Source organism: Streptosporangium sp. NPDC001559, from assembly GCF_042893955.1.
Classification (GTDB): Bacteria; Actinomycetota; Actinomycetes; order Streptosporangiales; family Streptosporangiaceae; genus Streptosporangium.
In genome coordinates, this window is the sequence record NZ_JBIAVG010000009.1 from 230,687 (window position 1) to 286,682 (window position 55,996).

Annotated in this window: 54 protein-coding genes and 1 pseudogene (2 of these 55 cut by a window edge); 31 read left to right on the forward strand and 24 right to left on the reverse strand. The window is 70.6% G+C overall.

Annotated elements, in window-relative coordinates:
- A protein-coding gene (locus ACFYY8_RS21495) for a class III extradiol dioxygenase subunit B-like domain-containing protein (protein WP_390043458.1) crosses the window boundary here: on the forward strand, positions 1-414 show its 3' portion. 282 nt of this gene lie to the left of the window's left edge; only the last 414 of its 696 coding nucleotides appear in the window; the start codon falls outside the window, past its left edge; its stop codon occupies positions 412-414.
- Between the two features lie 7 nt (positions 415-421).
- Here the strand turns inward: ACFYY8_RS21495 and ACFYY8_RS21500 are convergent, their stop codons facing one another.
- Positions 422-1,357 carry a ribonuclease Z gene (locus tag ACFYY8_RS21500; RefSeq protein ID WP_390043460.1) on the reverse strand — a complete coding sequence of 312 codons (936 nt, stop codon included), beginning with the start codon at positions 1,355-1,357 and terminating at the stop codon, positions 422-424.
- A 130-nt stretch (positions 1,358-1,487) separates the two neighbouring features.
- Between ACFYY8_RS21500 and ACFYY8_RS21505 the strand changes: the two genes are divergently transcribed.
- A complete protein-coding gene (locus ACFYY8_RS21505) occupies positions 1,488-2,018 on the forward strand; it encodes a methylated-DNA--[protein]-cysteine S-methyltransferase (RefSeq protein WP_390043462.1) in 531 nt (176 codons plus the stop codon).
- A 40-nt stretch (positions 2,019-2,058) separates the two neighbouring features.
- Here the strand turns inward: ACFYY8_RS21505 and ACFYY8_RS21510 are convergent, their stop codons facing one another.
- Positions 2,059-2,340 carry an antitoxin gene (locus tag ACFYY8_RS21510; protein WP_390043464.1) on the reverse strand — a complete coding sequence of 94 codons (282 nt, stop codon included), beginning with the start codon at positions 2,338-2,340 and terminating at the stop codon, positions 2,059-2,061.
- A gap of 75 nt (positions 2,341-2,415) precedes the next feature.
- Between ACFYY8_RS21510 and miaA the strand changes: the two genes are divergently transcribed.
- The 6 genes from miaA (at position 2,416) to ACFYY8_RS21540 (ending at position 8,978) form a co-directional block, all read left to right on the forward strand.
- Positions 2,416-3,321, forward strand: a complete 906-nt coding sequence (gene miaA, locus ACFYY8_RS21515; RefSeq protein ID WP_390043466.1) for a tRNA (adenosine(37)-N6)-dimethylallyltransferase MiaA — start codon at positions 2,416-2,418, stop codon at positions 3,319-3,321.
- A gap of 20 nt (positions 3,322-3,341) precedes the next feature.
- Positions 3,342-4,148, forward strand: a complete 807-nt coding sequence (dapF, locus tag ACFYY8_RS21520; RefSeq protein WP_390043468.1) for a diaminopimelate epimerase — start codon at positions 3,342-3,344, stop codon at positions 4,146-4,148.
- A gap of 122 nt (positions 4,149-4,270) precedes the next feature.
- Complete coding sequence (locus ACFYY8_RS21525; RefSeq protein ID WP_390043470.1) at positions 4,271-6,547, forward strand: tetratricopeptide repeat protein; 2,277 nt, start codon at positions 4,271-4,273, stop codon at positions 6,545-6,547.
- A gap of 236 nt (positions 6,548-6,783) precedes the next feature.
- Positions 6,784-7,146 carry a phosphomannose isomerase type II C-terminal cupin domain gene (locus tag ACFYY8_RS21530; RefSeq protein WP_352008570.1) on the forward strand — a complete coding sequence of 121 codons (363 nt, stop codon included), beginning with the start codon at positions 6,784-6,786 and terminating at the stop codon, positions 7,144-7,146.
- A 132-nt stretch (positions 7,147-7,278) separates the two neighbouring features.
- Complete coding sequence (locus tag ACFYY8_RS21535) at positions 7,279-7,950, forward strand: HNH endonuclease family protein (RefSeq protein ID WP_390043472.1); 672 nt, start codon at positions 7,279-7,281, stop codon at positions 7,948-7,950.
- Positions 7,951-8,054: 104 nt separating this feature from the next.
- Entirely contained in the window at positions 8,055-8,978 is a 924-nt protein-coding gene (locus ACFYY8_RS21540) for a hypothetical protein (protein WP_390043474.1), read from the forward strand.
- 9 nt (positions 8,979-8,987) lie between these two features.
- Here ACFYY8_RS21540 and ACFYY8_RS21545 read toward each other — a convergent pair whose 3' ends face one another.
- The 5 genes from ACFYY8_RS21545 to aceB are packed head-to-tail and all read right to left on the reverse strand — an operon-like array spanning position 8,988 to position 15,386.
- Positions 8,988-9,770: an IclR family transcriptional regulator gene (locus ACFYY8_RS21545; protein WP_390043476.1), complete on the reverse strand. Its 783-nt coding sequence runs from the start codon at positions 9,768-9,770 to the stop codon at positions 8,988-8,990.
- Between the two features lie 45 nt (positions 9,771-9,815).
- Positions 9,816-11,045, reverse strand: coding sequence for a (Fe-S)-binding protein (locus ACFYY8_RS21550; RefSeq protein WP_390043478.1), 1,230 nt, complete (start codon positions 11,043-11,045; stop codon positions 9,816-9,818).
- 1 nt (position 11,046) lies between these two features.
- Complete coding sequence (locus tag ACFYY8_RS21555; protein ID WP_390043480.1) at positions 11,047-12,285, reverse strand: FAD-binding oxidoreductase; 1,239 nt, start codon at positions 12,283-12,285, stop codon at positions 11,047-11,049.
- A complete protein-coding gene (locus ACFYY8_RS21560; RefSeq protein WP_390043482.1) occupies positions 12,285-13,742 on the reverse strand; it encodes an FAD-linked oxidase C-terminal domain-containing protein in 1,458 nt (485 codons plus the stop codon). The genes ACFYY8_RS21555 and ACFYY8_RS21560 overlap by 1 nt, the downstream gene beginning before the upstream one ends.
- A gap of 57 nt (positions 13,743-13,799) precedes the next feature.
- The gene (gene aceB, locus ACFYY8_RS21565; protein ID WP_390043484.1) at positions 13,800-15,386 is read right to left on the reverse strand and encodes a malate synthase A; all 1,587 of its coding nucleotides are present in this window, start codon (positions 15,384-15,386) and stop codon (positions 13,800-13,802) included.
- Positions 15,387-15,573: 187 nt separating this feature from the next.
- Between aceB and ACFYY8_RS21570 the strand changes: the two genes are divergently transcribed.
- Positions 15,574-16,278, forward strand: a complete 705-nt coding sequence (locus ACFYY8_RS21570; RefSeq protein ID WP_390043486.1) for a DUF4097 family beta strand repeat-containing protein — start codon at positions 15,574-15,576, stop codon at positions 16,276-16,278.
- A 187-nt stretch (positions 16,279-16,465) separates the two neighbouring features.
- The gene (hflX, locus tag ACFYY8_RS21575) at positions 16,466-17,833 is read left to right on the forward strand and encodes a GTPase HflX (protein ID WP_390043691.1); all 1,368 of its coding nucleotides are present in this window, start codon (positions 16,466-16,468) and stop codon (positions 17,831-17,833) included.
- A 57-nt stretch (positions 17,834-17,890) separates the two neighbouring features.
- Here hflX and ACFYY8_RS21580 read toward each other — a convergent pair whose 3' ends face one another.
- Genes ACFYY8_RS21580 through ACFYY8_RS21605 form a run of 6 tightly spaced genes read right to left on the reverse strand, consistent with a single transcriptional unit; the run spans position 17,891 to position 23,810 of the window.
- Entirely contained in the window at positions 17,891-19,468 is a 1,578-nt protein-coding gene (locus tag ACFYY8_RS21580) for a SpoIIE family protein phosphatase (protein WP_390043488.1), read from the reverse strand.
- The gene (locus ACFYY8_RS21585; RefSeq protein WP_390043490.1) at positions 19,465-21,165 is read right to left on the reverse strand and encodes an ATP-binding protein; all 1,701 of its coding nucleotides are present in this window, start codon (positions 21,163-21,165) and stop codon (positions 19,465-19,467) included. The genes ACFYY8_RS21580 and ACFYY8_RS21585 overlap by 4 nt, the downstream gene beginning before the upstream one ends.
- A complete protein-coding gene (locus tag ACFYY8_RS21590; protein ID WP_390043491.1) occupies positions 21,162-22,172 on the reverse strand; it encodes an ATP-binding protein in 1,011 nt (336 codons plus the stop codon). Before ACFYY8_RS21590 ends, ACFYY8_RS21585 begins: the two co-directional genes overlap by 4 nt.
- The gene (locus ACFYY8_RS21595; RefSeq protein ID WP_390043492.1) at positions 22,160-22,561 is read right to left on the reverse strand and encodes an anti-sigma regulatory factor; all 402 of its coding nucleotides are present in this window, start codon (positions 22,559-22,561) and stop codon (positions 22,160-22,162) included. The genes ACFYY8_RS21590 and ACFYY8_RS21595 overlap by 13 nt, the downstream gene beginning before the upstream one ends.
- A complete protein-coding gene (locus ACFYY8_RS21600) occupies positions 22,558-22,938 on the reverse strand; it encodes an STAS domain-containing protein (RefSeq protein ID WP_352008583.1) in 381 nt (126 codons plus the stop codon). The genes ACFYY8_RS21595 and ACFYY8_RS21600 overlap by 4 nt, the downstream gene beginning before the upstream one ends.
- Positions 22,938-23,810 carry an STAS domain-containing protein gene (locus tag ACFYY8_RS21605; protein ID WP_390043494.1) on the reverse strand — a complete coding sequence of 291 codons (873 nt, stop codon included), beginning with the start codon at positions 23,808-23,810 and terminating at the stop codon, positions 22,938-22,940. The genes ACFYY8_RS21600 and ACFYY8_RS21605 overlap by 1 nt, the downstream gene beginning before the upstream one ends.
- Positions 23,811-24,559: 749 nt before the next feature.
- Between ACFYY8_RS21605 and hutI the strand changes: the two are divergent.
- The 5 genes and pseudogenes from hutI to ACFYY8_RS21630 all read left to right on the forward strand — a co-directional run bounded on the left by hutI (position 24,560) and on the right by ACFYY8_RS21630 (position 30,968).
- Positions 24,560-25,770: pseudogene (hutI, locus tag ACFYY8_RS21610) on the forward strand (imidazolonepropionase).
- A 221-nt stretch (positions 25,771-25,991) separates the two neighbouring features.
- Complete coding sequence (locus ACFYY8_RS21615) at positions 25,992-26,996, forward strand: helix-hairpin-helix domain-containing protein (RefSeq protein WP_390043496.1); 1,005 nt, start codon at positions 25,992-25,994, stop codon at positions 26,994-26,996.
- Positions 26,993-29,395, forward strand: coding sequence for a ComEC/Rec2 family competence protein (locus ACFYY8_RS21620; RefSeq protein WP_390043498.1), 2,403 nt, complete (start codon positions 26,993-26,995; stop codon positions 29,393-29,395). The genes ACFYY8_RS21615 and ACFYY8_RS21620 overlap by 4 nt, the downstream gene beginning before the upstream one ends.
- 245 nt (positions 29,396-29,640) lie before the next feature.
- A complete protein-coding gene (locus ACFYY8_RS21625; RefSeq protein WP_390043500.1) occupies positions 29,641-30,069 on the forward strand; it encodes a protein-tyrosine phosphatase family protein in 429 nt (142 codons plus the stop codon).
- Positions 30,066-30,968: a phosphotransferase family protein gene (locus ACFYY8_RS21630; RefSeq protein WP_390043502.1), complete on the forward strand. Its 903-nt coding sequence runs from the start codon at positions 30,066-30,068 to the stop codon at positions 30,966-30,968. The genes ACFYY8_RS21625 and ACFYY8_RS21630 overlap by 4 nt, the downstream gene beginning before the upstream one ends.
- Before the next feature lie 18 nt (positions 30,969-30,986).
- On the opposite strand, the gene ACFYY8_RS21635 is transcribed toward ACFYY8_RS21630, so the two are convergent.
- Positions 30,987-31,145 (reverse strand): hypothetical protein, encoded by a 159-nt coding sequence (locus ACFYY8_RS21635; protein WP_352008590.1) that lies wholly within the window; start codon positions 31,143-31,145, stop codon positions 30,987-30,989.
- A gap of 219 nt (positions 31,146-31,364) precedes the next feature.
- On the opposite strand from ACFYY8_RS21635, the gene holA reads away from it, so the two are divergent.
- Positions 31,365-32,336: a DNA polymerase III subunit delta gene (holA, locus tag ACFYY8_RS21640; RefSeq protein WP_390043504.1), complete on the forward strand. Its 972-nt coding sequence runs from the start codon at positions 31,365-31,367 to the stop codon at positions 32,334-32,336.
- A gap of 13 nt (positions 32,337-32,349) precedes the next feature.
- On the opposite strand, the gene ACFYY8_RS21645 is transcribed toward holA, so the two are convergent.
- From ACFYY8_RS21645 to ACFYY8_RS21655, 3 genes are all read right to left on the reverse strand, one after another.
- Complete coding sequence (locus ACFYY8_RS21645) at positions 32,350-33,237, reverse strand: EamA family transporter (RefSeq protein WP_390043506.1); 888 nt, start codon at positions 33,235-33,237, stop codon at positions 32,350-32,352.
- A gap of 152 nt (positions 33,238-33,389) precedes the next feature.
- A complete protein-coding gene (gene rpsT, locus ACFYY8_RS21650; RefSeq protein ID WP_390043508.1) occupies positions 33,390-33,662 on the reverse strand; it encodes a 30S ribosomal protein S20 in 273 nt (90 codons plus the stop codon).
- Between the two features lie 208 nt (positions 33,663-33,870).
- Positions 33,871-34,872: a hypothetical protein gene (locus tag ACFYY8_RS21655; protein ID WP_390043510.1), complete on the reverse strand. Its 1,002-nt coding sequence runs from the start codon at positions 34,870-34,872 to the stop codon at positions 33,871-33,873.
- Positions 34,873-34,946: 74 nt separating this feature from the next.
- Between ACFYY8_RS21655 and lepA the strand changes: the two genes are divergently transcribed.
- Positions 34,947-36,788 (forward strand): translation elongation factor 4, encoded by a 1,842-nt coding sequence (gene lepA, locus ACFYY8_RS21660; RefSeq protein ID WP_390043512.1) that lies wholly within the window; start codon positions 34,947-34,949, stop codon positions 36,786-36,788.
- A gap of 108 nt (positions 36,789-36,896) precedes the next feature.
- Here lepA and ACFYY8_RS21665 read toward each other — a convergent pair whose 3' ends face one another.
- Positions 36,897-38,174 (reverse strand): glycoside hydrolase family 18 protein, encoded by a 1,278-nt coding sequence (locus ACFYY8_RS21665; protein WP_390043514.1) that lies wholly within the window; start codon positions 38,172-38,174, stop codon positions 36,897-36,899.
- A 158-nt stretch (positions 38,175-38,332) separates the two neighbouring features.
- On the opposite strand from ACFYY8_RS21665, the gene hemW reads away from it, so the two are divergent.
- Positions 38,333-39,544, forward strand: a complete 1,212-nt coding sequence (gene hemW / locus ACFYY8_RS21670; protein WP_390043516.1) for a radical SAM family heme chaperone HemW — start codon at positions 38,333-38,335, stop codon at positions 39,542-39,544.
- Positions 39,545-39,557: 13 nt separating this feature from the next.
- On the opposite strand, the gene ACFYY8_RS21675 is transcribed toward hemW, so the two are convergent.
- Genes ACFYY8_RS21675 through ACFYY8_RS21685 form a run of 3 tightly spaced genes read right to left on the reverse strand, consistent with a single transcriptional unit; the run spans position 39,558 to position 41,750 of the window.
- Positions 39,558-40,106: a DUF4870 domain-containing protein gene (locus ACFYY8_RS21675; protein ID WP_390043518.1), complete on the reverse strand. Its 549-nt coding sequence runs from the start codon at positions 40,104-40,106 to the stop codon at positions 39,558-39,560.
- Between the two features lie 22 nt (positions 40,107-40,128).
- Positions 40,129-40,962: a DUF3097 domain-containing protein gene (locus ACFYY8_RS21680; protein WP_390043520.1), complete on the reverse strand. Its 834-nt coding sequence runs from the start codon at positions 40,960-40,962 to the stop codon at positions 40,129-40,131.
- A gap of 59 nt (positions 40,963-41,021) precedes the next feature.
- Positions 41,022-41,750, reverse strand: a complete 729-nt coding sequence (locus tag ACFYY8_RS21685; RefSeq protein ID WP_390043522.1) for a hypothetical protein — start codon at positions 41,748-41,750, stop codon at positions 41,022-41,024.
- 195 nt (positions 41,751-41,945) lie between these two features.
- On the opposite strand from ACFYY8_RS21685, the gene hrcA reads away from it, so the two are divergent.
- Genes hrcA through ACFYY8_RS21700 form a run of 3 tightly spaced genes read left to right on the forward strand, consistent with a single transcriptional unit; the run spans position 41,946 to position 44,894 of the window.
- On the forward strand, positions 41,946-42,959 hold the full coding sequence (gene hrcA, locus ACFYY8_RS21690; RefSeq protein WP_352009440.1) for a heat-inducible transcriptional repressor HrcA: 1,014 nt from the start codon (positions 41,946-41,948) through the stop codon (positions 42,957-42,959).
- A gap of 12 nt (positions 42,960-42,971) precedes the next feature.
- The gene (gene dnaJ / locus ACFYY8_RS21695) at positions 42,972-44,114 is read left to right on the forward strand and encodes a molecular chaperone DnaJ (protein WP_352008600.1); all 1,143 of its coding nucleotides are present in this window, start codon (positions 42,972-42,974) and stop codon (positions 44,112-44,114) included.
- A 33-nt stretch (positions 44,115-44,147) separates the two neighbouring features.
- Positions 44,148-44,894 carry a 16S rRNA (uracil(1498)-N(3))-methyltransferase gene (locus tag ACFYY8_RS21700; protein ID WP_390043524.1) on the forward strand — a complete coding sequence of 249 codons (747 nt, stop codon included), beginning with the start codon at positions 44,148-44,150 and terminating at the stop codon, positions 44,892-44,894.
- A 25-nt stretch (positions 44,895-44,919) separates the two neighbouring features.
- On the opposite strand, the gene ACFYY8_RS21705 is transcribed toward ACFYY8_RS21700, so the two are convergent.
- The gene (locus ACFYY8_RS21705; protein ID WP_390043526.1) at positions 44,920-45,573 is read right to left on the reverse strand and encodes a hypothetical protein; all 654 of its coding nucleotides are present in this window, start codon (positions 45,571-45,573) and stop codon (positions 44,920-44,922) included.
- Positions 45,570-46,049 (reverse strand): SigE family RNA polymerase sigma factor, encoded by a 480-nt coding sequence (locus tag ACFYY8_RS21710; RefSeq protein ID WP_184719763.1) that lies wholly within the window; start codon positions 46,047-46,049, stop codon positions 45,570-45,572. Before ACFYY8_RS21710 ends, ACFYY8_RS21705 begins: the two co-directional genes overlap by 4 nt.
- Before the next feature lie 315 nt (positions 46,050-46,364).
- Here ACFYY8_RS21710 and ACFYY8_RS21715 point away from each other — a divergent pair, with 315 nt between their 5' ends.
- The 9 genes from ACFYY8_RS21715 (at position 46,365) to ACFYY8_RS21755 (ending at position 54,489) form a co-directional block, all read left to right on the forward strand.
- Positions 46,365-46,715 carry a histidine triad nucleotide-binding protein gene (locus tag ACFYY8_RS21715; protein ID WP_352009441.1) on the forward strand — a complete coding sequence of 117 codons (351 nt, stop codon included), beginning with the start codon at positions 46,365-46,367 and terminating at the stop codon, positions 46,713-46,715.
- Positions 46,716-46,807: 92 nt separating this feature from the next.
- Positions 46,808-47,881 (forward strand): PhoH family protein, encoded by a 1,074-nt coding sequence (locus tag ACFYY8_RS21720; protein WP_390043528.1) that lies wholly within the window; start codon positions 46,808-46,810, stop codon positions 47,879-47,881.
- A complete protein-coding gene (ybeY, locus tag ACFYY8_RS21725; RefSeq protein WP_352008604.1) occupies positions 47,878-48,360 on the forward strand; it encodes an rRNA maturation RNase YbeY in 483 nt (160 codons plus the stop codon). Before ACFYY8_RS21720 ends, ybeY begins: the two co-directional genes overlap by 4 nt.
- Positions 48,357-49,661: a hemolysin family protein gene (locus ACFYY8_RS21730; protein ID WP_390043531.1), complete on the forward strand. Its 1,305-nt coding sequence runs from the start codon at positions 48,357-48,359 to the stop codon at positions 49,659-49,661. Before ybeY ends, ACFYY8_RS21730 begins: the two co-directional genes overlap by 4 nt.
- A gap of 320 nt (positions 49,662-49,981) precedes the next feature.
- Complete coding sequence (locus ACFYY8_RS21735) at positions 49,982-50,647, forward strand: hypothetical protein (RefSeq protein WP_390043533.1); 666 nt, start codon at positions 49,982-49,984, stop codon at positions 50,645-50,647.
- Between the two features lie 63 nt (positions 50,648-50,710).
- Positions 50,711-51,043: a cytidine deaminase gene (locus ACFYY8_RS21740; RefSeq protein ID WP_390043536.1), complete on the forward strand. Its 333-nt coding sequence runs from the start codon at positions 50,711-50,713 to the stop codon at positions 51,041-51,043.
- 17 nt (positions 51,044-51,060) lie between these two features.
- Positions 51,061-51,981: a GTPase Era gene (era, locus tag ACFYY8_RS21745; protein WP_390043539.1), complete on the forward strand. Its 921-nt coding sequence runs from the start codon at positions 51,061-51,063 to the stop codon at positions 51,979-51,981.
- 355 nt (positions 51,982-52,336) lie between these two features.
- Entirely contained in the window at positions 52,337-53,506 is a 1,170-nt protein-coding gene (locus ACFYY8_RS21750; RefSeq protein ID WP_390043542.1) for a transporter substrate-binding domain-containing protein, read from the forward strand.
- A complete protein-coding gene (locus tag ACFYY8_RS21755) occupies positions 53,503-54,489 on the forward strand; it encodes a hypothetical protein (RefSeq protein ID WP_390043544.1) in 987 nt (328 codons plus the stop codon). Before ACFYY8_RS21750 ends, ACFYY8_RS21755 begins: the two co-directional genes overlap by 4 nt.
- A gap of 21 nt (positions 54,490-54,510) precedes the next feature.
- Here ACFYY8_RS21755 and ACFYY8_RS21760 read toward each other — a convergent pair whose 3' ends face one another.
- Complete coding sequence (locus ACFYY8_RS21760; RefSeq protein ID WP_352008611.1) at positions 54,511-54,756, reverse strand: DUF2630 family protein; 246 nt, start codon at positions 54,754-54,756, stop codon at positions 54,511-54,513.
- A 301-nt stretch (positions 54,757-55,057) separates the two neighbouring features.
- On the opposite strand from ACFYY8_RS21760, the gene leuA reads away from it, so the two are divergent.
- Positions 55,058-55,996, forward strand: the 5' portion of a protein-coding gene (gene leuA / locus ACFYY8_RS21765; RefSeq protein ID WP_390043546.1) for a 2-isopropylmalate synthase. The gene runs 771 nt beyond the window's last position; the window shows 939 of its 1,710 coding nt (coding positions 1-939); the start codon lies at positions 55,058-55,060; the stop codon falls past the right edge of the window.

Sequence of the window (55,996 nt, forward strand, 5' to 3'; positions counted from 1 at the left end):
CTCGACCGGGAGGGGATGGCCGCCACCGCCTTCCACGCCGTGCCGTTCGACGCCTCCGAGGAGGAGTGCGCACGGCTGGGGGCGCGGCTGGCCGAGGAACACGACAGGGTCGCGCTGCTGGTCATGGCCGACGGCTCCGCCCGGCTGACCGAGAAGTCACCGGGATATCTGGACCCGCGGGCGCTGCCGTACGACGCGGAGATCGTCGAGGCGCTGGGGCGGGGCGAGGTGCCGGAGCTCGACCGGGAACAGGCCGAGGAGCTGTGGGTCCAGGGCAGGGCCGCGCTACGGGTCCTGGCGGGGGCGGGCGGCCCCCTCGACGGGAGGGTCCTGTACGCCGACGCCCCCTACGGGGTCGGCTACTTCGTCGCCGCCCTCGCGTCCGGCTCTCCCACGGCCCCCACGGCCCCCTGAGGGGTCGTCAGCCCACGACGCGGACGCGGTGGGGTACGGCGATCCGTTCCAGGTCGTGTGCCAGGACGACGTCGCCGCCGAAGTGACGCCGGGTCTCGTCGAGGAAGCGGGTCTCGTCGTCGGCTCCGTAGCGTTCCGACAGGTGCGTCAGGACGAGACGGCGCACCCCGGACTCGGCGGCCACCAGGCCGGCCTGCTCCGCGGTCAGATGGCCGTAACGGGAGGCGAGCGCGGCCTCCCCGGAGAGGAACGTGGACTCGATCACCAGCAGGTCGACCCCCTCCGCGAGGGCGAACACCCCGTCGCACAGCCGGGTGTCCATCACGAAGGCGGCGCTCTGACCGGGGCGTGGCCTTGAGCACTCCGCGAGCCCGACCGTCGTGCCGTCGGGGGCGACGACCGTGCCCGTGCGCTGCAACTCCCCGATCGCGGGGCCGTGAAGACCTCGCGCGGCCAGCAGTTCCGGAACCATCCGGTGGCCGTCGGGCTCGTCGAGGCGGTAGCCGTAGGAGTCCACGGGATGGGACAGCGGGCGGGCGGTGAGGGTCACCGGTCCCGCGTCGAGGCGCGCCTCGTCCCCGGAGACGGGGTGTTCGGCGATGACCGAGGTGTCGGCGAAGGCGGTGGCGTGACGCAGGCGCCGCCAGTAGACCTCCCCGCTCGCGGGGAAGACCGCCGAGACCCGGTGGGCGACCCCGTCCCTGGCGATGCGCTGGACGATGCCGGGGACTCCCAGGCAGTGGTCACCGTGGAAGTGCGTGACGCAGATCCAGGTGACGTCGTGCGAGCCGACTCCCGCGTACAGCATCTGACGCTGGGTGCCCTCCCCGGGGTCGAACAGGAAGCCCTGGCCGTCCCAGCGCAGGAGGTAGCCGTTGTGGTTGCGGTGCCGGGTGGGAACCGCGCTTGAGGTACCGAGGACGACGAGTTCACGATGGGACACGAGCCGATGCTAGAGCCTGTTGATCGCGATCATCGGTGGGGAATACGGCTCCATGCGGCGCTCTTTCATGAAGAATGCCGTTACCTGTCGTGGTCGACGGGGGCCGGGGACGCACTCACAAGGGGGACACATGGCGGCAACCGTGGCGTTCGGGACGGTCCAGACGCCCTTGGGGGAGATGCTCGCCGCCGTCACCGAGGACGGGGTCGCCGGAGTCGGCTGGACCCACCGTAGCGGGAGCCTCAGGGCGCGCATGCTGGCGGGTCTCGGCCTGGCGGAGACCGACGACCAGGACAGGACGGCTCCGGTGCTCGGCGAGCTCGCCGAGTACTACGCGGGCAGGCTGCGGACCTTCCGCGTCCCCGTCGACTGGCGGCTGACCTCACCCGTCCAGCGCAGGGTGCTCGGCACGCTGTACGAGACGGTCGGCTACGGCAGGGCCGTGACGTACGGCGAGCTGGCCGCGCGCAGCGGCACGGGTGTCCCGGCGCGGGCCATCGGGTCGATCATGGGGGCCAACCCCATCCCGATCATCGTCCCCTGCCACCGGGTGGTCGCCGGAAACGGGCTCGGCGGGTTCAGCGGGGGAGAGGGCGTGGAGTCCAAGCGCTGGCTGCTCACCCTTGAGGGTTATCTGCAGCCGACCCTCGACTGGGACTGAAAGGCCCTCTCACCTCCGCGCCCACCGAGCCTGGAGTCCGTCAGACGGCGGGTGGGTCGATCCTGCCCTCGTCGGAGCGGCCCTGGCCCGGGTATCCCGGGGAGGCGTCCTGTCCGGGAGGCCGTGGCGTGCCGTCCGGTTCGTCGATTCTGTCGGCCATCTCCTTCGCCTTGGCGGCCGCGGTGTCGATGTGCTGGTCGTACTTGCCGCCCGTCTTCTCCTTGGCCATCCGCGCCGCCTGGTCCACGCCCTGCTTGGCGAGTTCCTCGGCCTTGGCGCTGTGGTCGCCGAGCATGTTCTTGACCTTGTCGAAGATCGACATGGGTGAATCCCCCGATCCGATGCGACGAATCATCGTCATCCCATGCATACCCAGGGAGTTGACACACTTATCACCGTGCGCCAGCTACCAGTCATCGCCGTCGTGGGTCCCACCGCCGCGGGCAAGTCCGACCTCGCCGTCGACCTCGCCCTCGAACTGGGGGGTGAGGTGATCAACACCGACTCCATGCAGTTCTACCGGGGAATGGACATCGGGACGGCCAAACTGACCATCGGGGAACGGCGCGGGGTCCCGCACCACCTGCTCGACATCTGGGAGGTGACCAGGACCGCGAGCGTCGCGGAGTACCAGTCGCTGGCCAGGCCGCTGATCGACGACATGCTGGCCAGGGGGGTCGTGCCCATCCTGGCCGGGGGGTCGGGGCTCTACGTGCGGGCCGCGCTCGACGACCTGGAGTTCCCCGGCACCGACCCCGGCATCCGCGCCAGGCTGGAGGCCGAGCTCGAACGCGTGGGAACCGCTCCCCTGTACGAACGGCTCCGCGAACTCGACCCGAAGGCCGCCGGGGCGATCCTGCCGGGCAACGGCCGCAGGATCGTCCGCGCGCTCGAGGTCATCGAACTGTCCGGGAGACCTTTCTCGGCCACCATGCCCTCCTACGACGCGATCTACCACAGCGTCCAGCTGGGGGTCGAGGTGCCCAGGGAGGTCCTCGACGAGCGGGTCGCCGTACGGGTCGAGCGGATGTGGGAGGCCGGGCTGGTCGAGGAGGTCGGACGGCTGGCCGCGCACGGCCTCGCCGAGGGCCGTACGGCCAGCCGCGCGCTCGGCTACGCCCAGGTTCTGCGCTTCCTGGACGGCGAGTGGACCGAGGAGCAGGCGAAACAGGAGACGATCCGGGCCACCCGCAGGTTCGTCCGCCGTCAGGAGTCGTGGTTCCGGCGCGACCCACGGGTGCGCTGGCTGCCCCAGCGGGAGCCCGACCTGCTGGGCAGGGCGCTCGCGCTGATACCCCGGTAGGGCGCCGATAGAGTTGGAACATGCGATTCGTCAAGGGCCACGGCACAGAGAACGACTTCGTGATCATCCCCGACCTCGACGGCGAGCTGGAGCTCTCGGCGGCGTTCGTCGCCGCGGTGTGCGACCGGCGCGCGGGGATCGGGGCGGACGGGGTGCTGCACGTGATGCCCACCAAGCTCAGCCCCGAGGTCGCCGACCAGGCGGGCCGGGCCGAGTGGTTCATGGACTACCGCAACGCCGACGGCAGCGTCGCGCAGATGTGCGGCAACGGTGTGCGGGTCTTCGCCCGCTACCTGGTCGACTCGTGCCTGGCGGACGCCGGCGAGTTCGGGGTCGCGACCAGGGGAGGCGTCAAGCGCGTACGGCTGGCCGAGACCGGCGACGTGACCGTGGAGATGGGGCGGCCGAAGACGTTCGGCGAGAGCGCGACGACCGTCTCGGGAAAGCACTACGAGGGGCTCCACGTCGACATGGGCAACCCCCACCTGGCATGTGTCATCGGCGATCCGGTCGCCCAGCTCGACCTGTCCCGCCAGCCCGGCTTCGACCCCGCCGTGTTCCCCGAGGGGGTGAACATCGAGCTGCTCAACCCGGTCGGGGAGCGCCGCGTGGTGATGCGGGTCTTCGAGCGCGGCTCCGGCGAGACGCGCTCCTGCGGGACCGGCGCCGTCGCCTCGGCCGTCGCCGCGGCCCGGCTGGCGGGGGAGACCACGGGCACCTGGGCGGTCGAGGTGCTCGGCGGCACGGTGACCGTCACCCTCGAAGAGGACACCAGTTACCTGGCCGGGCCCGCCGTGATGGTCGCCTCGGGGGAGTTGAACCTGTGAGCTCGCGGGAGCGCTCTCACAGCCCGACGCGGCGAACTCCACCGAACCGGGTGAATCACATGGCCAATCGGGATGGCGCAGTCGTTTGGGGCACGGTCGCCGACCTGGCAGACTGACGTCCCATGGACGTGGACATCTGGGCCTGGGTGGGCGACACCCAGCGGCAACTGCACGAAGCCGGGAACACCGGCCTGGCCATGGCGATCGGCGACGTGCCCGCGCAGGCGCTGGAGGGCCGGTACGCGCAGCTCGACGTGCTCGCGCCGGCCATCGCACAGCAGGCGCAGAACCTGGGACTGCCCTGGCTGGAGTTCTACGCCCGCTACTGGCACCTGATCGGCCGCGTCGGCGACCGCGCCCAGGGGGCCGTCGCCCTCGCCGACGCCGAGACGCTGGTCGAGCTCTCCCAGCGGGAGGACATCCGTGAATGTCCCGGAGCGCCCGGGGCCGTGACGGCACTGGCCCTCACCCAGGCGAACACCGACGGTCCCGGCTACGCCGACGAGCGGCTGGCGGCCCTCGGCGCCCTCGGGGTCGAGCCGGACTCGCTGGCCTTCTCCTCCGTCGCGGAGCAGTACGTCTCGGCTCTGCTGGACGCGGGCCGCGCCGAGGAGGCGGTCACCTACGCCGAGTCCGCGGTCGGCAGGCTCGGAGCCGCCGACAGGCAGGCGAGCTGGGAGCTCGGCGCCGCCTCCGCCCGCGCCCTCCTGGCCGCGGGACGCGCCCAGGACGCGCTCACCGCGCTCGACGCGGCGGCCGGGTTCAAGCCCGACGACCCCGTGGCCAAGGAGCACCGTGAGGGCGTGCTGCGCTCGCTCGTGCTCGCCGTGCTCGGCAAGCCGCAGGAGTCCGTCGACGCGCTGCCCGACCTGGACGTGGTCGGCGACCACCCGCGGGTGTGGGCCGAGTGGGCGCGGGCCATCCGTGAGCTCGCCGGATTCGCGAAGATCACCAACACCTGGCAGCTCGGCCGGGTGCTCAAGCAGTGGATCGACTACTTCGCCATGATGGGCGGCTACCACACGCGGGTCGAGCTGGCGCTGGTCGCCGGGGACCTGGCGGTGAGCAGGCAGAGCGTCTGGCAGGCCAGGCAGCTGGCCGACATCGCCGAGTCCGCGGTGGGCGAGCTGAAGTCCGCCGGGAGCATCGCCGAGCGGATCGCCGCGCTGCGCGCCGCCGCGGACGCGGTCGAGGAGCCGGAGGCGCCGGGTCCCGAGGCCGAGCTGGTCGAGTACTTCGACGCGGCCGACGGCTTCAACGCCGACCCCGAGCGCTGGGTCGGCTGGCTGGCCCCGCTCTCCGGCCGTGACCTGCCCGCCACCCGCAGGCACACCACCACGCTGGGCTTCCTCGGCTACCCGGCCAGGGGCGCCGACATCTACTGGACCATGCTGGTCGAGTCGGGCGACATCGAGACCGCCGATCAGCAGGACGTCTCCTACCTCACCGGCCTGCTGATCGAGGCCCGTCAGGACGAGCGCCTCGAGCAGATGGCGCAGCGGCTCCCCGAGGCTCAGCGTCACCTGTCCCTGGGCCGTCTGTACCGCGCGCGGGAGCGCTGGGAGCAGGCCGCCGCCGAGGGTGAGGCCGCGGTCGCCGCGGGCGCGGGCATCGAGGCGAGCCGTCTGTGGGCCGCCGCCGTACAGCAGAGCGGCGACAACGCCAAGGGCGCCGCGATCCTGCGTGACGCGCTCGATTCGGAGGAGATCGAGCCGGAGGACATCTGGCGGATGATCACCATGGCCACGGCCGCCGAAGACTGGGAGACCGTCCGCGCGGGCACCACCAAGCTCGGCATGCCGCTGCAGTCGACGGAGGGGCCGATCGAGGAGGAGATGGGCCTGGTGCGCATCGTCCTGCCCGCTCCCGACGGCAGCCAGCGCGTGGTCATCAGCCTGCGCACCGGCCCCGCCACGGCCAGGCTGGCCATCCCGCAGCCGACCGGCATGGACTACAACGCCGGTGACCTGGTCGTCTTCGACCCGCAGCTGCTGGAGCCGATCCCGGAGAGCCAGGAGGAGCAGGAGGGCTTCATCCCGCCGTTCGCCGCGGTCAGCATGCTCCGCCCGGGTGGGTACAGCAGCTGGTTCTTCGACGGCGCCGCTCCGAGCGAGGCCGACTGGACCGAGTTCAACGAGGTCATGGCCGAGCGCGGCTGGCCGATGTGGGTCTACAGCGACGACAGCTACACGGTCGCGCACCCGACCTCCGGCGAGCGGCTGCCCGGCGTCTTCGGCTGGATCGCGATCCCGCCGGACGTCACGCCGGTCGAGCTCGACGCGGTGCTCGACGACGCGACCGAGCGCTGGGTGCATCCGCTGGCCTGGCTCGACCTCGCCAAGGCCGTCGACGTCGAGGTCGAGAGGCACGAGCGCATCGTCAAGGAGTACGGCCTGTAGCCGTGCCCGTATCCGTGCCGCCCGGAGTCGTCTCCTCCGGGCGGCGCGTACTGCCTGCCCGTGGGCTGCGAGGCCGTGGCGGCGGGTTCCGCGTGGCGAGTGCGGCGATCCCCGTGAATTCTCGTAACGTGAGGTAATCGTCTCACCTGAGTTAAGCATCCAGTTTCATGGAACATGCGCGCTCGTTACGTGGACATGTCACAGTTCCTGTACTCAGGTGAGTGGATGGAGGCATCTTGCAGGACATCGACCGGCTCGGCGCGGTGATCCGGGACGAGCGCCCGTGGGGTGCTTTCGAACGGTACACACTCAACGAGACGTCCACGGTGAAGATCATCGAAGTGGCGCCGGGGCAGCGGCTCAGCCTGCAGCGGCACGAGCACCGTGACGAGCTCTGGGTCGCCCTCGACCCCGGCGCGGTGTTCGAGATCGACGGTGAGCGGATCGAGCCCGCCGTCGGCGACCGGGTGCTCATCAGGGCGGGGCAGACTCACCGGCTCAGCTCGTCGGGCAAGGCGACCCGGATCCTGGAGATCGCCTTCGGATACTTCGACGAGGACGACATCGAGCGGCTTGAGGACTCCTACGGCCGCGTCTGAGGGGTTACTTACCATCGCGTCCTGAAACAGGTAATGAGGGTTACGGCGTGTGACCTTATGATTGATGACGGTGGATGCGGGTAGTTGGCCGCTTCGTCATCGCTGAAGTCGTAATTCGTCATAAGGGGTGCCATGCTGCGGTCGGCGCTTGGTCGGGGAGCGGTCGCCGCGGCGGTCGCGTTCACTCTGGCGGGATGCGGTCTCACCGGGCAGGCGGGCGGGGGGTCGTCGGCCGTCCAGGGGAAGTCCGCCGCCGAGTCCCTCGGCGAGCTGGACAGGCTGCAGGTCAAGGGGCGTGCCCCGATGACCGGCTTCGACCGCGGGGAGTTCGGCCCCGCCTGGTCCGACGTCGACCACAACGGCTGTGACACCCGCAACGACATCCTCAAGCGCGACTTGAAGGACGAGACCTTCAAGTCGGGCACTCATGACTGCATCGTGCTGACCGGGGTCCTCGACGACCCCTACAGCGGCAAGACCATCAAGTTCGAGCGCGGCCAGAAAACCAGCTCCGCGGTGCAGATCGACCATGTGGTCGCGCTGGCCGACGCCTGGCAGAAGGGCGCGCAGCAGTGGCCGGAGGGCAAGCGCAAGGAACTGGCCAACGACCCGCTGAACCTGCTGGCCGTCGACGGGCCGCTGAACAGTCAGAAGGGCGCCGGTGACGCGGCCACCTGGCTCCCGCCGCGCGGCGCCTACCGGTGCACCTATGTCTCACGCCAGATCCAGGTGAAGGCCAAGTACGGTCTGTGGGTGACGTCCGCGGAGAAGGACGCCATGCGGAAGATCCTCAACTCCTGCTGACGGGCCGCCCACGGTCGCATCCGGTCACGTCGCTCGCTCGTGATGTGACGGTAATAGGATCCGCCTTTGACAAATGGATATAAGGCGGATGTAAAGGATGGGCGATGAGCGCTAAGGGACCGGTCGGCAAACGGAGGTCGCTGCGGATCTACCTGATCGCGGTGCCCCTGCTGGTGGTGTGCGCGGTGATCCTCAGCGGCTGCTCGCGGGTGAGCACCCAGCCCGACGAGATGGTCCTGCACTACGCCGGCGGTCTCTTCGAGCCGATCAAGTTCGAGCGTTGTATCAACCCCTCAAGCGGCGCGACGCTGCTCGGCCCCGGCGACACCCCCTACTCCTACCCGTTCGGACAGCGGACCTTCGACTTCTCCGAGGCCAAGGACGCCGAGTCCAAGCCGTTGTCCGTCGTGTCCAAGGACAACGTCGAAATGACGGTGTCCGGGGTCGCGACGTTCACCCTCAACACCGAGTGCAAGACGCTGCAGCGCTTCCACGAGAAGATCGGGCTGAAGTTCCGCGCCTACTACGAGGACGGTCAGTCCGAGGGCTGGGGGCGGATGCTCAACCTGTACATGCGGGTGCCGCTCGACCGCGCGATGGACGCCGCCTCCCAGGAGTTCGAGTGGCGGGGGCTGTTCAACGACCCGAAGGTGAAGCAGGCCTGGGAGGCCAGGGTCGGCGTGCTGGCCAGGCAGTTCATCGAGGAGACGGGCGGAGCCGACTACTTCTGCAACCCCAACTACACCGGCAGCGGCCAGTGCGGTGACATCTCCCTGACCATCCAGAAGCCCGAGCCGCCCGAGGCGCTGGTGAACGCCCTGGCCGACGAGCAGGCCGCCAAGACCGAGAACATCGCCCAGGCGCAGCGCAACGCGAAGGTCCGCACCGAGATGGAGTCCATCAAGGACCTCGTCAAGGTCCTGGGACCCCAGGGCGCCGTGCTCTGGCAGGCCATCCAGAAGGGCCAGGTCTCCGTGGTCCCGGTTCCCCAGGGCAGCAACCTCAACATCACCCCGCCCACCCGGTAACCGGCGGGGTCACGCGCCCAGCACGGCGCCGAAGTCGCGGGCGATCCCCCGCATGCCCTCCGCGAGCTCCTCCCGGTCGAGCGCCTCGATCCGCCCGGCCGGGCCGGAGATCGACATCGCGGCGACCGTCCGCGCGCCGTCGCGCACCCCGACGGCCAGGCAGTGCACGCCGAGTTCCTCCTCGCCCAGGTCCACGGCGTAGCCCCGCTCACGCACCCGCCGCAGCTCCTCCAGCATGCCGGGCAGGTCGACGACCGTGTTGGCGGTGCGCCTGGGCATGCCGGTGCGCCCGACCAGCGCCGCCACCTCGTCGTCGGCGCGGTCGGCCATCAGGACCTTCCCCACCGCCGTGCTGTGCGGCAGCACCCGCCTGCCGACCTCGGCGAACATCCGCAGCCTCCGGGGAGAGGGCACCTGGGCGACGTAGACGACGAAGTCACCTTCGAGCACCGCCAGGTTGGCCGTCTCACCGGACAGTTCGACCATCCTCGTGAGGTACGGCTGCGCCAGCGTCGCGACCATGCGCTCGGCGACCCCGCCGAGCCGTACCAGGGCGCCGCCGAGCGCGTAGCGGCGGTCGGACTCCTGACGTACGTAACCGCGCGCCAGCAGGGTGCGCAGCAACCGGTGGATCGTCCCGTACGGCAGGCCGGTCCCGGCCGCGATCTCCGAGAGCCCGGCCTCCCCGCCCCGTTCGGCGAGCGCCTCGAGCACGTCGAGCGCCCGGTCGACCGACTGCACGGTGCCGCCCGAGGAGACCGGGGCGGCGGTTCCGTGTCGTGCGTCGCTCATATCCGTTTTGTCCATGCGGTCCGTTCCTGTTCCTTGTTCCCGCGTTCACCACGCCCGGTCCAGGCCGCGCAGGGAGGCGTCAAGCACCTGGGCGACGTGCGCGACGGGGATCGGGTCCATGCCGCGGCGGCGGACGGCCGAGGTGATCTGCAGGGTGCAGCCGGGGTTGGCCGAGACCAGCAGGTCGGCGCCGGTGGCCAGCACCCGTTCCGCCTTGCGGTCGCCGAGGTCGCGCGCGGCCTCGGGCTGCAGGAGATTGTAGGTCCCCGCGGAGCCACAGCAGATGGACGATTCGGCGATCTCCACCAGCCTGAGCCCGGGAACGGCCGACAGCAGCGCCCTGGGCTGGGCGCGGATCCCCTGCGCGTGCGCCAGATGACAGGCGTCGTGGTAGGCCACGGTCAGCGGCAGCGGGTGCCGCCGGGCCACGGGGCCGAGCTCGGCGAGGTACTCCGACAGGTCCACGACCCTGACGGCCCCGGCCCGTTCCGGCCCGAGCAGGTCGTCGTACTCCTTCATGGTCGATCCACAGCCCGCGGCGTTGACCACGACCGTGTCCACCCCCGCGCGCTCGAAGGCCGCCATCGTCCGATCCGCGAGTCGTTCGGCCTGTTCCGGCCGTCCCGAGTGCAGGGACAGGGCCCCGCAGCAGCCCTGCGCGGGCGGGATCACCACCTCGCAGCCCTCCATCGCCAGCACCCTGGCGGTGGCCGCGTTGACCTGGGGGAAGAAGGCGCCCTGGACGCAACCGGTGAGCATGCCGACCGTGGCCCTGCGCGGCCCGACCGGCCTGACCCTGTGCGGCAGCCGTACCCGGGCGGGGACCGGGGGCGCCAGCTCGGCCATCGCGGCCAGGACCGGGCTGATCCGCCCCAGCCTCGGGGCGAGCCTGCGGCGCGCGCCCTCGGTGAGCCGCAACGGCAGCCGCATCGCCCGCAGCCGCCGGGGGTAGGGGAACAGCCGGAAGACCAGGGCACGCAGCGCCCGATCCTGGAGCGGCCTGCGGTGGACCCGCTCCACCTCGGCCCTGGTCTGCTCGATCAGCCGGTCGTACCTCACCCCGGACGGGCAGGCCGTCACGCACGCCATGCACCCGAGGCAGGCGTCGAAGTGCCCGGCCATCTCCGGGGTCAGGGGTGTGCCCTCCACGTGCTGGCCCATGAGGTGGATCCGGCCACGGGGGGAGTCCATCTCCTCGCCCCACAGCACGTAGGTCGGGCACGTCGGCAGGCAGAACCCGCAGTGCACGCAGTCGCCGATCAGCTCAGGGTCCATCTCAGATCCCTCCGACGAACCGGCCGGGGGACATCCTCCGGTCCGGATCGAACCGTTCCTTGACCCGCCGCATCAACGGCAGCGCGCCGGTCGGCCCCCACCTGTCGATCCCCTCGTCCCGTCCGTACGGCGCGGCGAGGACGACCAGGCGGCCGCCGAGCACGCCGAGCCGGTCGCGCACGGCCGGGACGAACGCCGGGAGCGCCTCCGGCGGTGGAGCGGCCCACAGGACCCCCGAGGCGGCCGAGCCCCGGATCCGGGCGGACGGCTCACACGCCGTGACCGCCCGCAGCGCCCGGCCGACTCCGGCGGGAGGCAGGCGCAGCTCGCACAGCGCCCCGCCGGGGTCACCGGGCAGGGAGTTCCACCAGCCGGGCGCGCCGTCGCCGGTCCACGCCGGACGTCCACGGGCCAGCTCCAGGACGGCCGTCGCCCGTTCTCCGGCCGCCGTCCCCTCGACGAGGGCCGTGACGAGCGGCCCGTCCCCGTCCCCCGGCCAGTCGACCTCGACGGCGCAGGGTTCGGCCTGCGAGGCGGTCAGGTCGGCCACGAGCTCGTCGAGGGCCGCGAACGGGTCCGGCTCCCGGCCAAGCCCGACGGTGATCCAGCGGCGCTCTGGCGGGGACGGGTGAAGGCGGAAGACGGCCTCGGTGACGACGCCGAGCGTGCCGTAGGAGCCACACAGGAGCTTGCCGAGGTCGTAGCCCGCGACGTTCTTGACGACCCGGCCGCCGGAGGTCGCGGCCGTGCCGTCGGCCAGGACCACGGTGACGCCGATCAGCAGGTCGCGGGCGGTGCCGTACCTGAACCTTCGGGGGCCTGCGACGCCGGTGGCGAGCGTGCCGCCGACGGTTCCCGCGCCGAGCGGGTTGTCCAGGGCCAGCTCCTGGGCGACGCCGGGGAAGGAGGCCAGCGCGCCGAGGGGGAGGCCGGCGCAGACCCTGACGACCAGGTCGCCTGGGGAGTGCTCGACGGTCGTCTCACCGTCGAGGGTCAGGCGGCCGGTGCGGAGCAGCAGGTCGCAGCGCTCGGGAGGGTTCCCCCAGCCCAGCTTCGTACCGTCTCCGGCGGGGACGACGGCGAGGTCGTGCTCGGCGGAGACCCGCATCAACGTGGAGACCTCGGCGGTGGTCCTCGGCAGCGCGACCCAGCGGGGCACGACCCCGGCGACGGCGTCCCCGGGCTCTGCGGGCCGGACCGTCACGCCCGTTCCGCGCAGCGCCTCGAACGGGGGCGCCATCAGAACTGCTCCGCCTGTCCGGACTCGACCAGCGGATGCGCGCCTTTGCGCACTCCGGGGACCTCGCCGCACAGCCGTGGGGTCGGGAAGATCTTGCCCGGATTCGACAGGCCCGCCGGGTCGAAGGCGCAACGTACCAGCTGCATGGTCGCAAGATCCTCGTCAGAGAACATTTTCGTCATATATCGGGACTTGTCGACGCCTACTCCGTGTTCCCCGGTGATCGAGCCGCCATGCTCGACGCAGAGGTCGAGAATCCTGCCGGAGACCAGCTCGGCCCGCTCGGCGGCCCCGGGCTCACCGTCGTCGAACAGCACCAGCGGATGCAGGTTGCCGTCCCCGGCGTGGAAGACGTTGGCCACCCGGATGCCGTGCTCCCGGGAGATGCGGTCGATGTCCGCCAGCACCTCCGGCAGCGCGGTCCTGGGCACCACCCCGTCCTGCACGATGTAGGCCGGGCTGATCCGGCCGACCGCCGCGAAGGCCGACTTGCGGCCCTTCCAGACGGCCGCCCGCTCCGCCGGGTCCGCCGCCGTGCGCAACTCGAAGGCGCCGTTCTCCTCGCAGATCCGCCGCACCTCGGCGAACTGGTGCGCGACCTCGGGGGCGGGGCCGTCCAGCTCGACGATGAGCACGGCCCCGGCGCCCTCGGGGTAGGCGCAGGCGACCGCCGCCTCCGCGGCCTCGATCGCCAGGGCGTCCATCATCTCGATCGCCGCGGGCAGGATGCCGCCGCCGATGATCGCCGAGACCGCCCGGCCGCCCCCCTCGACGTCGTCGAAGGCCGCCAGCAGCGTCGTCACGGCCTGCGGGGCCCTCGTCAGCCGTACGGTGACCTTGGTGGTGACGCCGAGCGTGCCCTCCGAGCCGACGAAGGCGCCCAGCAGGTCGTAGCCGGGATCGTTGTTCGACAGCTCGACGATGTCGCCGTCCGGGGTGACGACCTCCAGGGCGAGCACGTGGTTGACCGTGAAGCCGTACTTCAGGCAGTGGGCGCCGCCGGAGTTCTCCGCGACGTTGCCGCCGATGGAGCAGACCTGCTGGCTTGAGGGGTCGGGAGCGTAGTAGTAACCCAGGTCGCGGACCGCCTCGGTGATCGCCAGGTTGGTGACCCCGGGCTCGACGACGGCACGCCGGTTCGGCAGGTCGATCGACAGGATCCGCCGCATCCTGGAGGTGACGACGAGCACCCCGTCCGTCCTCGGCAGCGCCCCGCCGGACAGGCCGGTCCCCGCGCCCCTGGCCACGAACGGCACGCCGTGGCGGACGCAGACCCGCACCACGGCCGCGACCTGCTCGGCGGTCTCCGGCAGCACGACGACGCCGGGACTCGCACGATGGTGGGTCAGGCCGTCGCACTCGTAGGTGCGCAGCCGTACGGGATCGGTGATCACCGAGCCGGGACCGAGGATCTCCAGGAACCGCCGGACCGGTTCGTCGAGGGCGTTCTCCGGCATCGCGCCTCCCTTCCCCTGCGGGGCCCGCCGATCCCGGGCCCCGCGGGCACGGTCGCCTCAGGGCATGCGGGCGTAGGCGGGCAGCGTCAGGAACTCGGCGAAGTCGTCGTCGAGGGCGACCTCCTTGAACAGGGCGGTCGCCTGGGCGTAGCGCTCGGCGTCGTAGCCCGGCTGCGCGGCGATCCCGGCGAGCTCCTCCTCGATGATCCGCTCGACGAGTTCCTTTGTCACCTGGGCGCCGGTGTCGGCGAGCCGGATGTCGTTGTGGATCCACTGCCAGACCTGGGAACGGGAGATCTCCGCGGTCGCCGCGTCCTCCATCAGGTTGTGGATGGCCACCGCGCCCTGGCCGCCCATCCAGGCCGCGAGATAGCGCAGCGCCACGTCGACGTTGTTGCGCAGCCCGGCCTCGGTGATCTCACCCGGCGTCTTGGAGACCGCGAGCAGGTCGGCGGCCGAGACCGAGACGTCCTCGCGCAGCCGGTCGAGCTGGTTGGGCCGCTCGCCGAGGACGGAGTCGAAGACCTCGCGGCAGACCGGGACCAGGTCGGGGTGGGCCACCCAGGAACCGTCGAACCCGTCGCCCGACTCACGGGTCTTGTCCGCGGTGACCTTCTCCAGCGCGACCCGGTTGACCTCGGGGTCCCGACGGGAGGGGATGAACGCGGCCATGCCGCCGATGGCGTGGGCGCCGCGCCGGTGGCAGGTGCTCACGAGCAGCTCGGTGTAGGAGCGCATGAAGGGGGCGGTCATGGTCACCGCGTTGCGCTCGGGAAGCAGGAACTCCCTGCCCCGGGTGCGGAACTTCTTGATCACGCTGAACAGGTAGTCCCAGCGGCCCGCGTTGAGCCCCGCGGAGTGCTCGCGCAGCTCGTAGAGGATCTCCTCCATCTCGAAGGCGGCCGGGTAGGTCTCGATCAGGACGGTCGCGCGGATCGTGCCCCGCGGGATGCCGAGCAGCTCCTGGGCCCTGACGAAGACGTCGTTCCAGAGGCGGGCCTCCTGGTGAGACTCCATCTTCGGCAGGTAGAAGTAGGGACCCCTGCCCTTGTCGATCTGCCGCCGCGCCGAGTGGAAGAAGTACAGACCGAAGTCGACCAGCGAGCCGGAGAACGGCTCACCGTCGAGGGTGAGGTGCTTCTCCTCCAGGTGCCAGCCACGCGGGCGGACCACGATCGTCGCGAGCTCCTCGTCGGGCCTGAGCGCGTAGTCCTTGCCGCCGGCGGAGAAGTCGATGGTCCTGTCGAGCGCGTCACGCAGGTTGAGCTGGCCGTTGACCGTGTTCTCCCAGGTGGGGGCGTTGGCGTCCTCGAAGTCCGCCAGCCAGACCTTGGCCCCCGAGTTCAGTGCGTTGATCGTCATCTTGCGGTCGACGGGACCGGTGATCTCCACCCTGCGGTCCTCAAGACCGGGCGCGGGCGGGGCGACCCGCCACTCGGACTCGCGCACGTGCCGTGTCTCCGGCAGGAAGTCGAGGGTGCCGCCCGCGGACAGCTCCGCCTGGCGCGCCTGACGGGCGCGCAGCAGCTCAAGGCGCCTGGCGCCGAACTCGCGCTGGAGGGCGGCCGTGAAGGCCAGCGCCTCCGGCGTGAGGATCTCGTCGAACCGGTCCGCCGACGGGCCGTGGATCTCAACGCCGTCCATGAGCATCCTTTCCGTAGAGTGGAAAAATACTTCTGAATTGTGGAATAGACGCTACTCGATGGCCACCCAGGGGGCAAAGACCGGGGTCCCCGGAGGGACTTGTCGGGGGCTTCCCCGATGGAGAGCGGGCCGTCCTCCCGGAAGAGTTGGACACGTCCCGAACAGGGGTGAACGAGGAAGGTCGGAGATGCTGTCCAAGAGGAAGAACCTGGTCGTCGCGGGGGCGCTCGCCGGGGCGGTCCTGCTGCTGTCCGGCTGCAGGCTGAACGTCGACTTCGGCGACCGGAAGCAGTCCGTCGCCACCTACACCGTCGGCGGCGTCACCGCCCTTGAGGCGTACGCGGAGGTGGGGGACATCGTGATCTCCGAGAACGGGCAGCAGGAGGTCCGGGTGACCGAGACCCGCCACTGGGGCGGGGACGCCAAGAACAGCCCGAAGACCGAGCACCCCGTCGCGGGCGGCACGCTCACTCTGCGCTACGACTGCCCGGGCTCCTCGAACTGCTCGGTCGACTACCGGATCGACATCCCCAAGGGGCTCGCCGTCACGCTGGAGTCGACCGCGGGTGACATCACGATGCGCTCACTGACCGGCGAGGTGAACGCGACCGCGGGCGCCGGCGACATCGAGGGCAACGGCCTGGGGGGAAAGAGCCTCGTCGCGACCACCGGGGCGGGTGAGGTCAGGGTCAGGTTCGCCGCGGTCCCGGGCCGCGTGGAGGTCGAGACCGGCACAGGCGACGCGACCGTACGGCTGCCGCAGGGCGGCTACAACGTCACGGCGAACACCGGGGTCGGCGAGGAGGTCGTCAAGGTCACCGACGACCCGGCCTCGCCCAACGACGTCTCGGTGCGGACCGGCGCAGGGGACGCCAGGGTGCTGCCCGTGTGAGCCACACCGGATAACGGGATGAATACCCAGCCGTCCGCGTGGCACCATCATGGGAAGAGACACCGAGGTTCGGGCGTTCTCCCAGGAGATGACGCATACGAACCACGCACCTGAACGGAGCGACAACATAGACATTCGTGAGCCGCTGGAGATCGACCGATTCGACGACCTGCCGGAGATCGGCGAGATGGACCTGGCAGAGCGCCAGGCACTGCGCAGGGTCGCGGGACTCTCGACGGAGCTTGAGGACGTCACCGAGGTCGAGTACCGCCGGCTGCGACTTGAACGAGTCGTCCTGGTCGGCGTCTGGACCTCGGGCACGGCGGTCGACGCCGAGAACTCCCTCCTGGAGCTGAAGCTCCTGGCCGAGACCGCCGGGTCGGAGGTCCTGGAGGGGCTGATCCAGCGCCGCCAGAAGCCCGACACCGCCACCTACATCGGCTCGGGCAAGGCGCAGGAGCTCGCCGACATCGTCGCGGCGACCGGAGCCGACACCGTGGTGTGCGACGGAGAGCTGAGCCCCGGCCAGCTCCGTCAGCTCGAGGAGGTCGTCAAGGTCAAGGTCATCGACCGGACCATGCTGATCCTCGACATCTTCGCCCAGCACGCCAAGAGCCGCGAGGGCAAGGCACAGGTCGAGCTGGCCCAGCTCAACTACCTGCTGCCGCGCCTGCGAGGCTGGGGTGGCAACCTGTCCCGCCAGGTCGGCGGACGCGCCGCGGGCGGCGTCGGCATCGGCGGCCGAGGCCCCGGTGAGACCAAGATCGAACTGGACCGCAGGCGCATCCGCGAGCGGATGGCCAAACTGCGCCGCCAGATCGCGGAGATGACCACCGCCAGAGAGACCAAGCGAGCGCGGAGACTGTCCCGTGAGGTGCCCGCGGTGGCCATCGCCGGATACACCAACGCGGGCAAGTCCTCGCTGCTGAACCGGCTCACCAGCGCCGGTGTGCTGGTCGAGGACGCCCTGTTCGCCACGCTGGACCCGACGGTCCGCAGGGCGCACACGCCGGACGGCAGGCTGTTCACGCTGGCCGACACCGTCGGGTTCGTCCGGCACCTGCCGCACCAGCTGGTCGAGGCCTTCCGCTCGACGCTCGAGGAGATCGGTGACGCCGACCTGATCCTGCACGTGGTCGACGGCTCGCACCCCGACCCGGAGTCGCAGCTGGCGGCCGTGCGGGAGGTCGTCTCCGAGATCGAGGGCGCCCGCGACATCCCGGAGATCGTCGTCGTCAACAAGGCCGACGTCGCCGACCCCGTGGTGCTGGCCCAGCTGGAGGCCAAGGAGAGGCCCATCGTCGTGGTCTCGGCCCGTACCGGCGCCGGGATCGACGAGCTGATGGCGCTGATCGAGCGGGAGATGCCCCGTTTCGATCAGGAGGTCAGGCTGCTGGTGCCGTACCAGCGGGGAGACCTGATCTCCAGGGCGCACAAGGAGGGCGAGGTGCTGGGCATCGAGCACACCGGTGACGGCACGATCCTGCACGCCAGGGTCCTGCCCTCGCTCTTCGCCGAGCTGGAGCGGACCGCCAAGCCGGTCGAGACCGTCTGAGAGACCGCCTGAGCCCCGTTCCGCCGTTCCCCGGCGGGACGGGGCTCTTTCATGCTCTCAGCGCGCGCCGCGCCGGAAGACCACCAGCGCCACGTCGTCCTCCCGGGCGCCGAACCGCCCGATCAGCCGTTCGCAGAACAGTTCGAGGTCGTCCTCGACCGTGTCCGCCAGCTGCCGTACGATCTCCAGGCTCTCGTCGAGGAGCTTGTCGCGGTCCTCGACCAGACCGTCGGTGAACATCAGCACCGCCCCGCCCTCGGGAACGGCCAGCCGGTCGACCCGGTAGGTCTCCTCGGCCACGCCGAGCAGAAGATTGCCCAGGCGGTCGTAGCGGGCCCGGCCGTCACCGATGAGCAACGGGGGGATGTGACCCGCGTTGGCGACCTCCATGCACCCGGTCGCCGGGTCGATCAGCGTCAGGCACACGGTCGCGGTCATGCCCGGGTGATAGCGCCGCAGCACGTCGTTGAGCAGCCCCATGGACGCGCCCAGGTCGACGGTGCCGATGAGCGAGGCCCGCAGCGCGTGACGCAGCTCCGCCATGACCGTCGCGGCCAGCAGGGAGTGCCCCTGGACGTCCCCGATCGCGATGAGCACGCGTTCACCGAGCCGCAGGACCTCGTAGAAGTCGCCGCCGACCTCCACGTTGTCCACCGCGGGCTGGTAACGCCAGCTGATCTCCAGGCCGGGCACCTCGGGAATCCTGGCGGGCAGCAGGCTGCGCTGCAGGGTGAGGGCTATCGCGTGCTCCTCGGCGTAGGCGCGCAGCGCGTCGAGCGCCAGGGCCAGCGCCTGGCCGAGCTGCCGCAGGACGTTCGACTCGTCCTGGCCCAGCTCCGGCGTCGCCTCGACGCCGAGGAAGACCGGCGGTCTGCCCCCCTTCGTACGGCAGAGCACCCCCCGCACGTCGCCCTTGAGGTCCGCGTCGGGGATCAGCCTCAGCCAGTCGCTCGCCAGGACGGTGAAGACCCGGGTCCCCGCCGTGTTGCCCAGCGACATGGCGTCCAGCGCGGGCAGGGTGGTCGCGGTCACGTTCCGGGAGACGGCGCAGCCAGGAGGTAGCGCGGTGTATCTGCGGACGCGCCCGTCGGGCGGCAACGCCAGCGAGCCCGCCTGCCTGCCGAGGATCCTTGAGGTGCCCTCGACGGCCGTGACGAGGAGTTCGTCGAAGGTGTCCGCCGAGTTCATCGCGAGGGTGACCTCGGTGAGCGCGGCCAGCCGTTCGGCGATCCGCTCGGCCCGCTGCCTGGCCCGGTAGTAGCGCAGCGTCGCCTCGACCGTCGCGGCGAACTCGTCGGGCTCGACCGGTTCGGCCAGATAGGCGTCCGCCCCCCGTTCGAGCCCGTGCGCCCGGTCGGCCGGGGTGATCGCCGCCCCGGAGATCTGGACGACCGGGATCGAGGCGGTCACCGGATCGGCCTTGATCTGCTCGCACACCTCGTGACCGCTGATGTCGGGCAGTCGTACGTCGAGGACGACCAGGTCGGGCCGAAGCTCCCTGACCTTGGCGAGCGCCTCGACGCCGCCTGTCGCCTGCAGTACCTCGTGTCCCGCGCGCCGCAGCCAGCTCGACAGGATGTACAGCTTGGTCGGGGTGTCGTCGACGACGAGCACCCTCGCCTGCGCCTGGTTCACCGTGCCTCCGCCTGCTCCAGGGCGCTGCGCAGGGCCGCGAGCAGGCTGTCCCTGCGCAGACCCTGCTTGGGGACGACCGCGCTCGCCTCCTGCGGGTACTGGTGCGAGCCCGCCGCGGTCACCACGACGACCGGCACCCGCCGCAGCCGCTCGTCCCGCGCCATCCGCTGCAGCAGGGCCCCGCCGTCCAGCCTGGGCATGAGCAGGTCGACCAGGGCGATGTCCGGCGGGTTCTCCGCCATCGTCTCCAACGCCACCAGGCCGTCCGCGGCCTCGTCGACGTGCGCGGCGACCCCGGAGAGCATCCGCCGTACGGTCGCGCGGAACTCCGCGTCGTCGTCGGCGACGAGCACCCGCCCGACGGAGGGCATTCCGTCGTCGCGGCTGGGCAGCCTGAGCGTGACCGTCGTCCCCGCACCCGCCGCGCTGGACAGCCTGAGCGTGCCGCCCATCGCCTCGGCCAGCCTGCGGGCGTACGGCAGGCCGAGCCCGGTGCCCTTCGTCCTGACCTGGATCGGCCCCGGCACCTGGTAGAACTCCTCGAAGACACGCTCCTGATGCTCCTCGGGAACGCCGATCCCGGTGTCGGTGACCAGCAGGACGACCTCGTGGGTCGCGGCGTCGAAGCTCACATCGAGTGAGACCTCGCCCTCCTCGGTGAACTTCAGCGCGTTGGACAGCAGGTTGCGCAGCACCCGGGTGAGCATCGTCTCGTCGACGAGCATCTCCCGCGCGTCGTGCGCGATCCGCGTCGTCAGACGGACCAGGTTGCCGCCGGTCGGACGCAGCGACATGCGCAGCCGTTCGGCCAGGGCGACCAGGTCCACCTGGGACGGTTGCGGGTCCAGCCGTCCCGCCTGCGCCTTGGCCATGTCGAGCAGCTCGCTCACCAGGTTGAGGAGCGTCTCCGCCGAGGAGCCGATGAGCTGGATCTGGTGGAGTTGCTCGTCGGCCAGCGGCTCCCCGCCGGGGCCGATCAGGAGCCGCACCAGACCGATGATCGAGTTGAGCGGGGTGCGCAGTTCGTGGCTGACCGTGGCCCAGAACCGGTCCTTGGCGGCGCTCGCCTCCCTGAGCTGGGCGGACTTCTCATCCAGCTCGGCGTAGAGCGCGACGACGCCGCGGTTGGTCTCCTCAAGCTCCTCGGAGAGCTGGTTGTACAGCGCGAGCACACCCTGGTTGGTCTCCTGCAGCTCGGCGTTGAGCTGGATGACCTCCTCCAGGGTCGCGGCCAGCTCGTGGTTCTGCTGGCGCAGTTCGTCCAGGGCGGTCGTGGGGGTCAGCTTCGCGAGCCTGGCGCGTATCTCCTCGACCGACGGCCTCGGCCGGCCCGGAGGAAGCCGTTTGAGCATGCTTATCGTTCCCCTGGCGGGACTCAGCTCGATCGCGTCGACGAGACGCCCCGCCAGCGTCACACCGTCCGCCGTCTGGACGGAGGCCTGCTCGGGCAGGCCGATCCTGACGACCAGGCTGTCCTGCCCCAGAAGGAAGGTGGCGAACGTCTCCGTCGTCTCGCCCAGCACCTCGCGGCCGATCTCGCTCAGCGCCGTGGCGATGCGGATCTGGTCCTGGGTCTCGAGGCCCACGGCCTCGGCGACGTCGCGGCCGAGCCTGCGCATGGCGAACACGTCCCGCTCGTCGCGGACGGGGATGCTGATCAGCTCCTCGCCGCCGGGCACCGGGTCCCCGGGGTTCACAGGGCGGGCCTCACGGCCACCACGCAGGCGTCGTCCCTGCGCGTGCCCGCGTCCCTCAGCAGCGTGGCGGCGACCACCGAGGGAGCTCGGGCGGCGAGCCCGGGGTAGGCGGAGATGTCCCAGCGGTCGGACAGGCCGTCCGAGTGGAGCACGACCACACTGTGCGGCGGCGCGGTGTACTCGTACTGGCGCAGGGTCCTGGCCTGGTGGCCCGCGATCCCCGGCACCGAGATCATGCCCTGCCTGCCGTCGTGGCCCGCGATCCAGGCGGAGACGTTGCCCAGGCCCGCGAAGCCGATCGCGCCCGTGACCCGGTCGACGCGGGCGACGGCGACGGCCCCGCCCCTGGTCTGGCCGAGCCCCCGGTGGAGGCGTTCCAGGATGTCCACGGGTGCCAGGGCGGTGTGTTCCGTGAACAGTCTTACGGCCTCCCGCGAGGCGTGGGCGGCGGCGGGGCCGTGGCCGAGGCCGTCGCAGAGCATCACGGTCACCGAGGTGCCCGAGTCCGAGGCCGCGAACGCGTCACCGCAGACGCTCTCCTCGCCGATCGGGCGCGTCACGCCGCTGACCCGGCAGGCGGGTTCGGGGCTCTGACGTGCGGTGAAGTACATGCCGAGCACAGTGCCCCGTCCCGGTACCGAGTGAACCTCGTAGCCGGTGGCCATCCGCGCGATGCCGCCCATGCCGATGCCGAGGGTTCCCGCCGTCGAGTAGCCGTCGCGCAGGGCGCGGGCGACGTCGCGCATCCCCGGCCCCCGGTCCACGGCGACGACCTCGACCGCCGAGCCGAGCTCGGGGTGGGGACGGATCAGCATGGTGCCCTCGACCGCGTGCTTGACCAGGTTGGAGGCCGCCTCGCTCACGGCCACGGCGACCCGTCCGGTGTCCTCCTCGTCGAACCCCCGGTTCTCGGCGAGCACGACCGCGGCACGGCGCAGGGAACCGATGGCGCTGGCGTCCTCGGCCCTGGCCCACACGTCGTCCTGGGAGACGATCACCTCGCCCACTTCGTCACCGTGATGAGCGTGCCCTCTCCTGGAGCCGACTTCAGGTCGAACTCGTCGACCAGCCTGCGGGAGCCGCTGAGTCCGAGCCCGAGGCCGCCGCCGGTGGTCCATCCGTCGGTGAGGGCCTGCTCGATGTCCGGAATGCCGGGCCCCTCGTCGCTGAAGGTCAGGCGCAGCCCCTTGCGTAGACCGTTGTGCACGACCTCGACGCGGACCCGGCCGCCGCCCGCGTAGACCAGCGCGTTGCGGGCCAGCTCGCTGGCCGCGGTCACGACCTTGGTCTGGTCGACGAGGGACAACCCCACGTCCACGGCCACGGTCCTGACGTGCTGGCGCACCAGGACGACGTCGTTGTTGCCGTTGACGGGCAGCTCTGCGGGGGTGGTCACCGGGCGGCCGTGGCGATCTGGGCGCCCTCGAGGTGGTTCAGCAGCGCGACACCCTTCTCAAGGTTCAGCGCGGTGCGCACACCACCGAGGGAGAGCCCGAGCTCCACGAGGGTGATCGCCACCGCGGGGCGCATCCCGACGACCACCGTCTCGGCGTCGAGCATGCGGGAGATCGCCGCGATGGTCGCCAGCATGCGCCCGATGAACGAGTCGACGATCTCGACGGCGGTGATGTCGATGATCACTCCTCGGGCCCCCGTCGCGACGACCTTGTCGGCCAGGTCCTCCTGGAGGGCCAGGACGCCCTGGTCCTGCAGGTCGATCTGGATGGAGACGATCAGGATGTCTCCGAGCTTGAGGATGGGGACGCGGTCCATCAGCCCTCCTCGGTCCGCACGGCGACGCGGGTCTTCCTGCTGGCGAACTCCACGCCACTGCGCCGCAGCGCGTGCGCCAGGGCGTCGGCGAGGGAGGCCTTGGTCACGATGTCACCGAACTCGATGCCCAGGGTGACGATGGTGTGGGCGATCTGCGGGCGGATGCCGGAGATCACACATTCCGCGCCCATCAATCGCGCCGCGACCACGGTCTTGAGGAGGTGCTGGGCGACCTGGGTGTCCACCGCGGGCACGCCGGTGATGTCGATGACGGCGTGTTCGGAGCCGGTGTCGACCAGCGTCTGCAGCAGCTTCTCCATCACCACCTGGGTCCTGGCCGAGTCGAGCGTGCCGACCAGCGGCACCGCGACGATGCCCTCCCAGAGCTTGACCACCGGGGTGGACAGTTCGAGGAGCTGCTCCGCCTGGTCGACGATCACCTTCTCCCTGGCGGCGGCGTAGTTCTCTATGGTGAACAGCCCCAGGTCGTCGATGAGCCGGGAGAACCAGATGAACCCCCGCAGGGCCTCGGGGGAGCCGTCGGTCTCCACGCTCTCGTAGACCGCCTCCTTCAGGCCGAACACCACGACGGCGGTCTCCGAGGGCGTGAAGCCCTGGCGGGCGCGGCTGCGGGACAGCTCGGCGAGCAGGCCGTGCAGGTCGCTGGAGCCGCCTGCCGCGCCGCCTTCCTCGTCGAGTGACTGCCGTAGCGCCTGGAGCAACTCGTGCAACTGTCCCCTCAGGGCGGCACGATCCACGTTGCCTGCCGAGGAGGAACCCGCTATTTCCTGCCAGCGCCGGAGAACGTCCTCCTCGTTGTCCTGCAGCAGCTGTTCTATGCGACGCCGACCGGCGTCTGCGGAGACGGACAAGATGACTCCCATGCGTACGGCTTACAGACAGCTCGCACGAAAGGCTACATGGCGTGTCCGTTTTGGGAGCCAGGGCGGAGGTCTCCCGGCGGTTCCCCGGTGAGCATGATCCGCCGGGGTTCGCCGGTCCGGCGGGCTCCGGTGAGAGGCTTCGCGCCGGTGCGTGACTGGCGGGCGCTCGAGAGGCATGATATGGAGACTTGGTTCCAACAGCCTAGGTAGATGGCTTGTCCTATTTCAATGGAAAAGCTTGCCTTGATGGGGCTTTGTGGGCTGCACTATTGGTCTCTGAAAACCGTACAAAAGCCCCAAAAGCGACAGTGGTCGGGCAAGGTTTGGATTGCTACCATAAGGCAAATCCAGCGGGGAGCTGGGGTGCAAGTTGCCTCGGTGACCGCTGTTACGGATGGATGAGAAGTGGCTTGAGCTGCGCGGATGCGTTCAGGTCACACGGGGCCGTGCAGCCGGTGGTTCGGGTGTGGCCACGGTGAAGCGGTGGTTCTTCCCAATTAGCCTGTACAGCGAGCTCACTTGTGAAATAACGTAACTGAACTGAAATCGCCTGATCATGATCTCGGCGATACTGTCGCCGCACAACGATATGCGGATGAGAGCAGGAGACCCCCGATGTCGTCCGGACTCACAGCGAATCCAGCAGGCATGACGCTCCGCGTCCGCCAGGCCGGTTTGCCGTCTCCGGAAACGGCGTCCCTCCCGATGTCCTTCCCTGCGTGCAAGGCTGTGATGCGATGACGGTCCGCCTTCTGACCAACATCGGCCGGCTCTGGACCGGTAACGATGTGTGCAGCAATGCCGCGATCCTGGTGCACAACGACCGGATCGCCTGGGTCGGGCGAGCCGCGGACCTGCCACAGAGCGTTCCCGGGGTGGTCGACGACATCGTCGACGTCGACCACGTCGAGAACCTTGGCGGTGCGCTGGTCACTCCCGGCTTGATCGACGCCCACACCCACCCGGTGTACGCGGGCAACCGCTACGCCGAGATGGCCATGCGCTCCGGCGGCTCCAGTTCCTCGGCGATCACCGCGGCCGGCGGCGGCATCGGCTCGACCGTCACGGTGACCCGCGGCACCGACCCCTGGACCCTGTGCAACGGCGTCCGCGAACGCCTGCGCGAGTGGCTGCTCGCCGGCACCACGACCGTCGAGGCCAAGACCGGTTACCACCTCACCCGCGACGGAGAGCTCGCCGACGTGCGGCTGCTGCGTGAGCTTGAGAAGGAACCGATGATGCCGCGCGTGCACGTCACCTTCCTCGCCGCGCACGTCGTCCCACCGGAGTACTTCGGCCGTCAGCGCGACTACGTCGAAGCGGTGGGCGCCTGGTGCGCCGACGCGGCGGCGGCCGGTGCCGACAGCGTCGACGTCTACTGCGACGAGGGGCACTTCACCACCGACGAGGCCCGCTGGGTCCTGGCGTCCGGCCGCAACGTCGGTCTGCTGCCGCGCGTGCACGCCGGAGCCTACAGCCGTCGCGGCGCGGTCCAGCTCGCCGCCGAACTCGGCTGCGCCTCGGCCGACCTGCTGCACCACACCTCCGACGAGGACATCTCTCGATCCTGTCCCGCTACGGCGTCCCCGCCGTGGTCTGCCCGGGGACCGCGCTCCAGCGCGGCAGCCTGCCGCCGGTCAGGCGCATGCTCGCCCAGGGCGTCACCGTCGCGCTCGGCAGCGACCACAACCCCGGACACTGCGGGATCACCTCGATGGCCCTGGTCATCAGTCTCGCGGTGGCGGCCTTCGGGATGAGCGTCAACGACGCGCTGCGCGCGGCGACGCTCGGTGGCGCGACCGTGCTCGGCGTCCCCGACCGCGGCGTCCTCGCCCCCGGCAGGCTGGCCGACATCGTCCAGTGGGACGCCGACCACGAGGGCGCCTTCGCCTGGGCGTTCGGCCTCAAGCCGCGCCGGGTCTGGCGCGGCGGCACCCCCGTCCAATAGGTCTTCCCCGGTCCCCGGCACCTGCCGGGTGACCCGGGGCCGCCCGAGACCTCCTCCTACGCTCGGTGGCGCTCCCCGCATGTTTCCGTCTCGTGGACTCCACGGGAGGCGGCGTCGCGTGACCCACGGGTTTTCCACAGGCGGTTCGTGAGGCGTGGAGTTTTCCCCAGAACCGCGTTCGGTGACCGGAGAGGCCACGATGCCGCCGTACCGTCCTGGGCGTGCGGACAACGGATCAGGCCACCGAGCGGTTCACGGCCGAGGCCCGGCTACGGCTTCTGACGGCTTCTGGCCTTCGCGAACCGGCCCCTTTCCCCTCGCGTCCTGAGCGGCCCGGGGGTCGTGAGGCCCTGTTCTCCGAAGCCGGAGGCGGGACGGGGCCGTCATACGCCGGGGCGGCCTTCGGGGACGACCCGCCTTCCGCGGGCGGAGACGGCGAAGTCGCTCCGGGCGGCGGTCCCAGGGGCGGAGGCGGTCCCGCGAGCTGGTTGCGATCGGCCCCGGCGTCGCCGTTCCCGCCCTCCTTCGAGGCCCTCCGTACGGCCGTCGCAGCCCAGGGGCCGGTGCTCGGGCTCAGCCGTTCCGGGCTGCGCGCCCTCGTGCTCGTCGCGATCGTCGCCGCCGCGGTCGCGGGAGTCCACCTGTGGCTGTCCCGGCCGGAGTCTGAGCCCCTCGCGCCGCCCACCCCGATCTCCGGTCCGCCTCCGCCCTTTCAGGGAACGGTGTCCCGTCCGTCCTCCGCGCCGCTCACGGCGACGGTCCGGGGCGGGACCGGCCCTCCGGGGGTCCCCGGGGCTCCCGAGGTCACCGTCCACGTCGCCGGCAAGGTCCGTCACCCCGGAGTGGTCACCCTGCCCGGCGGTTCCCGCGTCACCGACGCGCTCCGGGCTGTGGGAGGTGTGCGCGGAGGCGTTTCCTCGGGCTCCCTCAACCTCGCTCGCAGGCTGGTCGACGGAGAGCAGATCGTCGTCGGGGCGCCCAGGGCGCCGGGGGTCGTCGGCGCGATCGCGCCCGCCCCCGCCGACCCGTCGGCCGTCGTCCTCGACCTCAACTCCGCGACCCCGCAGCAACTGGAACAGCTACCCGGGGTCGGTGAGGTGCTGGCCCAGCGCATCGTCGAGTACCGCGACGGCCACGGGGGCTTCCGGGGGGTCGAGCAGCTACGCGAGATCAGCGGCATCGGCGACCGGAAGTACGCCGACCTGAAGGACAGGGTCCACGTATGACCTGGTTGACCGGGCAGGCCGCGCGCCCTGGCCAGGACGAAGGCCAGGACACACCCGCTCGGGCGCACACCCTGCATCTGGTCCTGCCCGCCCTCACCTCCTGGATGGCCGCTCTCGTGCTCGTGGGCTGCCCCGCGTCCATCGGGGCCTGCGCGGCCCTGACCGCCCTCGGTGGCGCACTCCTGACGGCGGTGGCGGCCCGCACCCGGGGACGTACGGCCTGGCGTGGGGTGGCTCTCGCCGTGCTGGTGTGCGTGGCGGCCACAGCCGGTGTGGTCGCCTTCCACGTGTACGCGGCCGATACGGGGCCGGTGTCCGAGCTGGCCCGGCGGCGGGCCTCGGCGACGTTCGAGGCGGTGGTGACGGACGACCCCCGGGAACGTGTCCAGCGCGGCGGCCTCTTCCGCAGGAGCGGCTTCGTGGTGCCCGTACGTGTCGAGGTGGTCAGGGAGACGTCCGGCGCGGCGGGAGAACCGGGAGGCGGGGTGAGGTCACGAGCCTCAGTGATCTTGCTGGCCACGGGAGAGGAGTGGCGTTCCCTGTTGCCCAGCCAGCGCGTAGCCGTACGAGGGCGGTTCGGTCCTGCGGAGCCCGGAGAACTGCTCGCCGCGGTGGTGCTGGTGCGCGGGCCACCCCGGGTGCTGAGCGGGCCGTCGTGGGTCCAGAGCGTCGCCGGAGCGCTCCGTGCGGGGTTGCGTGAGGCCTCCGCGGTGCTCCCTCAGAGCCAGCGCGGCCTGCTGCCCGCACTGGTCGTCGGTGACATGTCCCAGATGGACGAACAGGTGAAAGCCGACTTCAAACAGGCCGGTCTCAGTCATCTGACGGCTGTGTCCGGGGCCAACCTCGCAGTCGTGGCCGGGGCGGCCGTCGCGCTGGCCAGGATCATGGGCCTGCGTCTGCCGCTCAGGGCGGCGCTCGCCGTTCTCGCCATGGTCTTCTTCGCCGTCGTCGCCAGGCCTTCGCCCAGTGTGCTCCGTGCGCTGCTCATGGGCGGAGTCACCGCCCTGGCGCTCGGCACGGGCCGCGCACGCGACGGCTTCGCGGCCCTGTCGGTGACCGTTCTCGGGCTGATCCTCTTCGATCCCGGTCTCGCGCGCTCCTACGGCTTCGCCCTGTCGGTCTTCGCGACCGGCGGCATCCTGGTGTTCGCGCCGCGCTGGCGGGACCGGCTCGCCGGGCGGTTGCCCCGCTGGGCCGCGGAGGCGGTCGCCGTGCCCGCGGCCGCCCAGGCGGCGGTCACCCCGGTGCTGGTCCTGATGTCAGGGCAGATCGCCCCGGTGGCCGTCCCCGCGAACCTGCTCGCGGGGCCCGCCGTGGCACCCGCGACGCTGCTCGGGTTCGCCGCCTCGCTGACCGCGCCGCTGCACATGGGCGCCGCGCGGTTGCTGGCCCGTCCCGCGGGTCTGGCCACCGGGTGGATCGTCGGCGTGGCGGAACGCGCGGCGGACCTTCCCCTGGCGGTGTTCCCATGGCCCGGTGGCCTCGCCGGACTGGCCGCGCTGCTGGTGGCCGCGCCGCTCGCCGTGCTGGCGCTGCGGCACCGGTGGTCACGCCGGGTGGTCGCCGCAGTGGCCGTCGGGGTGCTCCTCGCCGTCGTCGTGGCCGGATCGGTCGTGCCCCGTCGTTCCTCCGGAGACTGGCTGCTGGTCGCGTGCGATGTGGGGCAGGGTGACGCCCTGCTGGTCGCCGCGGGTCCCGGTCGCGCCGTGGTGGTCGACACGGGGCCGGACCCCGTGCGGATGGACCGCTGCCTGAGATCCATGGGAGTCAGGCAGGTCCCGCTCGTCGTCCTCACCCATCCGCACCTCGACCACGTCGGCGGCCTGGACGGGGTCTTCCGCGGCCGGCCGGTCGGGGCGGTCGTGGTCACCCCGCGCGATGTGGCCGAGCGCGAGAGCGTCCGGCTGAGCGCGGACCTGACCCGCAGGGGAGTCGCCGAGTGGACGGCGCAGCCGGGGACGCGGTGGCGCTTCGGCCCCTCCGAGCTCACGGTCCTCGCACCGGGGGACGGGACGTCCCCGCCGGGGGGAGGGGAGGGCACGACCATAAACAACGCCAGTGTCGTGCTGCACGTGCGCTGGGCGGCCGGTACGGCGTTGCTCAGCGGGGACGTCGAGACCGAGGCGCAGGCCGAGCTGCTCAGGAGAGGCCTGCCGCGGGCTGACATCCTCAAGGTCCCCCACCACGGTTCGGCGAGATACGACCCAGGCTTTCTCGCGGCCACCGGTGCCCGCGCGGCGCTGATCAGCGTGGGCGCGGGCAACGACTACGGTCACCCGGCGCCCTCCACCGTCACGGGGCTGCTGGCGCTCGGCATGCGGGTCTATCGGACGGACCTGTCGGGCACGCTGACCGTGGTCGCACGGGAGGCGGGGCTGGCCGTCGTCAGAGAGAGGTGACGACTCTAGGCGACCTTCGGCCCGGACACTCCCGGAGGAGCCGGCGCCTTCGGGCGGACGTCAACGTCTTCGAGGAGTCCCGGTGCTCCCGGACGTTCCCGGAGATCGCGGCGCCCTCGGACGGCCTGGATGTCGTCGGGTGACTCGGACACGTTCGGGTGGTCCAGGTGCTTTGGGTGGCTTGAGCGCTCCTGGGGTCTCTGGACGCCGATCGCCGTGCCCGGCGGAGCGTTAGGCTCTGCAGCATGATCACCACATGGGACGCCACGGCACCGGGGGTGATGAGACTGCCCTCGGGGCGGCTCGTCCGAGGCCGGGGGCTTCGGCACCCGCTTCCCGAGGGGGAGAAACCCGTCTTCGCGCTCTACCTCCTGGGACGACGGCCCCCCGCCGTCAGCTGGGAGCACCGCTGGCTCCGCTGGCCGGACTTCTGGCTGCCGTCCGACCGGACGGAGGCCGTCGAGGCGCTGCGTGAGGTCTGGGAGCGTGCCGGGAGTGAGCGGGTCGAGGTCGCCTGCGGCGGTGGGCGTGGCCGTACGGGCACGGCTCTGGCCTGTGTCGCGGTGCTGGACGGGGTTCCGGCCACGGAGGCGGTCGCCTACGTTCGTGAGCACTACGCCGCAGGAGCCGTCGAGACGCCCTGGCAGCGCCGCTACGTGGCCCGATTCCCATGACGGCGACGAACGACGGTCTTCCGGCCTGGCCGCTGCCGGACGCGCCTGAGGACCTTGTCGTCCACGAAGGGCAGTTCCACCGGGTGATCGTCGGCGCGGACCGGGTCGTGTGCCTGCCGCGCACCAGGGCGGCGGCCTCCCGGCTGCCCCGGCGCGCGGAGGTGCTGCGGCTGCTCGCGGAACTCGACCTCGGGTTCGCCACGCCCTCACCCCTGCTCGAACACGGCACCCGGGACGCGGACGGGCGATCGGCCCCCGGGGACGCGTTCCTGCGACACGGCGCCGGAGACGTGGACGGACGGCCTTTTCTCGTTCTCAGCCGTGTTCCCGGGGCTCCGCTCGAGGTGGACACGCTCGAAGATCCCGCCGTGGCCGAGGCCGTGGCGGCGCGGTACGTCACGCTGCTGGCCTCACTGGCCGGGGCGGGTTCGGACGAGAGGGCGCGGGCCGTCCTGACGGCTCCCCGGGACCGCTGGCGGTGCTTCGCGCGGGATGTCAGGAGTGAGCTGTTCGGGCTCATGTCGCAGGACGGGCGGCGGCGGGCCGACCGGGAGCTCGCGGCCCTCGACGACCTTCCGCATCTCACCGACGCGCTGGTGCACGGCGACCTCGGCGCGGAGAACGTTCTGTGGGAGATCGTCGATGGACGGCCCCGGCTCGGCGGGGTGGTCGACTGGGACGAGGTCACGATCGGCGACCAGGCCGAGGACCTGGCGGCGATCGGCGCCGGTCACGGCGGGGCCTTCCTGAGGAGGGTGCTCGCCCTCGGCGGCTGGTCCGGTGACACGGCCGCCCGTGTCACCGTGATCGGCCGGACCTTCGCCCTGCAGCAGGCCCTGTCCGCCTTCCAGGACGAGGACGAGGAGGAACTGGCGGACGGCCTGTCCGCCTACCGTTGAGGCCGCCGGGTCTCCGGGTCAGACCGGGACCGCGGTCTCAAGGGGGCGGTGGAACTCGGTGTCGATGTCGGCGGCGTAGAGGGAACGGCCGCAGGGGGAGCAGCGATACATGATCGGCCCCTCGTCGAGGGCCGTGCCGCAGTGCGGGCAGGTGTGACGGCTGACGGTGGAATTCATTCGGAATCTCTCCTCTGTTCACCTGGAGTGTGCCGCACGCCGCCTGCGGATCGGTTGCGAATCGCTTGTCGATCGATACTCGGGTTTGTTCGTCTCCGGCGGCGCGGGTCGCCCGAGCGGGGGTCGAGGAGGCGCCGCACACGTGGCACAGGCGGAAACTCCGGCACTCATGCCGGGGAGCGCGTCAATCGACCGGCCGCACGTGGCATGCTGCTGGACATGGCGGCGACCAACCCAGCACCGGTGACCCTGGTAGTCGGAGACGAGGAACTCCTCGCGGACCGCGCGGTCGGCGAGGTGGTCGCCGCGGCGCGGGCGTCCGACGGGGGGGCCGAGGTCCACGACCTGGTCGGTGGGAAGGTCCAGCCGGGGGAGCTGACCCAGCTGACCTCGCCGTCACTGTTCGGCGACAGGTCGGTGGTGGTGATCCGCTCCGCGCAGGACCTCGTCAAAGAGGTGATCGCGGAGATCGTCTCCTACGCCGCGGATCCGTCTGAGGACACCGTGCTGGTCCTGGTCCACCCCGGCGGGGTCAAGGGCAAGGCACTGGTCGACGGCGTCAAGAAGGCCGGCGCCCACGTGGTCACCGTGGCCAAGGTCACCAAACCGGCGGAACGGCTCGCCTTCGTCAAGACGGAGCTGAGGCGGGCGGGGCGCACCATCGGTGGTGACGCGGCGGTCGCGTTGCTCGACGCGGTGGGGAACGACCTGCGGGAGCTCGCCGCCGCCTGCAACCAGCTCGCCTTCGACACGCCGGGCAAGACCATCGACGAGGCGGCCGTCGCCCGCTACCACCGGGGACGGGCCGAGGTGAGCGGATTCACCGTCGCGGACTCCGCCGTCGAGGGGCGTCTGGGTGACGCCCTTGAACAGTTGCGCTGGGCACTGGCCACCGGCACGGCGCCCGTTCTGCTGGTGAGCGCGCTCGCCGGAGGCCTGCGTTCGCTGGCGAAGGTCGGCGGGGCGCCGCGCAACATGCGTGGCGGGCAGCTCGCCAGCCACCTCGGTATGCCTCCCTGGAAGGTCGACCGGGTACAGCGGCAGTTGAACGGCTGGGGTCCCGAGGGCATCGCCCGCGCCCTCCAGGCGACCGCGACGGCCGACGAGCAGGTCAAGGGTGGCGGCGCCGATCCCGCCTACGCGCTTGAGCACATGGTGCAGATCGTCGTCGCCAGCCGTACGGGTCGTTAGCCCGCGTCGGAGGTCAAGAGGACGTTGGGGAGACGCGGGGGCGGCGGAACGCCGGAAGCTGGCCCGCGACCGTCGCGGCCAGCGCCAGGAAGAAACCGGTCAGCTGGAGCGGGCTCAGCGACTGGTTCACGACGATCCAACCGGCCAGGGCGGCGGTGAGCGGGCTGAGGGTGCCCAGCAGGGAGACCTGTGGGGGCGCCAGACGGCTGACCCCGCGAAACCACAGACTGTAGGCGGCGGCCGTACCGACGAGGCCCAGCCAGGCGTAGCCGGCGACGGCGGCGCCGTCCAGAGCGGGAGGCGGGCCCTCGACGGCGAAGGCGACCGGGGCGATCATGAGGCCGCCCGCGGTGAGCTGCCAGCCGGTGAGGGCCAGATCGCCGACGCCGGGTGGCTTGCCCCACGCGCGGGTGAGGACGACCCCGGCGGCCATGCCCGTCGCGCCGAGCAGGCCCGCGGCGACTCCCGTGGCGTCGAGGGCGGCGTTGGCCCTCAGCACCACGAGGGAGACGCCTACGGTGGCCGCGATCGCGGCGGCGACACGGTGGAGCGAGACGGTCTCGCGGAGCACGGCGCGGGTGAGCCCGGCGACGATGAGCGGCTGGATGGAGCCGAGGACGGCCGCGACCCCGCCGGGCAGCCGATAGGCGGACAGGAACAGCAGCGGGAAGAACAGGCCGATGTTGAGCCCGCCGAGCACCGCCGCTCGCCACCACCAGTCGCCGCGGGGCAGCGTGCGTGTCACGGCCACCAGGAGCAGCCCGGCGGGGAGCGCGCGCATCAGGGCGGTGAACAGCGGGCGTTCCGGAGGGAGCAGCACGGTGGTCACGACGTAGGTCGTTCCCCAGACCGCCGGGGCGAGTGCGGTGACGGCCACCAGGGCGGCGCGAGGGGAGGGCACGGGATCTCCTTCGGAAGCCTCGACGTCGATTAGCTCGGCATTGAGTTAGTTGACATCAAGCTATGTGATCGCGCGAACCTACCCGAACCGCCCAAAGGGGCAAAACAAGAACGCCGCGCCCCGGAGGGCGCGGCGTTCCGGAGAACCCTGGATTACTTGGCGGCCGCGAGGGCGGCGGCGCGCTGGGCGATCGCCGACTTGCGGTTGGCAGCCTGGTTCTTGTGGATGACGCCCTTGCTGGCGGCCTTGTCCAGCTGGCGGGAAGCGGAGCGCATGAGCACGACGGCCTCGTCGACGTTGCCCTGGTCGGCGGCCTCGCGGAACTTACGGACGGCCGTCTTCAGGGAAGACTTGACAGCCTTGTTACGCAGCCGGGCCTTCTCGTTCTGCCGGTTGCGCTTGATCTGGGACTTGATGTTCGCCACGAAGAAGCCTCGGTGAATGTCGTCGGAGTGGGGCGCGCGGGCAGAGAGGGCGCGCCACACGCAGTTGAATAGGCTACCAATCACCCGGGTGGTCGCTCAAATCGACAACCTGGGCGTAGGAGTGTTCACCCAGCTTACCGTGTCCGCCCTCGGCCGTGTGCGCGCACCGCCGCCGGAGCCGCCGGTCTGCAAGGAGGGCCCGGTGGTTTCAGGGGTTGAACCAGGAGTCCTCATACTCCTTCCAGTCCTCGGGCGTGGCGGTGAAGTCCACGTAGAGCGCCAGCCCGAACCGCTCCCGGCGGGTCCCGTGCGAGGTCAGCGCCAGTCTGGCGCCCTCGGCCGCCGTCGCGACGCTCTCCGCCGCGTCCCCCCAGACCACGCCGTGGTCGTGGTAGGCGGGAGCGCCGATCAGCACCGTCTTGTCGTCCGGCACGAGGCCGAGCGCCAGGGTGCCCTGCCGTACGACGTGGCCGCCGTAGAGGATCGTGGAGGGGTAGTAGGAGTCGTAGGTCATGATGGCCACCTGGTCGGCACGGGAGGCCACATCCCTGAAGTAGGCCGGGGACCAGTACTTGTCGTGGCCGATGGCCAGGCGCGCGACGGGCCGGGTGAACGGGAACGGCTCGATCTGGGGCGTCGAGACGGAGAGCAGATCCTTGCCGACGATCTGGCGGGTCCGGTCGAGCAGGTCGAGGAAGCCGGCGTCGCCGTCCCCGACCGGTTCGAAGTCGTAGTGCACGCCGTCGTAGCCCACGGCCATGACCGCGCGGGCGCCGTCGAGCACCCGCTGGCGCGCGGCCGTGTCGCCGAGGCTGAGGCGGCCGTTCACCTTCTGCCCCAGCCACGCCGAGACCCGGACGCCGGGAAGTCGCGCGTGGATCTCCTTGAGGAAGGCGGCGGCCCCGGAGTACTTCTCCGGGGAGAGCGCGCCGTCGAGGCCGAACGGGCCCGAATGGACGTACAGGTCCTTGATCCCGGTGCCGCGCAGCCGTACGGCCAGGGCCTTGACGTCGGCGGCGTCCTTGCGGCCGTCCACCCACATGTGACCGAGCCACAGGGCGTCATGGCCCGTGCTCTTCGCCCAGGGGGCGGGCGTCCCGGTAAACTGGATCGTGAGGGTGGCCGCCGCCACCCCGGGCAGCACAAGGAGCACGGCCGCGACCGCCACGAGAAGGCGCAGGCCGCGTCGTGCTCTGGTCCGGGTAATCACCCGGACATGTCACCATGGAGAACGGCTGGTATGCCAGCCGTAGATCGTCGTCAATCCCGTCGAAACGGACACCGGTGCGCATTCAGCCTGGCCAGACCGATCCCGCGGTGATCCGCAACTTCTGCATCATCGCGCACATCGACCATGGCAAGTCAACGCTTGCCGACCGCATGTTGCAGATCACCGGCGTGGTCGACGAACGCTCCATGCGCGCCCAGTATCTCGACCGGATGGACATCGAGCGCGAGCGCGGCATCACGATCAAGTCGCAGGCGGTCAGGCTGCCGTGGCAGGTCGACGGCGCCGACTACGTCCTCAACATGATCGACACCCCCGGGCACGTCGACTTCACCTACGAGGTCTCCCGTTCCCTGCAGGCGTGCGAGGGCGCGATCCTGCTGGTCGACGCCGCGCAGGGCATCGAGGCGCAGACGCTGGCCAACCTCTACCTGGCCATGAACAACGACATGACGATCATCCCGGTGCTCAACAAGATCGACCTCCCGGCCGCCCAGCCGGAGAAGTACGCCGCGGAGATCGCCCACCTCATCGGCTGTGAGCCCGAGGACGTCCTGAAGGTGTCCGGCAAGACCGGCGTCGGCGTCAGGGAGCTGCTCGACCACGTCGTCGAGCGGGTCCCCGCCCCGGTCGGCGAGGCCGCCGCCCCCGCCCGCGCGCTGATCTTCGACTCCGTCTACGACACCTACCGCGGCGTGGTCACCTACGTCCGGGTCATGGACGGCCACCTGGGCAAGCGCGAGCGCATCCTGATGATGTCCAGCGGCGCCACCCACGAGACCCTGGAGATCGGCGTCATCTCCCCCGAGCCCAAGATCGCGGACAAGGGCCTCGGCGTCGGTGAGGTGGGCTACCTGATCACCGGCGTGAAGGACGTGCGCCAGTCGCGGGTGGGTGACACCGTCACCTCGGGCGCGCAGCCCGCCGCGGAGCCGCTCAGCGGTTACGAGCACCCCAAGCCGATGGTGTTCTCCGGCCTCTACCCGATCGACGGCGACGACTACCCCGAGCTCCGCGAGGCGCTGGACAAGCTGCAGCTCAACGACGCGGCCCTGGTCTACGAGCCGGAGACCTCGGCGGCGCTCGGCTTCGGCTTCCGCTGCGGCTTCCTCGGCCTGCTCCACATGGAGATCGTCAGGGAGCGTCTTGAGCGCGAGTTCAACCTCTCCCTCATCTCCACCGCGCCCAACGTGATCTACCGGGTGATCATGGAGGACGCCAAGGAGTTCACGGTCACCAACCCCTCGGAGTTCCCCACGGGCAAGGTGGACAAGGTCTTCGAGCCGATGGTCAAGGCGACCGTGCTGGTCCCCTCCGAGTTCATCGGCGCCATCATGGAGCTGTGCCAGAACCGCAGAGGCAATCTGCAGGGCATGGACTACCTGTCCGAGGACCGGGTCGAGATCCGTTACACCATGCCGCTCGGCGAGATCATCTTCGACTTCTTCGACCAGCTCAAGTCCCGCACGCGCGGCTACGCCTCGCTCGACTACGAGCCCTCGGGCGAGCAGGAGTCCGAGCTGGTCAAGGTCGACATCCTGCTCCAGGGCGAGGCGGTCGACGCCTTCAGCGCCATCGTCCACAAGGACAAGGCCTACTCCTACGGCGTCGAGATGGCCAAGAAGCTCCGCGAGCTGATCCCGAGGCAGCAGTTCGAGGTGCCGATCCAGGCCGCCATCGGCGCCCGGGTCATCGCCAGGGAGAACATCCGCGCCATCCGCAAGGACGTGCTCGCCAAGTGCTACGGCGGCGACATCTCCCGTAAGCGCAAGCTGCTGGAGAAGCAGAAGGAGGGCAAGAAGCGGATGAAGATGGTCGGCCGCGTCGAGGTCCCCCAGGAGGCCTTCGTCGCCGCGCTGTCCACCGAGTCCTCCTCCGCGGACAAGACGAAGAAGTGAAACGCGACGCCCCCGCCCGCGAGGAGCGCGGACGGGGGCGTGGCGGGGTGGTGCGGGCGGGGCGGCCGATGACCCAGGATCGCCGGCCCCGCCCGGTTCAGGGGAGACTCAGCGCAGGACCTTGTAGAGCGCCGAGGTGAGGGACGCCTTGTCGTCGTCCTGGTCGATGGACCACATCATCGAACCGCCCAGGCCCCGCAGGCGGATGTAGGCCGCCTTCTGGAGCACCGTGGCCGGGTCGTCGTAGGACCAGAACTCGTTGCCGTCGTAGAGCCAGTTGGCGCCGGTCAGCACGTCGCGGTAGCGCTTGCCGGGCTTCTTGACCAGGTTCTTGTAGTCGTCGGTACCCGCGGCCCAGGTGCCCTGCGCGGGGCCGGTCGCGGGCTTGAACAGGCCGTTGCCGCCCGCGGTCACGCCGGTCCAGCCCTGGCCGTACGCGGGGATGCCGACCACGATCTTCTTCGCGGAGGCGCCGCGGTTCAGGTAGTCGCGCACCGTCTGCTCGACGCTGTACTTCACCGTGTTGGGGTCGCGCCGGTCGGTGAACAGGTTGCCGTTGTGACCGGTGATCGGGTCCCACGAGCCACGCAGGTCGTAGCCCTGGATGGTGGCGAAGGTGAGGTTCTTGAAGACGTCGCGGACCTCGAAGCCCGCGTCGATCTTCGGTCCGCCCGCGGGCAGGAAGGCCGTCAGCTCACTGCGCCGGTCGTACTGGTTGAGCTGGCGGCGCAGCTCGGTGGTGAACAGCGTGAAGTTGTGCTTGTCCTCGGGCCTGATGACGTTGCCCTCGTTGCCCGCGCTGCCGGGCCACTCCCAGTCGAGGTCGATGCCGTCGAACACGCCCGCCCCGGTGCCGGCCGCGGTATCGGGCAGATTGCCGCGAAGCCACAGGTCGATGCAGGAGGCGGCCAGCTTGGCGCGGCTCTGCTCGGTGAGGACGGCGTCGGAGAAGTACTTCGAGCCGCTCCAGCCGCCGAGGGAGATCAGCGCCTTGAGGCCGGGGTGCTTGGCCTTGAGCTTCTTGAGCTGGTTCAGGTTGCCGTTCAGGGCCTGGCCTGGGGCGTCGGCGACGCCGTCCACGCTCTGCTCGGCGGGTACCGGTCGCTGCCAGTCGGCCCAGGCGTCCGAGGAGACGCACGTGCCCTCGGCGCTGACGGACCCGAAGGCGTAGTTGATGTGGGTCAGTTTCGCCGCCGCGCCGCTGGTCTCCATGTCCTTGACGTGGTAGTTGCGTCCGTAGACGCCCCACTGGATGAAGTAGGCGACCCGCTTGAAGCGGTCACCGTGGCCGGTGTTGGTCTGGGCCTGGGCGGGCGCCGGAGCGGCGGTGGCCGCGAGACCGGCGGCCAGGACCGCGGCGAGCGTGTTCCGGAGGAGTCTCTGCACGGGCTTCTCCACGTTGCCTGGGGGGCCTTGGGGGGTGGAACTTATAGGAAACTTTCCTTTAAGTTTTCCCGGATCGTAGACCTGGGCGATCTACCCGTCAACGGTCTGGCCGGATCCGGCGTACCGGGCACCGCGTCCGGGGCGGCAGACTTGGTCACGTGCCATCCACACTTCCCGACGGCGATCCGGTACCCCCCTCGGGCGACCTGCCGGAGAGCGCGCTCCACGACCTGGGGGAGCGGCCCTTCGGCTTCTACGTCCACGTCCCCTTCTGCGTGACCCGGTGCGGCTACTGCGACTTCAACACCTACACCGCCTCGGAGCTGGGCCCCGGCGCCTCCCGCGAGGACTACGCGCGCACCGCGGTCAGGGAGGTACGGCGGGCACGCGCCAACCTCGGAGAGGTCGACCTGCCGGTCCAGACCGTCTTCTTCGGCGGCGGCACCCCCACCCTGCTGCCCGCGGCCGACCTGGTCGGAATCCTGAAGGTGATCGGGGAGGAGTTCGGCCTCGCCCCTGGCGCCGAGGTGACCACCGAGGCCAATCCCGAGTCGGTCGGCCCGGCCTACCTCGAGGAGCTGCGCGGCGGCGGGTTCACCCGGATGAGCTTCGGCATGCAGAGCGCCCGTGAGCACGTGCTGCGGGTTCTCGAACGGGCGCACACCCCCGGCCGCCCGGCCCAGGCCGTCGCGGAGGCCCGCGCGGCGGGGTTCGAGCACGTCAACCTGGACCTGATCTACAGCACGCCGGGGGAGAGCGACGACGACTGGCGGGCCTCGGTGGCCGCGGCGATCGAGGCGGGGCCCGACCACGTGTCGGCCTACTCGCTGATCGTGGAGGACGGCACCAGGCTGGCGGCCAGGATCCGGCGCGGTGAGCTGCCGATGCCGGACGACGACGTGGCCGCCGACCGCTATCTCATCGCCGACGGCATGCTCGCCGAGGCCGGGTTCGAGTGGTACGAGGTGTCCAACTGGGCCACCTCGGAGGCGGCGCGCTGCAGGCACAACCTGCTGTACTGGACCGGCGGCGACTGGTGGGGGGTCGGCCCCGGGGCGCACAGCCACGTCGGGGGCACCCGGTGGTGGAACGTCAAGCATCCGGCGGCCTACGCCCAGCGCCTGACCTCCGGTACCTCGCCCGCGCACGCCCGTGAGGTGCTCACCTCGCAGGACAGGGCGGTCGAGCGCCTGATGCTGGAGCTGAGACTCTCCGCGGGCTTCCCGCTTCGCGAGCTGGACAGGCCGAGGGTCGTCGCCAGGGCCCTGGCGGACGGCCTGCTCGAGGTGGAGCCGTTCAAGGCCGGGCGGGCGGTTCTCACGCTGCGGGGACGCCTGCTGGCCGACGCCCTGGTGCGCGACCTGACCTGATCCGGGACGGAGCTCAGCTCACGAACCGGATGTTCAGCGGGTAACGGTAGCTCTCTCCGCGGTTGGCCGCGACGGCGGCGATGATCATCAGGATGAGTGAGCCGATCCAGACCAGCGGCATCAGCAGGAAGCCGATCAGCACGAAGGCCAGGACCCAGGAGACCAGGTAGGCGATCATCAGGGTGAGCTGGAAGTTCAGCGCCTCGGCCGCCTGAGCCCGCACGTAGGGGGCCTCGTCCCGCTTGGCGAGGTAGAGCACCAGCGGGCCGACGAACGAGGTCAGCAGGCCCAGCAGGTGGGCGAGCATCGCCATGGTCGTGTCGTCGGTGCCCGGACGCGGGCCCTGCCCGCCGTAACCGCCGTAACCGGGCACGCCGTACCCCTGGTGACCGTACGGCCAGCCGCCCTGGGGCGGGTACCCCTGGTATCCCTGCCCGGGAGGGGGTCCGGGGTAGGACCCGGGGGGCGGGCCGGGAGGGGGACCGGGCTGAGGGCCGGGCCACGCGCCGTACCCCGGCCGGGGGTGCTCCTCGTGCGGGAACTGCTCGGGATTGTCGCTCATGGCCATCTCCTCGATGGGTGGATCAGTCGTCCTGGGCGGGGTCGGTCACGAAGTCGATCAACCGCTCGACCGGGCCGAGGAGCTCCGGTTCGAGATCGGCGTAGGTGGTGACCGATCCGAGGATGCGGCGCCAGGCCTCCGCGGGATCGACGCCCCATCCGAGGGCGGCGATGACGCCCTCCTTCCACGGCAGGCCGCGCGGTACCCGGGGCCAGGCGGGAATCCTCAGCGCCGACGGTTTGACGGCCTGCCAGACGTCCACGAACGGGTGCCCGGCGACCAGCACGTGGGGCGAGGAGACCTCGGCCGCGATCCGGCTCTCCTTGGACCCGGCGACCAGATGGTCGACGAGCACACCGAGACGACGCTCCGGGCCGGGCCCGAACTCCGCGACGATCTCGGGGAGGTGGTCGACGCCTTCGAGGTACTCGACCACGACGCCCTCGACGCGCAGGTCGTGTCCCCAGACCTTCTCGACCAGCGCGGCGTCGTGCACGCCCTCCACGTAGATCCGGCTCTCCCTGGCGGTCCGGGCCCGCAGGCCCTCGACCGCGATGGAGCCGGAGGCGCTGCGGCGCGGTCCCTGCGGCCCCCGGGAGCCCGGGGGCGCGGCGGCGGGCCGTACCAGGGTCACCGTCCTGCCTTCGAGGAGGAACGCGGCCGGGTCGAGCGGGAACAGGCGCCGCCGCCCGAAGCGGTCCTCCAGGGTGACGGCCTCCTTGTCGCAGGCGACCACGGCGCCGCAGAAGCCGCTCTCGGCGTCCTCGACGACCAGGTCGGGCTCGGCGGGGACCTGGGGGATCTTCCCCTTGAGGGGACGACGCCAGTTTCCCGCCAGCACGTCACGCTCGTACATCACCGGCCGTCAGCCACCTCTCGCAGGGGATCACGTGGGACGGTAGCAAAGAGCGGGCCTCACCTGCCGTAGGCTCCGGGCTGTCCCCACTGGGCCGCCGCGGCCGCGGCCTGGCGCTTGCGGGCGCCGCTGCGCTTGACCAGCACGACGATCGTCACGATGACGGCCAGCAGGAACCCGATGCCCGGCACACCGAACAGCATCAGCGTGCCGCTGATCACGGAGTCGGCCACGATCTCCTTGCCAACGCCGAACTTGGCGTCGACCCCGCCCGAGGTGGTGCAGGTGATCGGGTAGTCGCCCGCCTTGTCCACCCCGATCCGCAGGGCGAGCTCCCACAGCTGCCCGTCGGCGGTGACGGTCTGCTGGAAGCTCGGCCGCTGGAGCTTGACGGTTCCCGGGGCGCCCTCGATCTGGCACTCGAAGTTCGTGCCCTTGGCCGCGGCGACGTAGATGGCGGGCTTGTTCGCCGGGTCGATGCTGACGGTCGTCTTCTGGTCGGGACCGAAGGAGGAGGTCGGGGCGGCTTCGGTGACCGCGTTGAAGAGGCCGCCCGCGAAACCGACGAAGCCAATGATCACGCTCAGCACGAAGAGCAGCCACACGCCGACGATCCAGCCGACGCCGGGCTTCACCTTCGGCGGCGGGCCCTGGGGCGCGCCGTATCCCGGGGGCGGGTAGCCGAAGGAGGGGCCGCCCTGCTGGTACTGCTGTTGCTGCTGGTGGGGCTGGCCGTACGGCTGCTGGGGGGTGCCGTAACCCGAGGGGGATCCGAAATCATTGGACATATACCTAATTGTGGCCCTTACCACTTGGATAGCGATAGCAGCTGACTTGACAATGGCTTGCTCCAGGGCCCGCTCCCGCCCATCCTGGTGCCGTGTTATCGCACCCCCCGGGCTGGAGCCGTACACTTGGCACTCGGGAACACCGAGTGCCAGACCTGGCGTTTCCCGTCCGAGCGCAGGTAGGAGGTGAGCACGTTGGTTGACGACCGCAAGCTGGCGGTCCTACGCGCCATCGTCGAGGACTACGTGTCCACCAATGAGCCGGTCGGCTCGAAGGCTCTCGCGGAGCGTCACAACCTGGGTGTGTCTCCCGCGACCATCCGCAACGACATGGCGGTGCTGGAGGAGCAGGGCTACATCGCCCAGCCCCACACCAGCGCCGGCCGGGTGCCGACGGACAAGGGCTACCGGCTGTTCGTCGACCGCCTCTCCCAGGTGAAGCCGCTGTCCGGCGCGGAGAGGAGGGCCATCGAGAGCTTCCTCGCGGGCGCCGTCGACCTCGACGACGTCGTGATGCGCACGGTACGGCTGCTGGCCCAGCTGACCCGTCAGGTCGCCGTGGTCCAGTACCCCACGATCTCCAACTCCAAGGTCCGCCACGTCGAGCTGGTCCCGCTGAACGAGCACCGTCTGATGTTCGTGCTCATCACGAACACCGGGCGGGTCGAGCAGCGCGTGGTGGAGCTGCAGGAGGTCATCGACGACAACCGCGTGGCGCACCTGCGCGCGGTGCTCAACGCCTGCCTGGACGGCTGCGGGCTGGCCAGTGTTCCCGACATGGTCGCCGACCTGCCCGAACGGCTCCCCGCCGAGGACAGGCCCGTCGCGGCCACCATCCTTTCGGTCCTGCTGGAGTCCCTTGTGGACCGGCATGATGAGAAGATCGTTTTCGCCGGGGCCGCCAACCTCGCGGGGGCCGACTTCACCGTCGGGCTCCGCGACGTGCTGGAGGCCCTGGAGGAGCAGGTGGTGCTCATGCGCCTGCTCGGTGAGACCTCGGACCTGTCGGCGCTGACGGTGCGCATCGGCTCGGAGAACCCCTACACGGGTCTCCAGGGCACGTCCATCGTCGCCGCCGGATACGGTTCGGGTGGCAAGCAACTGGCCCGGCTCGGTGTGCTGGGTCCGACACGTATGGACTACCCGGTCACGATGGGCGCGGTGCGCGCGGTGGCACGCTACGTCAGCCAGATCCTGGCTGCATCCTAAGAGGTCAACTAAGTGGCTACTAAGAGTGACTACTACGGCACCCTGGGGGTGCGGCGCGACGCCAGCGCGGAGGAGATCAAGAAGGCCTACCGCCGCCTGGCCAGGGAGCTGCATCCCGATGTGAACCCCGACCCTGAGACCCAGGAGCGGTTCAAGGACATCACCCAGGCCTACGAGGTGTTGTCCGATCCCAACAAGCGTCAGATGTACGACATGGGCGCCGACCCGTTCTCCTCGGGCGGCGCGGGCGCCGGAGGCTTCGGCGCCGGCTTCCCCTTCAGCGACATCATGGACGCCTTCTTCGGCGCGGCGGGCGGCGGCGCGGGGCGCGGTCCCCGCTCGCGGGCCCGCAGGGGCCGCAACGCCACCATCAGGGTCGAGCTCGACCTGCGGGAGGCGGCCTTCGGCACGACCCGCGAGCTGGTGGTCGACACCGCGATCCTGTGCGAGGTCTGCACCGGCTCCGGCGCGGCGGCGGGCACCCACCCCGACACCTGTGACGTCTGCCACGGGCGCGGCGAGGTCTCCCAGGTCACCCGGTCCTTCCTCGGCCAGGTCATGACCTCCCGTCCCTGTCCGCAGTGCGGCGGGTTCGGTTCGATCATCCGCAACCCCTGCCAGGAGTGCTCCGGCGACGGCCGGGTCCGCACCCGGCGGACCATCAAGGTCCGCATCCCCGCGGGCGTCGAGGACGGCACCCACATCCAGCTCGCCGGCGAGGGCGAGATCGGCCCCGGCGGCGGCCCGCCCGGCGACCTGTTCCTGGAGATCGTCGAGCGCCCCCACGAGACCTTCGAGCGCCGCGGCGACGACCTGCACTGCACCGTGCAGATCCCGATGACCGCCGCCGCGCTCGGCACGATCCTGACGCTGGAGACACTCGACGGCGCCGAGGAGCTGGACGTCCGCCCCGGCACCCAGTCCGGGCAGACCATCCCGCTGTACGGCAAGGGCATCCAGCGCCTCAACGAGACCGGCAGGGGAGACCTGCTGATCCACGTCAACGTCGAGACGCCCGCCCGTCTCGACCAGGCTCAGGAGGAGCTCCTGCGCGAGCTGGCCAGGCTCCGCGGCGAGGAGCGTCCACCCGGCAAGTTCGCCCCCGGTCAGCAGGGCTTCTTCTCCCGCCTGCGGGACGCCTTCAATGGCCGCTGATCCGGCGGGCGCCCGCGGGGCCTGTGAGGGCCGATGACGGTTCCGGTCTTCCTGGCGGAGCCGGGTGACCTGGCCCTGCGGGAGTTCGTCTTCGGCGGCCCCGAGGGCCGCCACGCGGCTGCCGTACGGCGGCTGCGGACGGGGGAGCGGCTCGACCTCACCGACGGCGCGGGGACGGTCGCCGAGTGCGTCGTGCGTGACGCGGGCAAGGACTCGCTCCGGGTGGAGGTGCTGCGCCGCTACGAGGTCGTGCCGCCGCGCCCCCGCCTGGTCGTCGTGCAGGGCCTGCCCAAGGGCGACAGGGGAGAACTGGCCGTCGAGATGATGACCGAGGCGGGGGTCGACGTGATCGTCCCCTGGTCCGCCGCCAGGTGCGTCACCCAGTGGAAGGGCGAGCGCGCGGCCAAGTCCCTGGCCCGCTGGCGCTCGACCGCGCGGGAGGCGGGCAAGCAGTCCCGGCGCTTCCTGCTGCCCGAGGTGACCGAACCCGCCACGACCTCCCGGGTCGCCACCCTGCTGGCGGAGGCCGCGCTCGGCGTCGTGCTGCACGAGGAGGCCGCCACGCCGCTGTCCACCATCCCCCTGCCCGCCGGGGCCGACGGCGACATCGGAGACATCGTCGTGGTCGTCGGTCCCGAGGGCGGCGTCACCGAGGAGGAGATCGCCGCCTTCCGCGAGGCGGGGGCGGTGGCGGCGCTGCTCGGACCGACGGTGCTGCGCACCTCGACGGCGGGCGTCGCCGCCGCGGCAGTGCTACAGGCCCGTACGGGCCGCTGGTGACCGGGTCCGCCGGGGCGCGAACGCCTCAGGGGCGGGCGGCAGGGGCGGGAGAGGAGTCCGTCTGCACCGGGGTCCGCTGAGGGTCCTGAGGGCACTCGTCGGCCGCGCAGGGGGCCTCGGAGGGGCCGCCCGTCTCCGAGGGCTCCGGCGGAGCCGGCGTCTCGGTCGGCTCCTCGCACGCCTTCTGCGTCTCCTCGGGCTCGACCGTGGTGCCGGGAGAGGTCGTCCCGCAGGACGGCGACGGTGACGGCTTGGGAGTCCTGGACGGCTTGGCCGACGGCTTCGGGCTCGGCGTCCCCGACTTCGAGACGGCCGGAGGCGCGGGAGGCGTGAGGCTCGGCTTGGCCGGGGCGGCGGACGGCCCGGCGGTCCGCAGGGGAGGCCGCGAGGTCGCGGACATCTCCGGGCTCGTCGGCACGGTGAAGTTGACCTCGTTGCTGTGGACCTGCTTCGTGTCGTGACGGAACTGCGGCACGACCACCACGACCGCCGCCGCGACGAGGACGGCCCCGGCGACGGAGGCTCCGGCGCGCCACCACATCAGCCCGCGGAGCCCGCGTCGCTCTATGCGGGCGCGGATGATCTCCAGACCGTCCGGGGAGGGAACGACCGAGTTCGCCTCCGCGCTCAGGGCACGGCGGAGAAGCTCGCCGTACTCGTCGTCGGGGGAGTCGGTCATGACAGTTGCTCCAGTGAGGTTCGTAGGGCGGCCATGCCGCGAGCCGTGTGACTCTTGACCGCGCCTTTGCTGATGCCCATCGCGTGGGCGATCTGCGCTTCCGACAGGTCACCGTAGTACCGCAGAACCAGGGCCTCCCGCTGCCGGGCGGGCAGGCCGCGAAGCGCCTCGATGACGGCGGACCTCTCCAGTTCGCCGATGGCGCCGTTCTCGGCGCTCGGCGCGTCGGGCAGGCCCTTCGGCGCGTACTTCTCAACGACCGCCCGGTGCCGCAGCACGGAGCGTGATCTGTTGACGACCGATTGGCGCAGGTAGGCGAGTGCCTTGTCGGTGTCACGCAGGCGGCGCCAGGCGCCGTGGATGGCGACGAACGCGTCCTGCACGACTTCCTCCGCGGTTGCCATGTCGCGGACGAGCAAAACTGCGAGACGCACAAGAGACCGATAATGCGCGCTGTAGAGCGCGGTCACGGCCATGTCGGCGTCCCAACCGACGGGCACCGCCCCCAGCGACCTGTCGGCCACGAGGGTCTCGGTGGTCACATCAGTGGGACGCTCGGCCTTCCCAGAGGGTTTACGCTCTGCCGGTTCATTAGGGGGCATGACCCAGTCGTGTCCTCGCCAGGCGGCCACATCGTGCTAATCGCATGGGCTGTCGTTGTTGAAGTTTTGCACACTTACCTTAGCTGGGCGGATCTTTGTTCGCTGACGATGTGCCATCACCGATTGACAACGGCGCGGGGAGCGGGGAAGGGGCTTCACGGGATCACAGGGGGATAGGGTGCCCGCATGGTGAGTGAAGCCGACTGCCTGTTCTGCAGGATCGTGGCCGGGGAGATTCCCGCGGACGTCGTCCACGAGACCGAGCGGACCCTGGCCTTCAGAGACGTCAACCCCCAGGCGCCGACCCATGTCCTGGTGGTTCCCAAGGACCACTACCAGGACGCGGCGGCGCTGGCCGCGGCCGACCACGGGCTCGCCGACGAGGTGCTCAGGACGGCGCACACGGTGGCCGAGCAGGAGGGGGTCGCGGAGCCCGGATATCGCATCGTGTTCAACACCGGCCCCGGGGCCGGACAGACCGTTTTCCACGTGCACGGGCACGTGCTCGGCGGACGCGGCCTGACCTGGCCGCCCGGCTGAAAACGGGAAAGCGCGATCGGGTCGAACACGGATACGATGGCGGGGAAGTCTGAACCCGATATCTGGAGGCGAACAGGCCGAAAGGCCCGCCTATGTCCGAGACAAACGATTCCAGCAGAACGTCCCAGCCCAAGGCCAAGGGCCCCACTAGGACCCAGGCAAAGGTGGTGATTCCGGACGACCATTCGATGGTGAGCCTGCTGGGCTCGCGTGACGAGCTGCTGCGGGTCGTCGAGGGCGCCTTCCGCGCCGACATCCACGTCCGGGGCAACGAGATCACCATCACCGGCAGCCCCGAGGAGAGCAGCGTCGTGGTGCGCCTGTTCGAGGAGCTGGCCGAACTCGTCCGCGGGGGCGCGGAACTCACACCCGACGCGGTCGAGCGCAGCATCGCGATGCTGCGCATGAGCTCGGACCGCCCGGCGGAGGTGCTCTCCCTCGACATCATCTCCTCGCGGGGCCGGACGATCCGTCCCAAGACGGTGAACCAGAAGCGTTACGTCGACGCGATCGACCGGCACACCATCGTCTTCGGCATCGGCCCCGCCGGCACCGGCAAGACCTACCTGGCGATGGCCAAGGCGGTCAGGGCGCTGCAGGAGAAGAAGGTCAACCGGATCATCCTCACCCGTCCGGCGGTCGAGGCGGGCGAACGGCTCGGCTTCCTGCCCGGCACGCTCTACGAGAAGATCGACCCCTACCTGCGCCCGCTCTACGACGCGCTGCACGACATGGTCGACCCCGACTCGATCCCCCGGCTGATGGCGGCGGGCACGATCGAGGTCGCCCCGCTGGCCTACATGCGCGGCCGTACGCTCAACGACGCCTTCATCATCCTCGACGAGGCGCAGAACACCTCGCCCGAGCAGATGAAGATGTTCCTGACGCGTCTGGGGTTCAACTCGAAGATCGTCGTCACGGGTGACGTCACCCAGGTCGACCTGCCCGGCGGCACGCAGAGCGGCCTGAAGGTGGTCCAGGACATCCTCGACGGCATCCCCGACATCCACTTCAGCCGTCTGACCAGCTCCGACGTCGTACGGCACAGGCTGGTCAGCGACATCGTCGACGCCTACGGGCGCTACGACGAGCTGCGGCGTGACGAGCCGCAGCCGATCAAGGGCGTGGTGAAGCGTCCCAGGGGAAGAACGGTGAGCGACCGATGAGCATCGAGGTCAACAACGAGTCAGGCGTCGAGATCGACGAGGGGCTCATCGTCTCGCTGGCCGGGCACGTGCTGGAGCGGATGGACATCAACCCGCTCGCCGAACTGTCCATCCTCGTCGTGGACGAGGAGGCCATGTCGGTGCTGCACGAGCAGTGGATGGGCGAGCCAGGGCCGACGGACGTGCTCGCCTTCCCGATGGACGAGCTGCGCCCCGGTCCCGGCAGCGGCGCCCGCCAGGAGGGCGACGCCCCGGCCGACCCGGCGCTCCTGGGCGACGTGGTGCTGTGCCCGCAGGTGGCGGCCAAGCAGGCCGCCGAGGCGGGGCACAGCACGGAGGCCGAGCTTGAGCTGCTGTGCACGCACGGCATCCTCCACCTGCTCGGCTACGACCACGCCGAGCCCGAGGAGCACAAGGAGATGTTCGGCCTGCAGGGCGAGCTTCTCGAATCGTGGCGGAAGGTACGCCCCCAGCGGTGAACTTCGCCAACGGGTGGTTGCTCTCGGCCGTCGTCCTCGTCGTGGTCGGCGGCCTGATCGCCAGTGCGGAGACGGCTCTCACCCGCATATCGCGGGTGCGGGCCGAGGAGTTCGTGCGTGAGGGCCGCCGGGGCGCCAGGCGCCTGCAGGCGATCGTCGCCGACCCGCCGCGCTACCTCAACCTGCTGCTCCTGCTGCGCCTGAGCTGCGAACTGGTCGCCACGGTGATCGCCACGCTGCTCTTCATCGACCTGTTCGGCGACGAGGGCGGGGCGTACGCCGCCGCGGCGGCCGTCATGATCGTGATCAGCTACGTGATCGTCGGGGTCTCCCCGCGCACACTCGGCCGCCAGCACGCCGAACCGATCGCCCTGGCCAGCGCCCCTCTCGTGTACGGCCTGACCAGGATCTTCGGTCCCCTGCCCAAGCTGCTCATCCTGATCGGCAACGCCGTGACGCCCGGCAAGGGCTTCAGGGAGGGGCCGTTCACCTCGGAGGCCGAGTTGCGCGACCTGGTCGACCTGGCCGAGGAGCGCAGGGTCATCGAGCCGGACGAGCGGGAGATGATCCACTCGGTCTTCGAGCTCGGCGACACCCTGGTGCGCGAGGTCATGGTGCCCCGTACCGACATGGTCTTCATCGAGCGCGCCAAGACCCTGAACCAGGCGCTGTCGCTCGCCCTGCGCAGCGGGTTCTCCCGCATCCCCGTCGTCGGGGAGAACGAGGACGACGTCATCGGGATCGCCTACCTCAAGGACGTCGTGCGCCGCCTGCAGGAGACCGGGGAGCAGAGCCGCACGGAGCAGATCGACACGATCATGCGCCCGGCCTCCTACGTGCCGGAGAGCAAGCCGATCGACGAGCTCCTGCGCGAGATGCAGGCCCGCCAGATCCACCAGGCCATCGTCATCGACGAGTACGGCGGGACGGCCGGTCTGGTCACGATCGAGGACATCCTGGAGGAGATCGTCGGTGAGATAACCGACGAGTACGACCAGGAGGCGCCCAGGATCGAGTCGCTGGACGACGGTTCCGTACGGGTGACCGCCCGTCTGCCCGTGGGCGACCTGGCCGACCTGTTCGACGTCGAGCTCGAGGTGGACGACGTCGAGACCGTGGGCGGCCTGCTGGCGCACGCCCTCGGCCGGGTGCCGATCGCGGGCTCGGAGGCCGTGGTCGAGGGGCTCAGCCTGACGGCCGAGAGCCTCGCGGGCCGTCGCAACCGGATCGGCACGGTCCTCGTCCGGCGGGTCGCCCCCGCCGAGCCCGACTCCGTGGAGGCGTCGGCGGGACACGACTGACCTCGCGGAAAGCGACTTTCAAGCGGGCCGCAAGCGTCCTGCAACCGGGGCCGGGCACTGTGTTCTCACGGCGCCGCTCACGCGGAGCCGATGGGGGCCGGCACCGTGAGGGGTTCGCGGGGCCGGGATGAAAAACACGGGGAAAGGCACGAGAGGCTCCGGCAGACAGTCTCTCGTCGCTCGCTGAAGGGTGTTCTCAACCGCATGGGGTGGTTGAGGGCACCCTTAGGCGTTTCTTGGCGATTGCCGCTTTTGGTGACAGGGAAGAAAGCGGATCGGCGGGGACAAGACATCTCGCATGTGACATCGGGGGATGAGTCATGACGCGGGGGATTCAGGCTGTTATTGCGGTCACTATCTGCGGGGCGCTGGCCATGGGGGCGGCCGCGTGCGGTGGCGGGGCGGCGCGGGACGCCTCAGCGGGAGGCGACTCCCGAGCCGAGCTCACAAGGCTGCGGGGACTGCTGCGGGAAGGGGCGTCGCGCCTTCCCGACGGCTTCTCCGCCAAGCCGCGCGACGGGTGGGTGCCACCGTTCCGGGCGGTCAACCAGGACTGCAGACTCCTGCTCGACACGGCAGGAGGCGGAGGAGCCGATTCCGGCGGGACGCGGGTGGCCGTGACCTACCCGGGCGACAGGCTGGGCGAGCTGGCCGGGGTCAGCATGGCCTCCTACGCCGGGCAGGGCGCCGAACTGCGCTTCGCGGAGCTGACCCGGGCCCTGGACGGTTGCCGGGTGGCCAGGAACTCCCTGGCGGGCAGAGGAACCGCCCTCCGGGTCTCCCGGCTGCGACTGGGCGGCGCCGGAGCCGAGGTCCAGGCCAGGCGGCTGCGGGGCAGGCTCAACGGCTACCCCTACGAGATGCACGTCGTCTTCGCCCTTACGGGAAACACCCTGGTCTCCCTGGTGCACACCGGTGTCGCCGGTGTCGACGCGGGCCGTACCGGACAGCTCACCCGGTCGCTCATCGGCGGCGCGGCCTCGTGAACGGTCCCGTCGGGCGTACGGGCCGGTCGTGCCTCGCCTCCCGGGGCTGAATACCCTTGTGCCGTGAGTGACACGACCCTCGACCCAGAGGACAACAAGATCATCGTGCTGGCCCGCTCCATCCGCGCCCGTAACGGCGCGGCCGAGGGGGCGGCCGTACGCGACGAGACGGGACGGACCTACTCGGCGACCAACGTGGCGCTGCCGTCACTGCGGTTGTCGGCGCTCCAGGTGGCCGTGGCGATGGCCGTCTCCAGCGGGGCCGAGTCCCTGGAGGCGGCGGCGCTGGTCACGGCGGCGGACGGCCCGGCGGAGACGGACGTGCTCGTGGTCCGCGATCTGGGCGGGGAGCGGCTCCTCGTCGCCGGTCCCGACGGAACGCTGCGTCAGAGCTGACCGTTCCATCGGGGACAATGGTTGGCGTGAGTTCCTCAGCTGCTGATTTCCGTGCCGGTTTCGCCTGCTTCGTCGGCAGGCCCAATGTCGGCAAATCCACGCTGATGAACGCGTTGGTCGGCACGAAGGTGGCGATCACCTCCTCCAAGCCGCAGACCACTCGCAGGGCCATCAGGGGCATCGTGCACCGGCCCGACGCCCAGCTCGTCATCGTGGACACCCCCGGCTTGCACCGGCCCAGGACGCTGCTGGGCGAGCGGCTGGACAGCCTGGTGCTGTCCACCCTCACCGAGGTCGACGTGATCGGCTTCTGCGTGCCCGCCAACGAGCCCGTCGGCAAGGGAGACCGGTTCATCGCCGAGAAGCTCGCCGCCGTCAGGAAGACCCCGGTCGTCGCCGTGGTGACCAAGTGCGACCTGGCCACCCGCGAGCAGATCGCCGCCCAGCTGCTCGCGGTCTCCCAGCTTGCCGAGTTCGCGGAGATCGTCCCGGTCTCCGCGGCGTCGGGCGAGCAACTGGACGTGGTCGCGGACGTGCTGATCGACCGGCTTCCCGAGAGCCCGCCGCTGTACGAGGGGGGGCAGCTCACCGACGAGCCGGAGCAGGTGCTCGTTGGTGAGCTGATCCGGGAGGCCGCGCTCGAGGGGGTCAGGGACGAGCTGCCGCACTCGATCGCGGTCGTCGTCGACGAGATGCTGCCCCGTGAGGGCCGCGACGACCTGCTCGACATCTACGCGCACATGTTCGTCGAGCGCCCGTCGCAGAAGGCCATCGTGATCGGCCACAAGGGAGCGCGCCTGAAGGAGGTCGGCAGCCGGGCCCGTAAGCAGATCGAGGCGCTGCTCGGTAGCCGGGTCTACCTCGACCTGCGCATCAGCGTCGCCAAGGACTGGCAGCGCGACCCCAAACAGCTGCGCCGTCTCGGCTTCTACGACTGAGCGTCTCCTTCACGGTCCGGAGTGCGGCCGGTTTTCCCGGCCCGCGGGTCTCTCCCGGGTTTCGTCGTGCGCCGAACGCCGTAGGAAACGCGTGCGGGCGAAAGGGCGGCCAGGGGGAGCAAAAGGGTTTTCCATGGCCGATGACCTGGTCTTGTGGTGCTTTTCCGGAACCTCTGATTTGGCGGCCACGGCCGGTCGGCGGGCCTTCCTGAAACCGGGGGTCATTGCCGGAGGTTTTCGCCGGTGTTTTCCCGGTAAAGGGGGGACGCTCCGTTCGATCTCGTCTTGGTGAAGGCCCTCCTGAATCCGGGAACCCCGGCGTAGCCTTCGGGGTAAAGAGGAGGTCAAGGGCGCAGTGACCGAGAAACCCGCGCGGGGGCAGGAGCCACCCGAGCCCGAGCTCGATCGGCCCGAGCCGGAACGGCCGGCGAAGCCAGAACCGTCCGAACCGCCCGGGACGCCCGAGCCGTTCGAGGAACCGCCCCCCGCCACGGAGCGTTACGTTCCCCAGCCCGTCCCGCCGGAGCTCGGCGGCTCAACGGGCAGAGGGCGCAGGGTGCGGCGCTTCCGGCTGACCGCCTGGATCGCGCTGGTCCTGGCGGCCGTCGTGGTCGGAGCCTCGGTCCTGTGGGTCAACGGGCCGCCGACGGAGGCCGAGCTGCGGGAGAAGGCGGGCCTGTTCGGCAAGGAGATCCTGCGGATCGGCGTCAAGGACGACACCCCGGGCATCGCACTGCAGGACAAGAGCGGCGCACGCGTCTTCAGAGGCTTCGACATCGACATCGCGTACATGATCGCCGCGGACCTGGGCTATCCGAAGGACAGAGTCGCCTTCATGGCCATCGAGACCGAGGACAGGGCCCGTATGCAGGCCCGCGACAAGGACGGCCTGTTCGTCAGGGTCGACCTCGTGGTCGCCACCTTCAGCGTGACGCCCGAGCGGCAGAAGGACCCCTCCGTCGGCTTCTCCACGCCCTACCTCTACACCGAGCAGTCCGTGGTGACCAGGTCCGACTATGAGGGGAAGGTCACCTCGCTGGGGCAGTTGAGGGACAAGAAGGTCTGCACGCTCGGCACCTCGACCTCGGAGGTCGAACTGGAGCGGGCGACCAGGGCGGACGTCACCGCGAAGAACCGGATCAGCGACTGCATCGAGGGACTGAAGAACGGGGAGTACGACGCGGTGACGACCGACGCGGCCATCCTGGCGGGGTTCGTCAAGGAGTCGGCCGGAGGGCTGATCCACCACGACATCGCGCTGGAGAAGACCGAGATGTGGGCGGTCAACGCGGGCCCGAACGCCGCGCTGCGCGACCTGGTCAACCTCGCCCTCTACCGGTCCTACGCCGACCCGCAGAACCACGGCTGGGAGGACGCCTACAAGGACAACATCGAACCGATGCTCGCCGCGAGCCGCGACGTCAACGTGGCGCAGTCCGAGCAGCCGTGTGTTCTTCCCCCGCCGATCCGCAGGTGGCCGTGGGAGCGTGGCCTGTCCGCGGCCCAGGAGTGTCTCTCCCGGTGAAACGCCCCCGGCGAGTCATGGCCACGCCGAGGAACCAGGAGTGGCTGCTCGCGCTGCTGCCGGTCTTCCCCGTCGTCCTGCTGGTGATGCGGCTGTGGTACGCCAGCAGGCAGGACACCCAGACGCTGCTCCTGCTCGTGCAGAGCATCAGTCCGCTGGGCATGCTGACCGCCGTCCTGCTCACGAGCGTGTGGGTGCTGCCCGCGCTCATCCTGGGCGGCAGGGTGCTGGGCACCCTCTACTGGATCAGCGCGCGCCGTTCCTCGTGGCTGGTGCGCACCGCGCAGCGGCTTCCCAGCTGGGTGGTCGTCCTGGCCGTCGTGGTCGGCCTGTTCTCCTGGCAGTTGCGCTTCCTGCCGACGCTGGTGATGCTGGCGCTGGCCGCGGCGGGCCTCACGGTCCGCGACCGGTTCCCGCACCACGAGGGGCTGCGCACCGCCTTCTGCTACGCGCTGCCGCTGATGATCGCGCTGCTGTCCTACGTGGTGCTGTGGCCCGCGATCGTCACGGCGTTCACCATCCATGACGTGCCGACCGCGATCCTGCTGACCCTTCCGCCGGGGGTCTCCGTGCTGCTCACCGGGCCGGTCCCCCTGATCGCCGCGCGGACGCTCACCCACGGCATCGCCATCGCCATCGCGGTCTTCGCGCCGTTCCTGGTCGGGGTGATCGTGATGCGGGCGCCGATCCTGCCGCTGACCGCGCTGCAGATCGAGGAGGAGGGCAAGCCCCGGGTGCTCGTCGGCTACCTGGTCGCGGGCGACGACCGGATGTTCACCGTTCTCGGGCGGGAGGGCGCCGTGAGCTTCGTCCGCAACGACGAGCTCAAGTCCAGGGTGCTGTGCCCCGATCCGGGCGAGGTGCCCAGGACCCAGGTCAATCTGCACGGCTGGTACGTGGAGCAGAACATGGCCTCCTGGATCGCCCCGTCCCGTCCCATGCTCCCCGTCGACTCCCGCTGCCAGGGAAGGCCGCTCGGCTGAGGGCCCTCAGGCCGGCCCGCGCTACTGGCGGTACTCCTCGACCTCCCGCACCGGGCGCGGTGCCGCGGAGTCGGGATCCTCGCCGAATTCCCTGTGCGCCCTGCGCTGCCTGAGCAGGTCCCACGCCTGGTCGAGAGCCTCCTCAAGCTCCCTGATCCGGTTGTTCTCCTCGTGTGAGGAGATGCCGCCGGAGGCCAGCCGCCGCCGCAGGCCGTGTTCCTCCGCGATCAGCTCGTGGATGTGGGCGAGGATGTCGTCGTCCTTCATGGTCGGTCCCCCTGTCATCGACAGCAGCGCCACGGTAACGCCACTGTAACCCGCGACTCTCCGCTGGCCTCCCGCCGGGCGCCGTCCAGGGGACGGGCACGGCACACACGCCGCTCACGCCCCACGCGTCCCGCGATGTGAGACCGCGTCTCAGGTATTCGCAACCGTCTGCTAACGTGCTAGGCATGCTGCGCGGGCTGCTTCTTAGCTGCCGCGACGAGGGCCTGTAACAGGCCGGCTCCCTCGTCGCGGAGCGAGCCATGCGTGTCGGCCGTGATCGTCTTTCCAGCCGAGGAGCCTCATGTATCCGCAGCAGCAGCCCAGTTCCATGCCCTTCGCTCGCTATCAGCCCTTCGACGCCGTACGGCTGGACGACCGTACCTGGCCGGGGAAGGTCATCGAGCGCGCCCCGCGGTGGTGCGCCGTGGACCTGCGTGACGGCAACCAGGCGCTGATCGACCCGATGGACTCCCACCGCAAGCTCAAGATGTTCGAGCTGCTGGTGGGGATGGGCTACAAGGAGATCGAGGTCGGCTTCCCCTCCGCCTCGCAGACCGACTTCGACTTCGTCCGGCAGATCATCGAAGAGGGCCGGATCCCCGACGACGTGGTGATCCAGGTCCTCACCCAGGCCAGGGCCGAGCTGATCGAGCGGACCTTCGAGTCGCTGCGCGGCGCCAAGCAGGCCATCGTCCACCTGTACAACTCGACCTCGACGCTGCAGCGCAGGGTCGTCTTCGGCCAGGACAGGGAGGGCATCACCGCGATCGCGGTCGAGGGCGCCAAGCTGTGCAAGAAGCTCGCCGCCGAGCTGGAGGGCACCGAGATCTACTTCCAGTACTCACCCGAGTCCTTCACCGGGACCGAGCTGGAGTACGCCGTCGAGGTCTGCAACGCCGTCAACGACGTCTGGCAGCCGACCCCGGAGCGCAAGGTCATCGTCAACCTGCCCGCGACGGTGGAGATGGCCACGCCGAACGTCTACGCCGACCAGATCGAGTGGATGCACCGCAACCTGGCCTACCGCGACTCGATCGTGCTGTCACTGCACCCGCACAACGACCGGGGCACCGCCGTGGCCGCCGCCGAGCTGGGCTACATGGCCGGGGCCGACCGCATCGAGGGCTGCCTGTTCGGCAACGGCGAGCGCACCGGCAACGTGTGCCTGGTCACGCTGGGCATGAACCTGTTCTCGCAGGGCATCGACCCGCAGATCGACTTCTCCGACATCGACGAGGTT

Bases quoted from the DNA above. Each gene is read 5' to 3' on its own strand.
- ACFYY8_RS21555 (WP_390043480.1), bottom strand. From the start codon at position 12,285: ATGGCGCCCCCGTTCGAGGCGCTGCGCGGAACGGGCGTGACGGTCCGG.
- ACFYY8_RS21705 (WP_390043526.1), bottom strand. From the start codon at position 45,573: ATGACCGACTCCCCCGACGACGAGTACGGCGAGCTTCTCCGCCGTGCC.
- ACFYY8_RS21535 (WP_390043472.1), top strand. From the start codon at position 7,279: ATGCTGCGGTCGGCGCTTGGTCGGGGAGCGGTCGCCGCGGCGGTCGCG.
- ACFYY8_RS21550 (WP_390043478.1), bottom strand. From the start codon at position 11,045: ATGGACCCTGAGCTGATCGGCGACTGCGTGCACTGCGGGTTCTGCCTG.
- ACFYY8_RS21760 (WP_352008611.1), bottom strand. From the start codon at position 54,756: ATGAAGGACGACGACATCCTCGCCCACATCCACGAGCTGATCGCGGAG.
- ACFYY8_RS21560 (WP_390043482.1), bottom strand. From the start codon at position 13,742: ATGCCGGAGAACGCCCTCGACGAACCGGTCCGGCGGTTCCTGGAGATC.
- ACFYY8_RS21700 (WP_390043524.1), top strand. From the start codon at position 44,148: ATGACGGTTCCGGTCTTCCTGGCGGAGCCGGGTGACCTGGCCCTGCGG.
- ACFYY8_RS21685 (WP_390043522.1), bottom strand. From the start codon at position 41,750: ATGTCCAATGATTTCGGATCCCCCTCGGGTTACGGCACCCCCCAGCAG.
- ACFYY8_RS21510 (WP_390043464.1), bottom strand. From the start codon at position 2,340: ATGTCGATCTTCGACAAGGTCAAGAACATGCTCGGCGACCACAGCGCC.
- holA (WP_390043504.1), top strand. From the start codon at position 31,365: ATGGCGGCGACCAACCCAGCACCGGTGACCCTGGTAGTCGGAGACGAG.
- ACFYY8_RS21675 (WP_390043518.1), bottom strand. From the start codon at position 40,106: ATGAGCGACAATCCCGAGCAGTTCCCGCACGAGGAGCACCCCCGGCCG.
- ACFYY8_RS21735 (WP_390043533.1), top strand. From the start codon at position 49,982: ATGACGCGGGGGATTCAGGCTGTTATTGCGGTCACTATCTGCGGGGCG.
- ACFYY8_RS21710 (WP_184719763.1), bottom strand. From the start codon at position 46,049: ATGGCCGTGACCGCGCTCTACAGCGCGCATTATCGGTCTCTTGTGCGT.
- hflX (WP_390043691.1), top strand. From the start codon at position 16,466: ATGGACCTGGCAGAGCGCCAGGCACTGCGCAGGGTCGCGGGACTCTCG.
- ACFYY8_RS21570 (WP_390043486.1), top strand. From the start codon at position 15,574: ATGCTGTCCAAGAGGAAGAACCTGGTCGTCGCGGGGGCGCTCGCCGGG.
- era (WP_390043539.1), top strand. From the start codon at position 51,061: ATGGTTGGCGTGAGTTCCTCAGCTGCTGATTTCCGTGCCGGTTTCGCC.
- ACFYY8_RS21540 (WP_390043474.1), top strand. From the start codon at position 8,055: ATGAGCGCTAAGGGACCGGTCGGCAAACGGAGGTCGCTGCGGATCTAC.
- ACFYY8_RS21630 (WP_390043502.1), top strand. From the start codon at position 30,066: ATGACGGCGACGAACGACGGTCTTCCGGCCTGGCCGCTGCCGGACGCG.
- ACFYY8_RS21505 (WP_390043462.1), top strand. From the start codon at position 1,488: ATGGCGGCAACCGTGGCGTTCGGGACGGTCCAGACGCCCTTGGGGGAG.
- ACFYY8_RS21625 (WP_390043500.1), top strand. From the start codon at position 29,641: ATGATCACCACATGGGACGCCACGGCACCGGGGGTGATGAGACTGCCC.
- ACFYY8_RS21600 (WP_352008583.1), bottom strand. From the start codon at position 22,938: ATGGACCGCGTCCCCATCCTCAAGCTCGGAGACATCCTGATCGTCTCC.
- ACFYY8_RS21635 (WP_352008590.1), bottom strand. From the start codon at position 31,145: ATGAATTCCACCGTCAGCCGTCACACCTGCCCGCACTGCGGCACGGCC.
- dapF (WP_390043468.1), top strand. From the start codon at position 3,342: ATGCGATTCGTCAAGGGCCACGGCACAGAGAACGACTTCGTGATCATC.
- ACFYY8_RS21620 (WP_390043498.1), top strand. From the start codon at position 26,993: ATGACCTGGTTGACCGGGCAGGCCGCGCGCCCTGGCCAGGACGAAGGC.
- aceB (WP_390043484.1), bottom strand. From the start codon at position 15,386: ATGGACGGCGTTGAGATCCACGGCCCGTCGGCGGACCGGTTCGACGAG.
- ACFYY8_RS21680 (WP_390043520.1), bottom strand. From the start codon at position 40,962: ATGTACGAGCGTGACGTGCTGGCGGGAAACTGGCGTCGTCCCCTCAAG.
- ACFYY8_RS21525 (WP_390043470.1), top strand. From the start codon at position 4,271: ATGGACGTGGACATCTGGGCCTGGGTGGGCGACACCCAGCGGCAACTG.
- ACFYY8_RS21545 (WP_390043476.1), bottom strand. From the start codon at position 9,770: ATGAGCGACGCACGACACGGAACCGCCGCCCCGGTCTCCTCGGGCGGC.
- ybeY (WP_352008604.1), top strand. From the start codon at position 47,878: ATGAGCATCGAGGTCAACAACGAGTCAGGCGTCGAGATCGACGAGGGG.
- ACFYY8_RS21720 (WP_390043528.1), top strand. From the start codon at position 46,808: ATGTCCGAGACAAACGATTCCAGCAGAACGTCCCAGCCCAAGGCCAAG.